39 protein-coding genes are annotated in these 46927 nt (G+C 73.5%); 22 read left to right on the forward strand and 17 right to left on the reverse strand.

Going from position 1 to position 46927, the window contains the following annotated elements; genetic code table 11:
* Nucleotides 1–220: 220 nt before the first annotated feature.
* The gene (gene proC, locus ACFWXO_RS08815) at nucleotides 221–1048 is read right to left on the reverse strand and encodes a pyrroline-5-carboxylate reductase (RefSeq protein ID WP_375881741.1); all 828 of its coding nucleotides are present in this window, start codon (nucleotides 1046–1048) and stop codon (nucleotides 221–223) included.
* 208 nt (nucleotides 1049–1256) lie between these two features.
* Here proC and ACFWXO_RS08820 point away from each other — a divergent pair, with 208 nt between their 5' ends.
* A complete protein-coding gene (locus ACFWXO_RS08820; protein ID WP_375881738.1) occupies nucleotides 1257–1706 on the forward strand; it encodes a hypothetical protein in 450 nt (149 codons plus the stop codon).
* Nucleotides 1707–1750: 44 nt separating this feature from the next.
* Here ACFWXO_RS08820 and ACFWXO_RS08825 read toward each other — a convergent pair whose 3' ends face one another.
* The 7 genes from ACFWXO_RS08825 to ACFWXO_RS08855 all read right to left on the reverse strand — a co-directional run bounded on the left by ACFWXO_RS08825 (nucleotide 1751) and on the right by ACFWXO_RS08855 (nucleotide 10009).
* Nucleotides 1751–2263 carry a hypothetical protein gene (locus tag ACFWXO_RS08825; RefSeq protein WP_380522900.1) on the reverse strand — a complete coding sequence of 171 codons (513 nt, stop codon included), beginning with the start codon at nucleotides 2261–2263 and terminating at the stop codon, nucleotides 1751–1753.
* Nucleotides 2264–2342: 79 nt separating this feature from the next.
* Entirely contained in the window at nucleotides 2343–4187 is a 1845-nt protein-coding gene (gene ilvD, locus ACFWXO_RS08830; RefSeq protein WP_380522901.1) for a dihydroxy-acid dehydratase, read from the reverse strand.
* 216 nt (nucleotides 4188–4403) lie between these two features.
* On the reverse strand, nucleotides 4404–5174 hold the full coding sequence (locus tag ACFWXO_RS08835) for a class I SAM-dependent methyltransferase (RefSeq protein WP_375881731.1): 771 nt from the start codon (nucleotides 5172–5174) through the stop codon (nucleotides 4404–4406).
* 45 nt (nucleotides 5175–5219) lie between these two features.
* Nucleotides 5220–6023 (reverse strand): sugar phosphate isomerase/epimerase family protein, encoded by an 804-nt coding sequence (locus ACFWXO_RS08840; protein ID WP_375882328.1) that lies wholly within the window; start codon nucleotides 6021–6023, stop codon nucleotides 5220–5222.
* 504 nt (nucleotides 6024–6527) lie between these two features.
* Nucleotides 6528–7490: a Ppx/GppA family phosphatase gene (locus ACFWXO_RS08845; RefSeq protein WP_375881728.1), complete on the reverse strand. Its 963-nt coding sequence runs from the start codon at nucleotides 7488–7490 to the stop codon at nucleotides 6528–6530.
* A gap of 166 nt (nucleotides 7491–7656) precedes the next feature.
* Nucleotides 7657–8511, reverse strand: coding sequence for a glycerophosphodiester phosphodiesterase (locus ACFWXO_RS08850; RefSeq protein WP_380522902.1), 855 nt, complete (start codon nucleotides 8509–8511; stop codon nucleotides 7657–7659).
* A 169-nt stretch (nucleotides 8512–8680) separates the two neighbouring features.
* On the reverse strand, nucleotides 8681–10009 hold the full coding sequence (locus ACFWXO_RS08855) for an SUKH-4 family immunity protein (protein WP_380522903.1): 1329 nt from the start codon (nucleotides 10007–10009) through the stop codon (nucleotides 8681–8683).
* A 109-nt stretch (nucleotides 10010–10118) separates the two neighbouring features.
* Between ACFWXO_RS08855 and ACFWXO_RS08860 the strand changes: the two genes are divergently transcribed.
* Nucleotides 10119–10388 (forward strand): DUF6247 family protein, encoded by a 270-nt coding sequence (locus tag ACFWXO_RS08860; RefSeq protein WP_380522904.1) that lies wholly within the window; start codon nucleotides 10119–10121, stop codon nucleotides 10386–10388.
* 3 nt (nucleotides 10389–10391) lie between these two features.
* On the opposite strand, the gene ACFWXO_RS08865 is transcribed toward ACFWXO_RS08860, so the two are convergent.
* The 3 genes from ACFWXO_RS08865 to ACFWXO_RS08875 form a co-directional block, all read right to left on the reverse strand.
* Nucleotides 10392–10637: an antitoxin gene (locus ACFWXO_RS08865; protein WP_380522905.1), complete on the reverse strand. Its 246-nt coding sequence runs from the start codon at nucleotides 10635–10637 to the stop codon at nucleotides 10392–10394.
* A 67-nt stretch (nucleotides 10638–10704) separates the two neighbouring features.
* Nucleotides 10705–13530 (reverse strand): toxin glutamine deamidase domain-containing protein, encoded by a 2826-nt coding sequence (locus tag ACFWXO_RS08870; RefSeq protein ID WP_380522906.1) that lies wholly within the window; start codon nucleotides 13528–13530, stop codon nucleotides 10705–10707.
* Between the two features lie 28 nt (nucleotides 13531–13558).
* Nucleotides 13559–14029: a hypothetical protein gene (locus ACFWXO_RS08875; protein ID WP_380522907.1), complete on the reverse strand. Its 471-nt coding sequence runs from the start codon at nucleotides 14027–14029 to the stop codon at nucleotides 13559–13561.
* 293 nt (nucleotides 14030–14322) lie between these two features.
* On the opposite strand from ACFWXO_RS08875, the gene ACFWXO_RS08880 reads away from it, so the two are divergent.
* Entirely contained in the window at nucleotides 14323–15147 is an 825-nt protein-coding gene (locus ACFWXO_RS08880) for a hypothetical protein (protein WP_380522919.1), read from the forward strand.
* A gap of 169 nt (nucleotides 15148–15316) precedes the next feature.
* Here ACFWXO_RS08880 and ACFWXO_RS08885 read toward each other — a convergent pair whose 3' ends face one another.
* Together ACFWXO_RS08885 and ACFWXO_RS08890 are read right to left on the reverse strand one after the other, a co-directional pair.
* Complete coding sequence (locus tag ACFWXO_RS08885) at nucleotides 15317–16486, reverse strand: NADH-quinone oxidoreductase subunit D (RefSeq protein WP_375881712.1); 1170 nt, start codon at nucleotides 16484–16486, stop codon at nucleotides 15317–15319.
* Nucleotides 16483–17499 carry an SAM-dependent methyltransferase gene (locus ACFWXO_RS08890; RefSeq protein WP_380522909.1) on the reverse strand — a complete coding sequence of 339 codons (1017 nt, stop codon included), beginning with the start codon at nucleotides 17497–17499 and terminating at the stop codon, nucleotides 16483–16485. The genes ACFWXO_RS08885 and ACFWXO_RS08890 overlap by 4 nt, the downstream gene beginning before the upstream one ends.
* 165 nt (nucleotides 17500–17664) lie before the next feature.
* Here ACFWXO_RS08890 and ACFWXO_RS08895 point away from each other — a divergent pair, with 165 nt between their 5' ends.
* The 16 genes from ACFWXO_RS08895 to ACFWXO_RS08970 all read left to right on the forward strand — a co-directional run bounded on the left by ACFWXO_RS08895 (nucleotide 17665) and on the right by ACFWXO_RS08970 (nucleotide 37038).
* A complete protein-coding gene (locus ACFWXO_RS08895) occupies nucleotides 17665–18858 on the forward strand; it encodes a sensor histidine kinase (RefSeq protein WP_375882323.1) in 1194 nt (397 codons plus the stop codon).
* 26 nt (nucleotides 18859–18884) lie between these two features.
* On the forward strand, nucleotides 18885–19574 hold the full coding sequence (locus ACFWXO_RS08900; RefSeq protein WP_375881707.1) for a response regulator: 690 nt from the start codon (nucleotides 18885–18887) through the stop codon (nucleotides 19572–19574).
* 104 nt (nucleotides 19575–19678) lie between these two features.
* On the forward strand, nucleotides 19679–20626 hold the full coding sequence (locus tag ACFWXO_RS08905; RefSeq protein WP_375881705.1) for a Rossmann-like and DUF2520 domain-containing protein: 948 nt from the start codon (nucleotides 19679–19681) through the stop codon (nucleotides 20624–20626).
* On the forward strand, nucleotides 20626–21531 hold the full coding sequence (gene panC, locus ACFWXO_RS08910) for a pantoate--beta-alanine ligase (RefSeq protein WP_375881702.1): 906 nt from the start codon (nucleotides 20626–20628) through the stop codon (nucleotides 21529–21531). The genes ACFWXO_RS08905 and panC overlap by 1 nt, the downstream gene beginning before the upstream one ends.
* A 96-nt stretch (nucleotides 21532–21627) precedes the next feature.
* Nucleotides 21628–22077, forward strand: coding sequence for an aspartate 1-decarboxylase (gene panD, locus ACFWXO_RS08915; protein ID WP_375881700.1), 450 nt, complete (start codon nucleotides 21628–21630; stop codon nucleotides 22075–22077).
* A gap of 15 nt (nucleotides 22078–22092) precedes the next feature.
* Entirely contained in the window at nucleotides 22093–23766 is a 1674-nt protein-coding gene (locus ACFWXO_RS08920; RefSeq protein ID WP_380522910.1) for an L-aspartate oxidase, read from the forward strand.
* A 4-nt stretch (nucleotides 23767–23770) separates the two neighbouring features.
* The gene (gene nadC, locus ACFWXO_RS08925; protein WP_375881694.1) at nucleotides 23771–24739 is read left to right on the forward strand and encodes a carboxylating nicotinate-nucleotide diphosphorylase; all 969 of its coding nucleotides are present in this window, start codon (nucleotides 23771–23773) and stop codon (nucleotides 24737–24739) included.
* Between the two features lie 59 nt (nucleotides 24740–24798).
* Nucleotides 24799–25584 (forward strand): type III pantothenate kinase, encoded by a 786-nt coding sequence (locus tag ACFWXO_RS08930; RefSeq protein WP_375881691.1) that lies wholly within the window; start codon nucleotides 24799–24801, stop codon nucleotides 25582–25584.
* A 165-nt stretch (nucleotides 25585–25749) separates the two neighbouring features.
* Entirely contained in the window at nucleotides 25750–26499 is a 750-nt protein-coding gene (locus ACFWXO_RS08935) for a hypothetical protein (protein ID WP_375881688.1), read from the forward strand.
* Between the two features lie 102 nt (nucleotides 26500–26601).
* Nucleotides 26602–28158: a bifunctional lysylphosphatidylglycerol synthetase/lysine--tRNA ligase LysX gene (gene lysX, locus ACFWXO_RS08940; protein ID WP_375881685.1), complete on the forward strand. Its 1557-nt coding sequence runs from the start codon at nucleotides 26602–26604 to the stop codon at nucleotides 28156–28158.
* A gap of 249 nt (nucleotides 28159–28407) precedes the next feature.
* On the forward strand, nucleotides 28408–28872 hold the full coding sequence (locus tag ACFWXO_RS08945) for a BlaI/MecI/CopY family transcriptional regulator (RefSeq protein WP_375881683.1): 465 nt from the start codon (nucleotides 28408–28410) through the stop codon (nucleotides 28870–28872).
* A 9-nt stretch (nucleotides 28873–28881) separates the two neighbouring features.
* Nucleotides 28882–29418, forward strand: coding sequence for an amino-acid N-acetyltransferase (locus ACFWXO_RS08950; protein WP_375881681.1), 537 nt, complete (start codon nucleotides 28882–28884; stop codon nucleotides 29416–29418).
* Nucleotides 29419–29509: 91 nt separating this feature from the next.
* Entirely contained in the window at nucleotides 29510–29860 is a 351-nt protein-coding gene (locus tag ACFWXO_RS08955) for an Lsr2 family protein (protein ID WP_375881678.1), read from the forward strand.
* Nucleotides 29861–30528: 668 nt separating this feature from the next.
* Nucleotides 30529–33048 (forward strand): ATP-dependent Clp protease ATP-binding subunit, encoded by a 2520-nt coding sequence (locus tag ACFWXO_RS08960; protein WP_375881675.1) that lies wholly within the window; start codon nucleotides 30529–30531, stop codon nucleotides 33046–33048.
* A gap of 273 nt (nucleotides 33049–33321) precedes the next feature.
* Nucleotides 33322–35673 (forward strand): immune inhibitor A domain-containing protein, encoded by a 2352-nt coding sequence (locus ACFWXO_RS08965; RefSeq protein ID WP_375881672.1) that lies wholly within the window; start codon nucleotides 33322–33324, stop codon nucleotides 35671–35673.
* 441 nt (nucleotides 35674–36114) lie between these two features.
* The gene (locus ACFWXO_RS08970; RefSeq protein WP_380522911.1) at nucleotides 36115–37038 is read left to right on the forward strand and encodes a M23 family metallopeptidase; all 924 of its coding nucleotides are present in this window, start codon (nucleotides 36115–36117) and stop codon (nucleotides 37036–37038) included.
* 26 nt (nucleotides 37039–37064) lie between these two features.
* On the opposite strand, the gene ACFWXO_RS08975 is transcribed toward ACFWXO_RS08970, so the two are convergent.
* Nucleotides 37065–37703, reverse strand: a complete 639-nt coding sequence (locus ACFWXO_RS08975; protein WP_380522912.1) for a TetR/AcrR family transcriptional regulator — start codon at nucleotides 37701–37703, stop codon at nucleotides 37065–37067.
* Nucleotides 37704–37950: 247 nt separating this feature from the next.
* On the opposite strand from ACFWXO_RS08975, the gene ACFWXO_RS08980 reads away from it, so the two are divergent.
* Nucleotides 37951–39546, forward strand: coding sequence for an MDR family MFS transporter (locus ACFWXO_RS08980; RefSeq protein WP_380522913.1), 1596 nt, complete (start codon nucleotides 37951–37953; stop codon nucleotides 39544–39546).
* Nucleotides 39547–39629: 83 nt separating this feature from the next.
* Here ACFWXO_RS08980 and ACFWXO_RS08985 read toward each other — a convergent pair whose 3' ends face one another.
* The gene (locus tag ACFWXO_RS08985) at nucleotides 39630–40547 is read right to left on the reverse strand and encodes an A/G-specific adenine glycosylase (protein ID WP_380522914.1); all 918 of its coding nucleotides are present in this window, start codon (nucleotides 40545–40547) and stop codon (nucleotides 39630–39632) included.
* 291 nt (nucleotides 40548–40838) lie between these two features.
* Here ACFWXO_RS08985 and ACFWXO_RS08990 point away from each other — a divergent pair, with 291 nt between their 5' ends.
* Nucleotides 40839–41711, forward strand: coding sequence for a hypothetical protein (locus ACFWXO_RS08990; protein WP_380522915.1), 873 nt, complete (start codon nucleotides 40839–40841; stop codon nucleotides 41709–41711).
* Between the two features lie 179 nt (nucleotides 41712–41890).
* Here the strand turns inward: ACFWXO_RS08990 and disA are convergent, their stop codons facing one another.
* Nucleotides 41891–42949, reverse strand: coding sequence for a DNA integrity scanning diadenylate cyclase DisA (disA, locus tag ACFWXO_RS08995; RefSeq protein ID WP_350507754.1), 1059 nt, complete (start codon nucleotides 42947–42949; stop codon nucleotides 41891–41893).
* Nucleotides 42950–43151: 202 nt separating this feature from the next.
* Nucleotides 43152–44699, reverse strand: a complete 1548-nt coding sequence (gene radA, locus ACFWXO_RS09000; protein ID WP_375881658.1) for a DNA repair protein RadA — start codon at nucleotides 44697–44699, stop codon at nucleotides 43152–43154.
* Between the two features lie 150 nt (nucleotides 44700–44849).
* Between radA and ACFWXO_RS09005 the strand changes: the two genes are divergently transcribed.
* Entirely contained in the window at nucleotides 44850–46796 is a 1947-nt protein-coding gene (locus ACFWXO_RS09005) for a hypothetical protein (RefSeq protein ID WP_380522916.1), read from the forward strand.
* Nucleotides 46797–46927 lie beyond the last annotated feature (131 nt).

The raw sequence follows: 46927 nt of genomic DNA on the forward strand, positions 1-46927 counted from the left end.
CCGTTTGTGTGGTTGTTCCTGGGGTGTTCTGTGCCCCCGGCGGCGTGGGGGGGGGCCGGGGGTCGGGTCGGGGCGGGCGGGGGCGCCCCGCCCGGCCCGCGGGCGGGGGGGGAGGACAGGGGGGACGACGCTCATGCGGGACCTCGCTACTGGCCGGTAGAACGATGTTGGCCGAGAGCGTAGGGCGTGCGCCGCCTTTGCGGGAGGGGTCGCGCAGGGGTCATTTCCCGCCGGAGGCCAGCTCCCGGGAGCGGTCCCGGGCCGCCTCCAGGGCGCCGAGCAGCGCGGCCCGCACCCCGTGGTTCTCCAGCTCGCGGATCGCCGCGATGGTGGTGCCGGCCGGGGAGGTGACCGCCTCGCGCAGCTTGACCGGGTGCTCGCCGGAGTCGCGCAGCATCACCGAGGCGCCGATCGCGGACTGCACGATCAGGTCGTGCGCCACCTGCCGGGGCAGGCCGAGCAGGATGCCCGCGTCGGTCATCGCCTCGACCAGGAAGTAGAAGTAGGCCGGGCCCGAGCCGGACAGCGCGGTGGCCGCGTCCTGCTGGGCCTCCGGCAGCCGCAGCGCCTTGCCGACCGAGCTGAAGATCCCCTCGGCGCGCGCCAGGTGCTCCTCCCGGGCGTGCGAGCCGCCGGAGATGACGCTCATCCCCTCGTCCACCAGCACCGGCGTGTTGGGCATCACCCGGACCACCGGGGTGCCGGCCGCGAGCCGCTCCTCGAACCAGGCGGTCGGGACGCCGGCCGCCGCCGAGATCACCAGCCGGTCCGGGCTGATGTGCGGGGCCAGCTCCTCCAGCAGGGTGCCCATGTCCTGCGGCTTGACCGCGAGGATCAGGGTGTCGGCGAGCTTGGCGGCCTCGGCGTTGGAGACGGCCACCACGCCGTAGCGGTCGGCGAGTTCGGCCGCGCGCTCGGGGCGGCGGGCGGTCACCAGGACGTCCGCCGGGTCGGTGCCGGCCCGCAGCAGGCCGGAGAGCAGGGCCTCGCCGATCTTGCCGGTGCCCAGGAAGGCGATCTTCTGTCCGTGTGCTGCGCTGCTGCCCATGGTCCGCTCCTTGCCTCGGTACTGCGGCCATCCTCGCACCGCCCGGCGGCGCCCGTCCGGACCGTCCGGTCCGTGGTCCGCAGGGCCCCGCAGGGGCGGGGACGGCCCGGGAGCGCCGGAAGGGTCCGGGCGCGGGCTTTGCCCCTAGGGAGAAAACTCGGGGGTTTCCCCTATGGCCTCCGGGCCCGGGCGGGCGCACCGTGGAGCCATGGCACACGACGAAATGTCCCGACGTGAGAACCGGCAACTCGCCGCCGCCTCGGCGACGATGGGCCCGTGGCGGACGGCCGCGGGAGTCGGTGCGGTGGTGGGCGCGACCGCCCTGGGGGTCGAGGCGATCTCCGGGGACTGGTCACTGGCCATGCTGGCCGGACCGGCCGGCTGGGCCCTGTTCTTCCTCTTCCTGGTCGGCACCGTCGGCGGTCAGCTGCGCCGCGACACCACCGACCGGCGGCTGCGCCGCTGGGCCGACGCGCACCCGTGGCAGTCGGCGCTCCCGGCGGCCGGCGGACTGCTGGTGCTGAACACCCTGGCGCAGTACTTCCTCGGCGACAGCGGGCTGTTCGGGTCCTTCTTCATCTCGCTGCTGCCGGCCGGCCTGCTGCTGGTGATCGCCGGGGTGGTGGGCTCGGTGAAGCAGGCCCGCGGCAAGGGTTAGGAACCCGCGGCGAGGATCGGGGCGGAGGGGCGGCGGGTCGGCGGTCAGCGCTTGCGCTTGCCGCCGGGGCGGCCGCTGCGGCCGGCCTGGCGCTTCTCGTACTGCTCGACGGCCTTCCGGTGGGCGTCCCGCCGGACGGCCTCGCCGGGGGCCTCGACCAGGCTGCGGGCGAAGTAGGCGGCCAGGCTGCCGACCCCGCCGATCAGCCAGACGGCGCCGAGCGACTTGTCCTCGGCCATCCAGCCGGTCAGCTGCTCCTTGCCCTCGGTGAGGACCTTCCAGGTGCGTCGGACGGCCATCAGCGAGCAGACCGCGATGGCGGCGGTCAGCAGCCCGTTCAGGAAGCCGCCGCTCTCGGAGAGGGCGATGCCCTCGACGCCGAAGCGCAGCACCAGTGCGGCGGCGGCGGTGGCGGCCAGCGCGCCGACCGAGACGCCGACCCGGCGCAGCCAGTAGCCGTTGTCCCGGTGGAGCCAGGAGGTGCCGAAGAAGCGGATCGGCTCCGGCTCGGGGGCGCCGGCGGGCTTGGGGGCGGGGGTGGGGGGCTGCTCGCTCACGTCGTCGATTATCACCCGGGCGCCGCGGAACGAGGGAGGAGCCGTCCCGGCCGGGACGGCTCCTCCGGGGTGTGCGGGGTCAGCCGAGCTTGCTGACGTCCCGGACGGCGCCCTTGTCGGCCGAGGTGGCCATCGCCGCGTAGGCCCGCAGCGCCTGGCTGACCTGGCGCTCGCGGTTCTGCGGCCGGTAGCCGTGCCCGGCCTCCAGCGCCCGACGGCGCTCGGCGAGGACCTCGTCCGGGACCTCCAGGGAGATCGTCCGGGCCGGGATGTCGATGGCGATGGTGTCGCCGTCCTCGACCAGCGCGATGATGCCGCCGGAGGCCGCCTCCGGGGAGGCGTGGCCGATGGACAGGCCCGAGGTACCGCCGGAGAACCGGCCGTCGGTGACCAGCGCGCAGGCCTTGCCCAGGCCGCGGCCCTTGAGGAAGGAGGTCGGGTAGAGCATCTCCTGCATGCCCGGGCCGCCCTTGGGGCCCTCGTAGCGGATGACGACGACGTCGCCCTCCTTGATCCGCTTGGCGAGGATCGCCTCGACCGCGGCCTCCTGGGACTCGCAGACCACCGCCGGGCCGCTGAACGTCCAGATCGACTCGTCGACGCCGGCCGTCTTCACGATGCAGCCGTCCTCGGCGAGGTTGCCGTACAGCACGGCGAGGCCGCCCTCGACCGAGTAGGCGTGCTCGACGCTGCGGATGCAGCCGCCGGCGGCGTCGGTGTCCAGCGACTCCCAGCGCTCGGACTGCGAGAAGGCCTCGGCGGAGCGCTTGCAGCCGGGTGCGGCGTGCCACAGCTCGACGGCCTCGGCGGAGGGCGAACCGCCGCGCACGTCCCAGGTCTTGAGCCACTCGGCGAGCGAGTCGGAGTGCACGGTGTGGACGTCCTCGTTGAGCAGCCCGCCCCGGTACAGCTCGCCGAGGATGGCCGGGATGCCGCCGGCCCGGTGCACGTCCTCCATGTAGTACGAGCCGTTGGGCGCGACCTTGGACAGGCAGGGCACCCTGCGGGAGACCGCGTCGATGGCCCGCATGTCGAAGTCCAGCTCGGCCTCCTGGGCGGCGGCGAGCAGGTGCAGGATGGTGTTGGTCGAGCCGCCCATGGCGATGTCCAGGGCCATGGCGTTCTCGAAGGCGGCGCGGCTCGCGATCGCGCGCGGCAGCACCGAGGCGTCGTCCTGGCCGTAGTGGCGGTTGGTGATCTCGACGACCGTGCGCCCGGCCCGCTCGTACAGCGCCCGGCGGGCGGTGTGGGTGGCGAGCACCGAGCCGTTGCCGGGCAGCGAGAGGCCGATCGCCTCGGTGAGGCAGTTCATCGAGTTGGCGGTGAACATGCCCGAGCAGGACCCGCAGGTCGGGCAGGCGTTCTCCTCGATGATCGCGATGTCCTCGTCGGAGACGTTCTCGTTGACCGCCTGGGAGATCGCGTCGATCAGGTCCAGCTTGCGCACGGTGCCGTCGACCAGGGTGGCCTTGCCGGCCTCCATCGGACCGCCGGAGACGAACACGGTCGGGATGTTGAGGCGCAGCGCGGCCATCAGCATGCCGGGGGTGATCTTGTCGCAGTTGGAGATGCAGATCAGCGCGTCGGCGCAGTGCGCGTTGACCATGTACTCGACCGAGTCGGCGATCAGGTCGCGCGAGGGCAGCGAGTAGAGCATGCCGCTGTGGCCCATCGCGATGCCGTCGTCGACGGCGATGGTGTTGAACTCGCGCGGGATGCCCCCGGCCTCCTTGATCGCCTCGGAGACGATCCGGCCGACCGGCTGGAGGTGGGTGTGGCCGGGGACGAACTCGGTGAAGGAGTTGGCGACCGCGATGATCGGCTTGCCGAAGTCCTCGCGGGCTACGCCGGCGGCCCGGAGAAGCGCCCGGGCGCCTGCCATGTTGCGACCGTGGGTGACCGTACGGGACCTCAGCTCGGGCACTGTGCTCCACTCCTTCGGGGCTCTCGCCGGCGCCCCGCCGGTGATCAGGGTGCGGGGGCCGTTGTGGCTTACGAGCCTACGCCCGCCGTCCGGCCGGCGGACGGCGCGTCCGCGATGCGGGCAGCCGGGGCGGGGTGCGTGCGAGGGCCTGCGGCGGACGGGCGGCCCCGGGCGGCGGGACGGGCGGCCTGCGGACGGCGCGCGGACGGCCTGCGGTCAGGCCGGCTTGACGGCCACGGTGAGGTCCAGGCTGAACGGTTCTGCGACCAGGCCGTCCGGGAACTCGACGGCCATCGCCGCCCGCTCGGCGGCCAGCACCGGGGCGCGCTCCTCGGGGCTGAGCGAGGCCAGGTAGGAGCGGGAGGTCAGGTCGGTGAGCACGTGCTCGACGGTGACCTGCCGCTCCCAGTGCAGCACCGTCCGCTCGACCACCAGGCCGGCCGGGGCGAAGTGCCGGGTGTGGCCGCTGATCCCGCCGTAGCCGCGGTAGCGGTCGGGCAGCGCGGCGGCCATCCGCTCGGCCCGGGCCCGGACCCACGGCACGGTCTCGTCGTGCACGTTCCACCAGGTGGCGACGGCGCCGCCCGGCCGCAGCACCCGGACCGCCTCCGGGACGGAGCGCTCGGGGCGGGTCCAGTGGAAGGCCTGGGCGTAGGTGATCAGGTCGGCGGAGGCGTCGTGGAAGGGCAGGTCGTCGCCGGTGCCGCGGACCAGCGGCAGGGCGGGCGAGGAGGCCAGGAACTGGGCGGCCATGCCGTCGCTGGGCTCGACCGCGACGACCTCGGCGCCCCGGGCGGCCAGCAGTCGGGTCGCGATGCCCGTCCCGGCGCCGACGTCCAGGACCCGGGCGCCCTTGAGGCCGCGGCCCCAGAGCCGTTCCACCGCGTCGAACAGCTCGTCCGGGTAGCCGGGGCGCCCCCGGTCGTACTCGGCGGCGACCGCGCCGAAGCTCACGGCGAGTTCCCGGTAGTTCTGGTAGTCCGTCACGTTTCCCCCTGCGTACGGCAGTTCACGCCCGATCGGGCCGGGCGATCAGCGTACGCGCGAGGGGGTGGCGAGGTGCAAGCGGGTGAAGGCCAGGGCCTCGGCCAGGTCGGCCTCGCGTTCGGCGGGGGACGCGGAGCGGCGGGTGTTGACCTCCAGCACCACGTGGCCGTCGAAGCCGGTGCGGGCGAGGTGCTCCAGCAGTTCGGCGCAGGGCTGCTTGCCCCGGCCGGGGATCAGGTGCTCGTCCTTGCCGGAGCCGCTGCCGTCGGCCAGGTGGACATGGGCGAGCCGGTCGCCCATCCGCTCGACCATCTCGAAGGCGTCGATCCGGGAGGTGGCCACGTGCGAGAGGTCGATGGTGAAGTGCCGGTACTCCTCGTCGGTGACGTCCCAGCCGGGGGCGTACGCCAGCACCTCGCGGTCGCGGTAGCGCCACGGGTACATGTTCTCGACGGCGAAGCGGACGTCGGTCTCGCCCGCCATCCGGTTGATGCCCTCGACGAACTCGCGGGCGTACTGCCGCTGCCAGCGGAACGGCGGGTGCACCACGACGGCGCTCGCGCCGAGCTTCTCGGCCGCCGCGCGGGCCCGGACCAGCTTGGTCCACGGGTCGGTGGTCCAGACCCGCTGGGTGATCAGCAGGCAGGGGGCGTGCACGGCCAGGATCGGCAGCTGGTGGGCGTCGGAGAGGCGGCGCAGCGCCTCCAGGTCCTGGCTGACCGGGTCGTTCCAGACCATCACCTCGACCCCGTCGTAGCCGAGCTTGGCGGCCAGCTCGAAGGCGACGGCGGTGCTCGCCGGGTACACCGAGGCGGTGGACAGCGCCACCTTGGTGTCCGGGATGTGCAGGGTCGGGTGCTGGGGCAGCACCAGCCGGTCGGTGGTGCGCAGCAGCGGCGGGCGGGCGGCGTCGCGCTTGGCGGCCTTCACCGAGCGGACGGACTGGACGGCGGCCTTGGCGGCACCGGCGGCCTTGCGCGCCGCGGTCTTCTTGGCGGGGGCGGAGGCGGGGGCGGAGGCGGCCTTGGCGGGGGCGGGGGCGGCTTTGGCGGGGGCCTTGGCGCTCTTGGCCGCCTTGGCGGCCTTCGCGCTCTTGGCGACCTTCGCGGCCTTGGCCACCTTGGCCACCTTGCCCGCCTGTGCCGCGGTGGCGCCCTTGACCGCCTTGCCGAGCCCGGCCGTGCCGAGTCGGCCGCGCGGGCCGGCCGGCCGCGGCTGCCCGTCCGCTCCGGGAGCGCGGCCCTCCTGCGTTCCGTCCTCGCCCGCTGGTTGCACCACGGGAGACAGCGTAAGCGGAGCGCGCCCCGAACGGGGGCGGACGCCCGGCGGAGTGACCGCCGGCACGCTCCCCCGCTACTGGGTGAGCGCGGGGCGGCGCTGGTCGGTGGGACTGTCCATGGCGTCCAGCTCGCGCAGGATGATGCCCTCGCGCAGCGCCCACGGACAGACGTCCAGCTCGTCCAGGCCGAACAGGTCCATCGCGGCGTCCGCGACCAGGGCCCCGGCCAGCAGCTGCTTGGCCCGGCCCTCGGAGACCCCGGGGATCTGCGCGCGCTCGGCGACGGTCATCGTGGACAGCCGCGGCAGCCAGGCGGCGAGCCCGCTGCGGGTGAGCCGGCGGTCGGCGTACGGGCCGGCGTCGGCGGGGGCGGCGCCGGTCATCCGGGCCAGCTGCTTGAAGGTCTTGGAGGTGGCGACGGCGTGCTGCGGGGCCCCGAGCCGGGAGATCTCGCCGACCACGTTGGCGATCTCGGCGCGGACGTGCCGTCTCAACTCGCGCAGCGCGTCCGGGTCGGCGACGTCCCCGGGCAGCCAGCGGGCGGTCAGCCGCCCGGCGCCGAGCGGCAGCGAGCAGGCGACGTCCGGCTGCTCGTCCAGGCCGCAGGCGATCTCCAGGGAGCCGCCGCCGATGTCCAGGTTGAGCAGCCGGCCCGAGGACCAGCCGAACCAGCGCCGGACGGCCAGGAAGGTGAGCCGGGCCTCGTCCTGCCCGGAGAGCACCCGGAGTTCGACCCCGGTCTCGGCGGCGACCCGGCGCAGCACCTGCTCGCCGTTGGCGGCCTCGCGGACGGCCGAGGTGGCGAACGGCAGGATGTCGACCACGCCCTTGTCCTCGGCGACCCGCAGCGAGGAGGCGATGTGGCCGATCAGCCGGTCGACGCCGGCCTCGCTTATCGCGCCGGAGCCGTCGAGCAGCTCGGCCAGGCGCAGTTCGGCCTTGTGCGAGTAAGCGGCCAGCGGGGCGGCACCCGGATGGGCGTCCACCACGAGGAAGTGGACCGTGTTGGAACCTACGTCGAGTACACCGAGTCGCATAACTCTCCACGCTACGCGATCCGGCCGTGGAGGAGATCGGTTGTGACCGTATTCGCGCTGGTCCAGGTCGTTCCCGACCGTTCCGGGTGCGATCGGTGGGTGGTGCCCGACGACCGTGCGCTCAGTGGCCGCCCGCTCAGTGGCCGCGCGCTCAGTGGCCGCGCGCTCAGTGGCCGCGCGGACCGGACCGGCGCTCGGTGCGGCAGTTGGCGTCCACCCAGCGGCGGGCCGGGCCCGGGGTGTCGGTGATCAGGCCGTCGGCGTCCCGGGCGGTCATCAGCTGCCAGGCCTCGGCGTCGTCCAGCGTCCAGACGTAGACCTCGCGCCCGGCCTTGCGCTCGGCCGCGATCCGGGTGGCACTGGCCAGGCCCGCGTCCAGGGCGATGCCGTCCAGCTTGAGGTCCCCCGGGTCCTCGGCGATCCCGCCGCTCTGGATCAGCACCACCGGCAGGGCGGGGGCCACCGCGTGGGCCTGGCGCAGGTTGGCGACCGAGAAGGAGTAGAGCACGACGTGCGCCCGGCTGCCGGCCGCGATCCGGGCGATCCGGGCGACGTCCTCGGGGCGCTGCCACTTGATCTCCATCAGCAGCGTGGCGCTGCTGGTGGAGAGGCGCGTCAGCAGTTCCTCCAGGGTCGGGACGGGCTGGGCGCCGCCCGGGCCGACGGTCACCCGCAGGGCGGCGACCTGGGCGGCGGTCAGGTCCGCGACGGCGCCCTTGCCGTTGGTGGTGCGGTCCACGGTCGGGTCGTGCATCAGCACCGGGACGCCGTCCCGGGTGGTCTGCACGTCGGTCTCCAGCCAGTCCGCGCCCTGGTTCAGCGCGGTGTCGAAGGAGGCCATGGTGTTCTCGGGCGCGTTGAACGGCGCACCCCGGTGCCCGATCACCACCGGGGACGCGCACACCTGCGGCGCGGCGGCCGAGCGGGCCTGCAGCGCGGGACCGGCGGAGGCGCACCCGGTGGCCAGGACCGCGAGCGCGGCGAGGGCGGCCGTCTGGGCGGCGCGGGGCGGGGCGGTCACGGCTCGGTGCTCCGGTTTCGGTCACTCGGGGTCGGTCGGTCGGTTTCGGTCACTCGGGGTCGGCTGGTACGCGGTCGTCTGATCCTCCTGACAGCCCCGCACCGACGTCCGGTTCCCCGGTCCGCCGGGATCGCCGGGATCGGCCGGATCGCCACGGCCCGCGGCCGGATCAGAGCAGGCCGTCCCACAACTGTTCCACGATGACGGCCCACCAGTTCTCCGGATCGCCGTAGACCGTACCGTCCAGCTCCGCCAGCCCCCGCTGCAGGGCGTCCACCGCCGTACCCGCCGCGGCCGGGTCCAGCCCGCGCAGGGTCGGCCACCAGCCGGCGAACAGCTCCAGGCAGCGGACGAAGGCCCGCAGGTCGGCGTTGCAGTGCCGGGCCGTCGCGTCGTCCGGGTCCACCGCCCGGACGGCGCCGTCCGCCGGGTCGAGGGTGATCAGCGCCCAGCCGTCCGTCCCCAGCACCAGCTGCCCGGCCGCCGCCGTCCGCTCCCGTTCGGCTGCCCGGGTGCCGCGGCCGAGCGCGGCGAGGTACGGCGCGAGCGGGGGCAGCACGGTGCCCGGGCGGGAGCCGTCCGCGATCGCCTCCGCACCCGGGTGGTGCAGCGCGAAGAAGCCGTCCACCGCCCTCGGCAGCCCGACCGCCAGCAGCAGCGCCGCCGCCTCCCCGGGCAGCTCCGCGCGCACCACCTCCGCCGGGTCGAAGCGCTGCACGCCCGCCGGACCGAACCGCCCGGCCAGCCGCTGCGCCAGCGCGGCGTCCGGCTCCGGCGGCAGCGGCGGCACCGCCCGCGGGAACGGCACCCGGTTGCGCCCCGGCCCGTCCGGCGCGTTTAACGCGTCCGACGCGTCCGGACCGGCGGTCCCGGCGGGCAACTCCCGTACGGCGGCGGCCCGGTGGTCGAAGCGCGGGCCGTACGGCAGGTCGAAGTCCAGCCGGGCGTGCGGCAGTTCGGCCGCCAGCGCGTACGACCAGTAGCCGCCGGGCAGGGCCGCCATCCGCAGGTCGGTCCGCACCGCCAGCACGTCCTCCGCCGCGACGCCCCGCTCCCGCAGCCACCACCAGCCGCGCAGCGCCGGATGCGGCAGCCCGGCGGCCGAGCGCAGCGCCAACGTGCGGGTGGCGCCGGTGCCGTCCCGGTACGTCAGTTCGGCCCGGGCACCCCGGCCGGTGGCCGGCGGCCGGGTCGGGTCGTGGCCGCCCGCACCGACGAAGTCCCGGTAGAGCCCGACCACTTCGTCCACCGGCACGGACGGCCAGACCGTGAACCGCCCGCTCTCCCGGTCCACCACGGCACACGCGGCCCCGACCTCCTCGGGCGCCCGGCGCTCCCCCGTCCGCGGATCCACCTCCACCCGCGGCGGCTCCGCCCAGACCACCCACCCCAGCTCGAACTCATGCGCGCACACCCGCCGCGCCACCCCGGCCCCCTGCGGCAGATCCCCGTTGATCCACCGGTGCCCCGCCTCCACCGCCTGCGCCCGAGCGATCACGCGTCCACCCCCGTCGAACCGAATCCGAACGCCACCATCATCCAGCCCCGATCAGCCACCGGGGACGACACTGGACCCCGCCCGCCCGACCATGACATCCGGAGGAACGGTGAACACCACACCCGTGCACGGCCGACAGCCCGTCGCCCGCACCCAGGGCGCCGTCGCCGCAGCCCTCCCCCCGGCACAGCGGAAGGAGTTCCACCGGGAGATGGACGAGGCAGACGAGGAGACGATCGACGGCGTCCTGCGCCGCTGGTGGCTGCGCGCACAGCTCTACCGCGACCCGGAGGGCGACCGCATCCAGACCGCCGTCCGGTCCGGCACCGCTCCCGGCACTCCCGCGTCCACGGTCCTGCGCCGGCTCGGGGCGCCGTGAGCCTCAGGTCCGCGACTCGGGGCACCGCTCCCGCCCCTCGTCGATCGCGGCCAGGACGTCCACCGTGCTGACGCCGGCGCTGGTCTCCCGATCCAGTCGGGCCACCGTCTCCGCCAGCGTGGGCTTGGAGGTCTGGCGCGCGATGAGGTCCAGGACATAGGCGTTGAGCGACTTGCCGGCCCGGGCCGCACGAACTTCGAGGATCCGGAGCTGGTCTTCCGGGACGTCCCGGATCGTCAGGGCGGTCATGCCTGGAAGGTAGCGCTGCTGCACGCGTCTCCGCGTGCAGCAGCGCTGTTCCCGGCTGCAAAGGCGCTCAGGCCACCGCGAGGTCGAGGGGGCGGCCGTCCGGGGTCAGGGCGATGGCCCAGAGGCCCTGGGTGGCGGGGTGGAGGGGGGCGGGGCCGCGGCGGGCGAGTTGGTGGTCGAGGTAGGTGACGGCGTCCCGGTGGTTGACCGCGTTCCAGGCGTGCGGGCGGCCGTAGGCGTCCAGGGTGAGCAGGACGGCCTGGGCGCCGTGCCCGGCCCGGCGGAGTTCGGCGGCGAGGCGGGTGAAGGCCTGGCCGCCGTCGCCGAGGTCGCGGAAGGGGGCGCCGAGTTCGCGTTCGGCGCGGTCGCGGCCGCCGCGTTCGCCGGCGTCGCCCTCGGTGGGGATGCGCGGGGCCGCGCAGGTGGGGCGGCCGGTGTAGGTGTCGACGGCGGAGAGGGCGATCTCCAGGCTGTTGTTGGCCCGGCCGGGTTGGCGGTGGCCGCCCGCGTTGACGGCCTCGGTCCAGCCGCCGGCCGCCGGGTCGGGGTGGCGGGCCGGCCGGTCGTCCTGGTCGCGGGGGACCCGTCGTTCCAGTTCGGCCTGGTGCTGGGGGTCGACCGGGCCGAGCCCGCCGGGCCGTCCGTACGGGCGGCTGTCGGCGATGGTGCGCAGTCGGGGTTCGGGGTCGTCGGCGAGCGGGCCGCGGCGGGCGCGCAGGGCGAGTTGGAGGGCCAGGGCGTGGGCGGTGGCGACCGGGACGGCGCCCCAGGCCAGGGTCGGGTCGGCGAGGGGCGCGGCGGTGTCCCGGCGGCGGCCGTCGGGGTGGTGGGGCTCGGGCCGGCCGATGACCGGGGTGGTGCCGACGATCGGCGGCTCGGTCGGCGGTGGCGGTGGCGGTGGCGGTGCGGTGGCCGGGCCGTGGGTTCCGGCCGGGGTACGGGGTGCGCCGGACTGCGGTCCGGCGGCCACCGGCGCGCCGACGGCGGGTGCACCGGCCACGGGGGTGCCGACCACGGGCGCGCCATTGGCGGGCGCCCCCGCCCCGACACCGCTGCCGAAGGGCGTGGCCGGGTGCGCCGGGTATCCGCCGCCGCCGCCGGCGGCGAGCGGGCCGGGCCCGACGGCGCCGATCGGGCCGGCCACCGGGTAGCCGCCCGAGTAGGCCGGTGTCCCGAACGGCCCGGGCGCGCCGATGACGCCGCCGACACCGACCACGCCGATCGGTCGGACGACCGGGGGTGTGTCCGGCGCCGGGCTGTAGACGGGTCCGCCGGTGGACGGCGCGGTGACGGGCGCGGGCGGCGCGGCCACGGAGTCGGTCCGTACGGTCACCGGCACGGTGCCGCCACCGCCGTTGGTGCGGGTGGGCGCCTGGAGCGGGTAGTCCCCGTCCGACCAGCCCGCCGCCACCGATGAGCCGCCCTGGTGGGCGGGGGCCGCCGCCCGGACCGACGGCCCGTCGTCCCGGGCGGGCGGCGACCAGTCGGCGGCCGCGGCCACGGCCCGGTGCGACCCGCCGTACGAGCCTCCGTACGCGGGGCCGGTGGCCGCCGCCGCGGCCGGGTCGGCCGTCGGCACCGGGGCCGGGACGGCCGTGGGGTCCGCGGTGGGGTCCGCGACGTACGACGCCGCGGAGAGCACGGACGGGACCACCGGCGCGCCGGCCCGGTCCGCCGTCGGCTCCCCCGGCACCTTCGGGTCGCCCCCGGGAGCCCCGGGAGCCCTGGGGTCCCTGGGGTCCCTGGGGTCCCGAGGGTTGGTCAGGTCGGTCAGGTCGGTCAGGTCGGCGAGCGGCAGCCCGTGCAGGTCCTTGCCCGCCCGGTCGGTGAGCACCGGCCGCCCGTGCTCGTCGAGCCGGACGGCGAGGCCGGCCACCCCGACCACCGGCTTGCCGTCCGGCCCGGTCACCACCAGCAGCCCGGCGGCATCGGCCACCGGTGTGCCGTCGGAGCGCAGGATGACCGGCTTGCCGTCCGTGCCGAGGACGGGCTGCCCGTGGGCGTCGAGCGCGACGCTGAGGCCGGGCACGCCGACCAGCGGCTTGCCGTCCTTCCCGGAGAGCACGACCAGGCCGGTGCCGTCCTTGCCGAGCACGCCCGGTTCGCCCAGGGCGGCGGGCAGTCCGGCGGCGAGCGGGTCGAAGCCGGCCGCGGTGCGGTAGGAGGCGGTGGTGACGCCGGGCGTGGCCGCGGCGCCCAGGCGCAGCAGGGCGACGGCGGAGGGGTCCTTGAGCGCGGTGGCCAGGGCGTCCTTCATGCCGCGGCCGAGTTCGGCGAGCAGTCCGGCGATCTTGAGGGCGGCGGTCTCCACCGCGACGGCCTCGATGCCCGCGGCGACCTGGTCGGCGGCGGTGTTCTCGACGCCGGCCGCGAAGCCGGCGACGGACTTCGCCAGTCCGCCGAACACTCCCGTCCGGCCCGTCTGCCCGGTCTGCCCGCTCTGCCCCGTCTGCCCGGTCCGGTCGGCGCTGCGGGCCACCCCGGCCGCGGTCCGCCGGACCTCGGCGGCCTGCTCCCGGGCCTGTTGGAGCTCGGCGGCCAGGTTCCGCAGAGTGGCGATGATCTCGGCCTTGCAGCCGTCGACGTCCTGCGCGGCGGTGTCGAAGGCGGCGGCGACCAGCCCGACCGCGGTGTGGGCGTCCGGCAGGCGGCCCTTGCCGCCGTCGCTGCAGGTGCGCCAGTAGGCGGTGAAGGAGTCGACGGCGTGGCCGGTGTTGTCGGCGGCCACGCGCTGGGCGGACTCGCCGCCCCGGCGGGTGATCCGTTCGGCCTCCGCCGCGAACTCCCGCCAGTGCGCGGCCGCCGTGCGCAGGGCCCCCTCGTCGGCCTGCGGCCACGGGTGGCCGGTCCTGGCCAGGAGCGGGACCAGTTCCTCGGGCAGTTTCCGGGACACGCGCTTCTCCCCCTTCGAGCCGGGCCGTTCAGACCGACATGTCCTGGGGGACGGCCGGTGCCGCCCCCGGGGTTGCCCCGGTTCCCGAAGCCGTCGGCGGGCCCTGGTACACGGCGGGCCTGGCGACCGCCCCCGGCGCGGCCGCGGCCGGTCCGGTGTTCGCGCCGAAGCCGTCCGCCGTCGAGGTGTCGGTGTCGGTGGTCCGCTCGGCCATGGTGTGCAGTCCGGCGCCGACCTGGCCCACCTGGCCGGCCAGGGCTCTGAGCCCGCCAAGGAGTTCACCGTGCGCCGGGCCGTAGACGGCGGCGAAGGCGCTGCCCGGCTGGTCGGCGCCCCAGGGCGCGCCGAGCGCGGCCAGGTCCTTCTCCAAGGTGCCGACGGCCTTGCCGAGTTCACGTCCGAGCTTCTCGAACTCCCTGCCCTCGCCGTGGAGTTCCCACGGCTTGAGGGCGAACCCGGTGCCGTCGCCGTCGGACTCGCCGGTGCTGCCGCCTGCCATCCCCGTACCTCCCCGTAGCGGACCGCGGCCGCCATCCTAGGCACGCGGCCGCCTCCGCCCGGCGGACGGCCGCACCTCTTCACCCCGCCTTCACCGCGTCCCGGGCGCGTGCCCAACGCGACCCGGGCGCGTGCCGAACGCGTCCCGGACGCGTCCGGGGCGCGCGGCGGGCGTCGCCCACCGGCCCGTACACCCCCGCGAAGCTCTACCCTTGCCGGGTGGCACCAGCAGAAACGTCCAAGAAGAAGGCCAAGGCGAAGCCCCCGGCCGCCCCCGCCCCCGTCGACCTCGCGATGCCGACCCTGCGCCGCGAGATCCCGCGCGACGAGGTCCCGCTCGACTTCCCGCGCGCCTGGGTCGAGTTCGCCGACCCCGCCGACGAGGAGCAGGTCTTCCGCTGCGACCTGACCTGGCTGACCTCCCGCTGGTCCTGCGTCTTCGGCCAGGGCTGCCACGGCATCCGCGAGGGCCGCGGCGAGTCGGACGGCTGCTGCACGCTGGGCGCCCACTACTCGGACGAGGACGACGAGAAGCGCGTCCTCGGCCACGCGGCCCGGCTGACGCCCGAGCTGTGGGAGAACTTCGCCGAGGGCACCGACGCCAAGGGCCGGATCCGCAACGACGGCGGCGTCACCATGCTGGACGAGGACGGCGACCGCCAGACCCGCCGGGTCGACGGCGCCTGCATCTTCGTGAACAGCCCGGACTTCGCGGGCGGCGCCGGCTGCGCCCTGCACGCGCTGGCCCTCAAGGAGGGCCGCGAGCCGCTGGAGACCAAGCCGGACGTCTGCTGGCAGCTGCCGGTCCGCCGCACCTACGACTGGATCGACCGCCCCGACGACACCCGCTACCTCCAGGTGACGATCGGCGAGTACGACCGCCGCGGCTGGGGCCCGGGCGGCCACGACCTGCACTGGTGGTGCACCGGCGCCCCGGCCGCGCACCAGGGCGCGGTGGCGGTGTACGTCAGCTACCGCCCCGAGCTCACCGAGCTGATGGGCCGCGAGGCGTACGAGGTGCTGGCCCGGCTGTGCGAGGAGCGCATCGCCACCAAGGGCGACCGCAGGGTGGCCCCGCACCCGGCGGACCCGGTCAAGAAGGCCAAGGACAAGAAGTAGCGGCTGCGGGCCCGGTCCCCCTCAGGGGAGCCGGGCCTGCCGTCGGTAGACCGGTCGGTCCAGGCGGCCGTCGGTAGACCGGTCGGTCCAGAGCTACCAGTAGACCGGTCGGTCCAGACGACCCTCGGTAGACCGGTCGGTCCAGACAACAGTCAGTAGACCGGTCGGTCTATTTGTCGATGTCGCCGACCACGAAGAACATCGACCCGAGGATCGCCACCATGTCGGCGACCAGCGTCCCGGGCAGCAGCTCGGTGAGCGCCTGGATGTTGTTGAAGGACGCCGAGCGCAGCTTGAGCCGCCACGGCGTCTTGTCGCCGCGCGAGACCAGGTAGTAGCCGTTGACCCCGAGCGGGTTCTCGGTCCACGCGTAGGTGCTGCCCTCGGGCGCCTTGAGCACCTTGGGCAGCCGCTGGTTGACCGGGCCGGGCGGGAGGGTGGCGAGCTTGTCGAGGCAGGCGTCGGCGAGGTCCAGCGCGTTGCCGGTCTGCTCCAGCAGGCACTCGAAGCGGGCGAGGCAGTCGCCCTCTTCGCGGGTGACGACGGTGAGCACCTGCCGCAGTTCCTCGGAGCCGTACGCGAGGTAGGGCTCGTCGCGGCGCAGGTCGAGGTCGAGGCCGCTGGCCCGGGCGATCGGGCCGCTGACCCCGTACGCCTGCGCCTGGGCCGCGGTGAGCACGCCGACGCCGGCGGTGCGGGCGCGGAAGATCTCGTTGCCGAGGACGAGGTCCTCGAAGACCGGCAGCTGGGAGCGGACGGTGGCGACGGCGGCGCGGACCCGGCCGAGCCAGCCGGCCGGGAGGTCCTCCTTGAGGCCGCCGACCCGGTTGAACATGTAGTGCATCCGGCCGCCGGAGGCCTCCTCCAGCACGTGCTGGAGGTCCTCGCGGCCGGTGAAGGCGTGGAAGATCGGGGTGATCCCGCCGAGTTCCAGGGGGTAGGAGCCGAGGAACATCAGGTGGTTGAGCACCCGGTTGAGCTCGGCGAGCAGGGTGCGGATCCACACCGCCCGCTCGGGGACCTCCATGCCGAGCATCCGCTCGACGCCGAGCACCACGCCGAGTTCGTTGGAGAAGGCGGAGAGCCAGTCGTGCCGGTTGGCCAACATGATGATCTGCCGGTAGTCACGGGCCTCGAACAGCTTCTCCGCGCCGCGGTGCATGTAGCCGATCACCGGCTCGGCGGTGACGATCCGCTCGCCGTCGAGCAGCAGGCGCAGCCGCAGCACGCCGTGGGTGGCCGGGTGCTGCGGGCCGATGTTGAGCACCATGTCGGTGGTGCCCGCCCCGCCGGTGAAGTTCTCGGCTCCCGCCCCGATGCCGACCGTGGTCTCCCTCATGACCCCAGAGTCTGCCATCCCGGCAGGGCCGCCAGGCTCGTCGGTACCGGCATGCGGACGGCTTGCAGGACCCAGCCGAAGCCGCCCAGCCCGGCCGGGTCGGTGAGTTCGGCCCCCTCCCCCGCGCCGCTGAGCGCCCGCAGGTAGCCGGCCGGGTCGGTGGAGGCGAGCGCCAGCGGCGGGCGCCCGCCGCTGACCCCGAGCGCGCGCAGGGCCTCGCGCTGCGTCGTCCACAGGCTGTGGAGACCGGGGACGGCGACGGCGTCCAGCGCGACGTGCGCGGTCACGTCGCGGGAGCCGTCCGGCACCGGGGCCACCTCCCGGCCGTCCCGGAAACCGGTGAAGGTCCCGAACGGCGGCCGCCGCCCGGCCGTGTGCCCGTAGTCGACGGCGACGGCCAGGCCGCGCTCCAGCCCGGCCACCGCCCGGGCCCAGGCGGCGTCCCGGGGCGCCCCGAACTCCACCACCTCCCCGGGCTCGACGGCCGGCCACCAGCGCTCGGCCCAGGCCGCGTCGGCCGCCGAGACGGGTTCGCCGAGGCGTTCCTCGCCGGTCGCGGTGTCCACCTCGCGGTAGCGCAGCGCCCCGTCCTCGTCGACCTCCCCGGCGTCCAGCGGCACGTTGTCCAGCCACTCGTTGGCGAACAGCAGCCCGGTCACCCCGCGCGGCGGCTCCGTCGTCCACAGGGCTGTGGACGGGAGTCCGGCGGGCCGGTCGGCGAGCTCCACGCCGTACGGGCGCAGCCGGGCGAGCACCGGCCCGGGCAGTTCGGCCAGCACCCCGGCCAGCAGTTCCCCGCGCCCGGCCCCGACGTCGATCAGGGCCAGCTCCTCCGGACGACCGAGGGCCTCGTCAACCTCCAGCAGCAGCCGGGCCACCGCACGGGCGAACCTCGGCGAGGCGTGCACCGAGGTCCGGAAGTGCCCGGCCGGGCCCTCCGGCCTGCGGTAGAAGCCGCCGTCCCGGTCGTACAGGGCCCGTTCCATGGCGGGCGCCCACCGCATCCACGTCATGGGGCGGGACGCTACCCGCCGGTGCGCGGCCCCTCCCAACCGGAGCGGGGGCGTCTCCGACCTACGGAGTAGGACGGATCGCCCTACCGGCGGACCTGGGCACCTCGTGCGACTGCCTAGGCTGGACACGTGCATCGACTCAACGCCTGGCTCCGCCGTCACCCCATGGTGGTCGACGCCGTCTGGGCGTCGCTCGTGCTCTTCTTCGCCCTGGTGTCCGACAGTTCCTCCGACAGCGGCTGGCGCCTCAACTCCGAGATCCTGGTCGCGGTGCTGCTGCCGCTGCTGATGGTCTTCCGCCGGCGCTTCCCCGACGTCACCGTCGCCGCCGCCACCGGCGTCGGCCTCGGGCAGGTCGCCGCCGACATCGACCCGGGCGCCTCCTCCATCGCCTACCTGGTGTTCGCCTACACCGGCGCCGCCTTCGGCCAGAAGTGGACCTCCCGGCTCGCCCTGCTCGCCGGGCTCTCCGCCGGTCCGCTGGCGTTCTGGCGGATGCACCTGGTGAAGACGTCCACCACCGACCACACCGGGGTGTACGTCTCCCGGCCGTACGGCGTCGCCGAGGCGCTGCTGGTCACCGTGCTGATGAGCACCCCGTTCATCCTCTGCTGGGCCTGGGGCCGGCTGACCAGGGTGCGGCGCGCCTACCTGACCGAGCTGGAGGACCGCGCGGCCCGGCTGGAGCGCGAGCGGGACGCCCAGTCCAAGGTGGCCGTGGCGGCCGAGCGGGCCCGGATCGCCCGCGAGCTGCACGACGTGGTCGCGCACAACGTGTCGGTGATGATCGTCCAGGCCGACGGCGCCGCCTACGTGCTGGACAACTCCCCGCAGCAGGCGAAGGAGGCACTCGGCACGATCGCCTCCACCGGGCGGCAGGCCCTGGTCGAGATGCGCCGCCTGCTGGGCGTGCTGCGCACCGCCGGCACCGCCGAGGAGTACGTCCCGCAGCCGGGCGTCGAGGAGCTGCCCGACCTCCTGGAGCAGGTCCGCACGGCCGGGCTGGAGGTCGACTACGCGACCTCCGGGCACCCGCGCGAACTCCCCCGCGGCGTCGAGCTGACGGTCTACCGGATCGTCCAGGAGGCGCTGACCAACGTCCGCAAGCACGGCGGCCCCGACGTGCACGCCCGGGTGGCGGTCGACTTCGGCGAACGCGAGCTGGCCGTCCTGGTGGAGGACGACGGCCGCGGCAGCACCGACGAACAACTGGCCGCCGGCGGCACGGACGGTCTGGGCCACGGCCTGATCGGCATGCGCGAGCGGGTCGGCATGGTCAGCGGGAGCCTCGACGTGGGCCCCCGCCCCGGCGGCGGCTTCCGGATCCGCGCCGTCCTCCCGCTCAAGGCGGCACACTAGCCCCCCGTCCTCTGTTAGGAGCCACCTTGACCATCCGCGTGATGCTCGTCGACGACCAGGAACTGCTGCGCACCGGCTTCCGGATGATCCTCCAGTCGCAGGGCGACATCGAGATCGCCGCCGAGGCGGGCGACGGCGCCCAGGCGCTGGAGCGGCTGCGGCACACGCAGGTGGACGTGATCCTGATGGACGTGCGGATGCCGCGCCTGGACGGTGTGCAGGCGACCCGCCGGATCTGCCTGGCCGAGGACGGCAGCCCGCTGCCGAACGCCCCGCACGTGCTCATCCTCACCACCTTCGACCTGGACGAGTACGCCTTCGCCGCGCTCAAGGCCGGGGCCAGCGGCTTCCTGCTCAAGGACGTCCCGCCGACCGAGCTGGTGGCCGCGATCCGCGCGGTGCACGGCGGGGACGCCGTGGTCGCCCCGACCACCACCCGGCGGATGATCGACCGCTTCGCCGAGGTGCTGCCGACCCCGCACAGCGCGCCGGGCTCGGACGTCCTGGGCCCGCTGACCGAGCGCGAGCGGGAGGTGTTCCTGCTGGTCGCCCAGGGCCTGTCGAACGGCGAGATCGCGGCCCGGCTGGTGCTCTCCGAGGCCACCGTGAAGACCCACGTCGGCCGGATCCTGGCCAAGCTGGGGCTGCGCGACCGGGTCCAGGCGGTGGTGCTGGCGTACGAGGCCGGGCTGATCCGGGCCGGGGCGTCCGACTAGGGCCTAGCCACGCCCAGGGACGACTGCCGGGGCCGCCCGTACACTGGGGCGGTACGTCCGGTACCCGACGCGGACCGGAACGGTCATTCAGGACAAGGGTGGACATGGATTCGTCCGACTTCGCCGACTTCGGAGAGTTCGCCCCGCTCGCCGACGGCCTCGGCGACCCCAGCAGCCGACCGGCCCGGCTCGCCGTCGGCGTGGTCGGCACCGGCCGGGTCGGCCCCGCGCTGGGCGCCGCCCTGCAGCTCGCCGGGCATACCGTGGTCGCCGCCTCCGGGGTGTCCGCCGCCTCCCGCCGCCGCGCCGAGTCCCTGCTGCCGGGCGTGCGGATCGTCACCCCGCCGCAGGTGATGGCCGCCGCCGACCTGGTGCTGCTGACCGTCCCGGACGACGCGCTCGCCGACCTGGTGGCCGGGCTGGTCGCCACCGGGGCGGTCCGCCCCGGCCAACTGCTGGTGCACACCTCCGGCGCGCACGGCGTCGGCATCCTGGAGCCCGCCGCCCGGGCCGGGGCGCTGCCGCTGGCCCTGCACCCCGCGATGACCTTCACCGGCACCTCGGTGGACCTCGCCCGGCTGGCCGGCTGCCCCTTCGGGGTGACCGCCCCCGAGGAGCTGCGGCCGGTCGCCGAGGCGCTGGTGGTGGAGATGGGCGGCGAGCCCGAGTGGGTGCCCGAGGAGGTCCGCCCGCTCTACCACACCGCCCTCGCGCACGGCGCGAACCACCTGGTCACCCTGGTCGCCCAGGCGATGGACCTGCTGCGCACGGCCGGCGTCGCCGAGCCCGGCCGGATGCTCGGCCCGCTGCTCGGCGCCGCCCTGGACAACAGCCTGCGCTCCGGCGACGCGGCCCTCACCGGCCCGGTCGCCCGGGGCGACGCGGGCACCGTACGGCGCCACCTGGCGCAGCTCAGTACGGTGTCCCCGGACATCCCGGCGGCGTACCGGGCGATGGCCCGCGCCACCGCGCAACGGGCGCTCGCCAACGGGACGATCGACGACGCGTCGGCGGCGGCGCTGCTGGACGTACTGAACGAGGAGAAGCACTGATGGCACGCGGGAAGCAGCCGAGCAAGGCCCAGCGGGCGCCGAAGGTCCACCGGGCCGTCGTCACCCACACCGTGGACGACTTCGAGGCCGCGTTCTGGCCGGACGAGAGCCCGGTGGACAACGCCGTGGTGATGACCATGGGCGCCCTGCACGAGGGCCACGCCGCGCTGGTCCGGGCCGCCCGCAAGCAGGTCGGCCGGGAGGGCCGGGTCGCGGTCACGGTCTTCGTCAACCCGCTGCAGTTCGGCCCGGCCGAGGACCTGGAGCGCTACCCGCGCACCCTGGACGCCGACGTCAAGCTGGCCGAGGAGAACGGCGCCGACGTGGTGTTCGCGCCGTCCGTCGAGGAGGTCTACCCGAACGGCGAGCCGCAGGTGCGCCTGGCGGCCGGCCCGATGGGCGGGCGCTTCGAGGGCGCCACCCGCCCCGGCCACTTCGACGGGGTGCTGACCGTCGTCGCCAAGCTGCTGCACATCACCGACCCGGACTTCGCCTTCTTCGGCGAGAAGGACGCCCAGCAGCTGGCGCTCATCCAGCGGATGGTCGCCGACCTGGACTTCGACGTCGAGATCGTCGGCGTGCCGACCGTCCGCGAGGAGGACGGCCTGGCGCTGTCCTCGCGCAACCGCTACCTCTCCGAGGAGGAGCGCACCCGCGCCCTCGCCCTGTCCAAGGCCCTGTTCGCCGGCCGGGACGTCGCCGCGCAGGGCCCGAAGGCCGTGCGCGAGGCCGCCTCCGCCGTCCTGGACGGCGCCGAGGGCGTCACCCTCGACTACCTCGCCCTGATCGACCCGCACGACTTCTCCGAGGCGGCGGACGACTTCCAGGGCGAGGCGGTGCTGGCCGTCGCCGCACAGGTGGGCTCGACCCGCCTGATCGACAACGTTCACGTCATCTGCCGCTAGGCAGCTGACCGTCCAGTACGGAATCGTTCGCTGAACAGTTCGCCGAACAGGTAGTTCAACCCCTCAGGCATGCACTCACAGGAGGCGTGACCCGCAATGCTCCGCACCATGCTCAAGTCCAAGATCCACCGGGCCACCGTGACCCAGGCCGACCTGCACTACGTCGGCTCGGTCACGGTGGACGAGGACCTGCTCGACGCCGCCGACCTGCTCCCCGGCGAGCTGGTCCACATCGTCGACATCAACAACGGCGCCCGGCTGGAGACGTACACCATCGCCGGCCCGCGCGGCACCGGCGTGATCGGCATCAACGGCGCCGCCGCCCGCCTGGTCCACCCGGGCGACCTCGTCATACTCATCGCCTACGGGCAGATGGACACGGCCGAGGCCAAGGGCTACGAGCCGAAGGTGGTCTTCGTGGACGGGAACAACCGGATCACCGGCTTCGGCGGCGACCCGGCGCAGGCCCCGGAGGGCAGCGGACTGCTCCGCGGCGACGCGGCGTACCGTGACGAGGACGGCGCGGCCACCACGGCCACGCGCTGAAGGAGTCACTGAGTCATGTCCGCTACGCACCGCCTCACCGCCCCGGCCCCGGGCTGGACCGCCGCCACCGACGTGGTCGTGGTCGGCTCCGGCATCGCCGGTCTCACCGTCGCCCTCAACGTCCGCAAGGCCGGCCTGCGGGCCATGGTGGTCACCAAGGCGGTGCTGGACGAGGGCTCCACCCGCTGGGCCCAGGGCGGCATAGCCGCCGCCCTGGGCGAGGGGGACACCCCGGAGCAGCACCTGGACGACACCCTGGTGGCCGGCGCCGGCGTCTGCGACGAGGAGGCCGTCCGCACCCTGGTCACCGAGGGCCCGGACGCCGTCCGCCGGCTGATCGCCGTCGGCGCGGCCTTCGACCGCGACGCGGACGGCGAGATCCTGCTCACCCGCGAGGGCGGCCACCACCGCCACCGGATCGTGCACGCGGGCGGGGACGCCACCGGCGCGGAGGTCTCCCGCGCCCTGGTCGCCGCCGTCCGCAGCGACCCGGACCTCGAACTGATCGAGCACGCGCTCGTCCTCGACCTGCTGACCGACGCCGAGGGCCACACCGCCGGGCTGACCCTGCACGTGATGGGCGAGGGCCAGCGCGACGGCGTCGGCGCCGTCCGGGCCCGCGCCGTGGTGCTCGCCACCGGTGGCCTGGGGCAGGTCTTCTCCGCCACCACCAACCCGGCCGTCTCCACCGGCGACGGCGTGGCCCTGGCCCTGCGGGCCGGCGCCGCCGCCGCCGACCTGGAGTTCGTCCAGTTCCACCCGACCGTGCTCTGGCTCGGCCCGGACGCCGCGGGCCAGCAGCCGCTGGTCTCCGAGGCCGTGCGCGGCGAGGGCGCCCACCTGGTGGACGCGGACGGCGTGCGCTTCATGGTCGGCCAGCACGAGCTGGCCGAACTCGCCCCGCGCGACATCGTCGCCAAGGCCATCACCCGGCGCATGCAGGAGCAGGGCTCCGACCACATGTTCCTGGACGGGCGGCACTTCGGGGCCGAGATGTGGGAGCACCGCTTCCCCACCATCCTGGCCTCCTGCCGCTCGCACGGCATCGACCCGGTCACCGAGCCGATCCCGATCGCCCCGGCCGCGCACCACGCCGCCGGCGGCGTCCGCACCGACCGGCACGGCCGTACCTCCGTCCCCGGCCTGTACGCCTGCGGCGAGGTCGCCTGCACCGGGGTGCACGGCGCCAACCGGCTGGCCTCCAACTCCCTGCTGGAGGGCCTGGTCTTCGCCGAGCGGATCGCCGCCGACCTGGCCGAGCGGCACGCGGCCGGCGAACTGCCCGAGCGCACCGTGGACGTGGCCGCCGCGCAGGCCGCCCGGCCGGTGCCGCTGCCGGCCTCCGAGGCGCGCGCCGAGATCCAGCGGCTGATGTCGCGCGGCGCGGGCGTGCTGCGCTCGGCCGCCTCGCTGGCCGACGCCGCGGCCGGGCTGGCCCTGCTCGGCGAGCAGGCCCGCTCCCACGTGGCCGAGGAGAAGCCGGCCGACCCCCGGGTGGAGACCTGGGAGGCCGCCAACCTGCTGCTGGTCGCCACCGCCCTGGTGGCGGCCGCCGCGCAGCGCGAGGAGACCCGCGGCGGCCACTGGCGCGAGGACTTCCCCGAACGCGACGACGCCCACTGGCGGCGCCACCTGATCACCACCCTCGCCGCCTCCGGCGACCCCGTCAGCACTCCCGAGGAGCAGTAGAACCATGACCCACGCGCACGAGGAACTCCCCCTGGCCGACCAGGGCGGCTGCGGCGACGGCTGCGCCTGCGGGGACGGCGAGGGCTACGAGACCGGCCTGGACCCGCAGCTGGCCGAGCTGCTGGAGGAGGCCGGGCTGGACCCGATCGAGGTCGAGGACATCGCCACCCTGGCGCTGGCCGAGGACCTGGCCGGCGGCGAGGACGTCACCTCGGTGGCCACCGTGCCCGCCGACGCGGTCGCGACCGCCGACTTCACCGCCCGCCAGGCCGGTGTGGTGGCCGGCCTGCGGGTCGCCGAGGCGGTCGTCTCGCTGGTCTGCGAGGAGGAGTTCGAGGTCGAGCGGCACGTCCAGGACGGCGACCGGGTGGAGGCCGGCCAGGTGCTGCTGTCGGTCCGCTCGCGCACCCGCGACCTGCTGACCGCCGAGCGCAGCGCGCTCAACCTGCTCTGCCGCCTGTCCGGCATCGCCACCGCGACCCGGGCCTGGGCGGACGCCCTGGAGGGCACCGGCGCGGTCGTCCGGGACACCCGCAAGACCACCCCGGGCCTGCGCGCCCTGGAGAAGTTCGCGGTCCGCTGCGGCGGCGGCGCCAACCACCGGATGGCGCTCTCGGACGCCGCCCTGGTGAAGGACAACCACGTGGTCGCCGCGGGCGGCGTGGCCGAGGCCTTCCGGGCCGTCCGGGCCGCGTACCCGGAGCTGGCGGTCGAGGTCGAGGTGGACGAGCTGGCGCAGATCCCCCCGGTGCTGGAGGCCGGTGCGGACCTGATCCTGCTGGACAACTTCACCGTCGAGCAGTTGAAGGAGGCCGTCGCGCTGGTGGCCGGCCGGGCGAAGCTGGAGGCCTCCGGCGGACTGACCCTGGCCGGCGCGCGCGAGGTCGCCCAGACTGGTGTCGACTACCTGGCCGTGGGCGCGCTGACCCACTCCTCGCCGATCCTGGACATCGGCCTGGACCTGCGCGCCTGACCGTCAGGTCGAGAGCGGTTCCTGCCCCGATCCCGTCCCGACTCGCAGAAAGCGTTCCCGTGCTCCTCACCATCGACGTCGGCAACACCCAGACCACGCTCGGCCTGTTCGACGGCGAGGAAGTGGTGGAACACTGGCGGATCTCCACCGATCCGCGCCGCACGGCCGACGAACTGGCGGTGCTGCTGCACGGGTTGACGGGCAGTCGCACCGCGGTCCGGGAGGCCGCGGTGGAGGGCCTGGCGATCTGCTCCTCCGTCCCCGCCGTGCTCCACGAGCTCCGCGAGGTGACCCGCCGCTACTACGGCGACGTCCCCGCGGTGATCGTGGAGCCCGGCGTGAAGACCGGGGTGCACGTCCTGATGGACAACCCCAAGGAGGTCGGCGCGGACCGGATCGTCAACGCGCTGGCCGCCAACCACCTGTACGGCGGCCCGTGCATCGTGGTCGACTTCGGCACCGCGACCACCTTCGACGCCGTCAACGCGCGCGGCGACTACGTGGGCGGCGCGATCGCCCCCGGCATCGAGATCTCGGTCGAGGCGCTCGGCGTCCGCGGCGCCCAGCTGCGCAAGATCGAGCTGGCCCGGCCGCGCAACGTGATCGGGAAGAACACCGTCGAGGGCATGCAGTCCGGCATCCTCTACGGCTTCGCCGGGCAGGTCGACGGCCTGGTCGAGCGGATGGCCCGGGAGCTGGCCAAGGACCCGGACGACGTCCAGGTGATCGCCACCGGCGGGCTCGCCCCGCTGGTCCTCGGCGAGGCCACCACCATCGACGAGCACGAGCCCTGGCTGACCCTGATCGGCCTGCGCCTGGTGTACGAGCGCAACCGACCGAGCTGACCCCGCCCGCCGTCCCCGCTGCCCCGCACCCCCGGTCACTCGGCTGACCCGGTGGGTGCGGGGCAGCGTCACAGGCTTGGCGAAAGGTTTCTCCAGCGGGCCGACCGCGCGGAATTCCGCGCGACGTTACCGACAAATCGGATATTCCTCACGTAGTGTCAACCCATGCCTACGCCACACGGATCGCGCGGCGGCATGGCCTTCAGCGCCGACGAAGTCCGCGTGCTGCGCCGAGCCCTCGCCCAAGCCCTGCACCCCGCCGTCCCCGTCCACCTCCAGGCCCCCGACCGGACGGCGCTCGCCGGGCCCGGCGCCGAGCTGTGGGCGGAGGACGTCCAGGACGCCCTGCACCTGACCGAGGCCATCGACGAGGCCGTCCAGGAGGGCGGCCGGCTGCGCGCCTTCCTGCTCGCCGACCTCGGCCGCTACCGCGCCGCCCTGCCCGGCAGCGCCCCCGGCTACCTGGAGCGCCTGGAGGAGGCGGTGACCGACGGCTACCTGCCCGGACCCGAGGACCTCACCGCCCTGCGCGGGCTGACCCGCCAGCCCTGCGGCCACGGCGAGCGGGCCCGCCGCTCCCGGCTCGCCGGGCGCTGCCACGCCCTGGCCGAGGCCGCCGTCCGTGAGCGCCTGGCGCTCTCCACCGGGCAGCCGCGCCACCTGGTGGCCGTACCGAACCCCGCCGCACCACCCAGCAGTCACCCCACCCCTGTAGGAGGACGGATCACGATGAGCAGCACCGACTCCCGGGACTCCCGCCCGGAGCAGCCCGCCGCCGCGCAGACCCCGCCCCGCCCGCACCGGATGCCCACCCCGGCCGAACTCTTCGGCCGCCGCCCCAAGCCTCCGGCCCGGCCCGCCCCGGAGGCCGGGCGGGACGGCGAGGAGGTCGAGCTCGCCACCGGCACCGGCTGAGCCGCCCGCACCCGCCCCGGAGGGGAGGCCGTCGGTCCGACGGCCTCCCCTCCGGCGATATCCGGTCGCGGAGCACCGTGTGTGGCTGGCTACCCTTGTGGGGTGAGCGATCAGAGCCTTGTCCCCGCGACCGACGACCTTCCCGAGCAGATGCGCGTCCGGCGCGAGAAGCTGGACCGGCTCCGGGCGGCCGGGGTCGACCCGTACCCGGTCGGATTCCCCCGCACCAGCACCATCGCGGACCTGCGTGCCAAGCACCCGGACCTCGAACCCGACACCGCGACCGGCGAGCGCGCCGGCATCACCGGCCGGGTGATCCTGTCCCGCACCGGCGGCAAGCTCTGCTTCGCCACCCTGCGCGACGGCTCCGGCGACCTCCAGGTGATGTTCTCCCTGGACAAGCTCGGCGCCGAGCGGCTGGCGGCCTGGAAGTCCGACATCGACCTGGGCGACCAGGTCGGCGTCGAGGGCGAGGTGATCACCTCCAAGCGCGGCGAGCTGTCGGTGATGGTGGACCGCTGGGAGCTCACCGCCAAGTGCCTGCGCCCGCTGCCGGACAAGCACAAGGGCCTGACCGACCCGGAGGCCCGGGTCCGCCAGCGCTACGTCGACCTGATCGTGAACCCCGAGGCGCGCGAGATCCTGCACCTGCGCAGCAAGGTCGTCCGCTCGATCCGCCGCACCTACGAGGACCGCGGCTACATCGAGGTCGAGACCCCGATGCTGCAGCCGGTGCACGGCGGCGCCAACGCGCGTCCGTTCAAGACGCACATCAACGCGTACGACATCGACCTCTACATGCGCATCGCCCCCGAGCTGTACCTCAAGCGGCTGGTGGTCGGCGGCGCCGAGAAGGTCTTCGAGATCAACCGCAACTTCCGCAACGAGGGCGCGGACTCCACCCACAACCCGGAGTTCACCTCGCTGGAGTCGTACGAGGCCTACGGCGACTACGACACCCAGGCCGAGCTGATCCGCGCGACGATCGTCAACGCCGCCCGGGACGCCCTGGGCACCACGGTGATCAAGGGCCTCGACCCGCACGGCGTGGAGCACGAGATCGACCTGGCCGAGCCGTGGGCGGAGGTCAGCGTCTACCCGGGCATCTCCGCCCACCTGGGCGTCGAGGTCACCCCGGAGACCTCCGTCGAGGAGCTGCGCGCGCTGGCCACCGAGCACGGCATCCCGTTCGAGAAGAACTGGGGCCACGGCCAGATCGTGCTGGAGATGGTGGAGCGCCTGCTGGAGGAGAACGCCGTCCGGCCGACCTTCATCAAGGACTACCCGACCGAGGTCTCCCCGCTGACCCGCCAGCACCGCTCGGTCGCGGGCGTGGCCGAGAAGTGGGACCTGGTGATCTTCGGCACCGAGATCGGCACCGCCTACTCCGAGCTGGTCGACCCGGTCGAGCAGCGCGCCCGCCTGACCGCGCAGTCCCTGCTGGCCGCCGGCGGCGACGTCGAGGCGATGCAGGTGGACGAGGACTTCCTGCGCGCCCTGGAGTACGCGATGCCCCCGACCGGTGGCCTGGGCCTCGGCGTGGACCGCCTGATCATGCTGCTGACCGGCAAGAACATCCGGGAGACCGTGCTCTTCCCGCTGGTGAAGCCGGAGCCGAAGGCCTCCGCCGCCGCGGCGGAGAAGACCGAGGAGGAGTGACCTGATGGACTACGTCAGCGCGATCGTGCCGCCGCTGGTCATGGCGATCGGCTTCGGATTCCTGGTGCGGGCCATCATCCGCAGCCAGGGCGGGGCCCAGAAGGCCAAGGAAGACACCGACTGATCGACTGGCGTCGTCAGCCGCTCCGAACCACCCGCGCCGCCATTCCCGATTCCCGGGGGTGGCGGCGCGCCGGTTTGGCGCACTTCACAAGATTTGCCCCATTCACTCCCTATCCTGGCCGCACTATGGTCCGGCAACTCGGCGAACTTGAGAACGCCATCATGACCCGGGTGTGGCGGTGGAACCGACCGGTGACGGTTCGCGAGGTTCTCCTGGATCTGCAGTCGGAACGCGAAATCGCGTACACCACGGTGATGACCGTCCTGGACAAGCTGCACAGAAAGGGCTGGCTGCGCCGCGAGCGGGTGGGCCGGGCCTATCGATATGAACCGGTCTCCTCGCGTGAGGCGTACACGGCGGCCCTGATGAACGACGCCTGGGCCACCGGCGACAATCCCGCGGCGGCCCTGGTCCACTTCTTCGGCCTGATGTCGCCGGAGCAGCGCGAGGCCCTCCGGGACGCCTTGCGGGTCGCGGCCTTGTTCCCGCCCGATCCAGCGGCGGATCAGCCCGCCCCGGATTCCCCCGCGGACGGCCCCGATACCGGCGGAGCGGATACCGGGGAGACCCCGCCGGGCGCGACGCGATAACGTCCCGCCATGGAGGTCACCATCCGCCGCGCGCGGACCACGGACGTACGGGCCGTACGCGGGCTCATCGACGCCTACTCGCGCGACGGCATTCTGCTCGACAAGCCCACAGTCACACTGTTCGAATCCGTCCAGGAGTTCTGGGTCGCGGAACGCGACGACAACGGCGCGGTGGTGGCCTGCGGCGCCCTGCACGTGATGTGGGAGGACCTCGCCGAGGTCCGCACCCTCGCGGTCGATCCGTCCTGCCGGGGCTTCGGGATCGGGCACGTGCTGTTGGAGAAGCTGGTGCAGACCGCCCGCTGGCTGGGCGTCCGTCGGATTTTCTGCTTGACGTTCGAGGTTCCGTTCTTCGCGAAACACGGTTTCGTCGAGATCGGGGAGCTCCAGGAAACCGATGATGGTACGACAGACCCGGCGGCGATCGCTACGGACGTCTATGAAGAACTCCTCCGCTCGTACGATGAAGGTGTCGCGGAGTTCCTCGACCTGGAGCGGGTGAAGCCCAACACACTGGGCAACTCACGCATGCTGCTGCACCTCTGAGCGGCTCCGCGCCGGTCAAGGGTTTGTGTTTTCCGCAGAAAGGCGCTTTCCTTTCCTTAGGCAATGGGTCGTTTAGCGGAAAGGGAAGCCCGTGGCACAGAGGGTGCAGGTCATTCTTGAAGACGATCTCGATGGCGGTTCGGCGGACGAGACGGTGACGTTCGCGCTCGACGGCGTTGCCTACGAGATCGATCTGAAGAGCGCCAACGCGGACAAGCTGCGCGGTCTGCTGGCGCCCTACCTGGAGAAGGGCCGCAAGCAGAGCGGCCGGCTGGCCGGGCCCCGCCGCCCGGGCCGCGCCGCCGCTGCGCGGCCGTCCGGCAGCGCTCCCGACACCGCGAAGGTCCGCGCGTGGGCCAAGGAGCAGGGCATGGAGGTCAACGACCGCGGCCGGGTGCCGAGCACCGTCCGCGAGGCCTACGACAAGGCCAACGTGGCCTGACCCCGGCGCCACCACCGGCCCGCCGGAGCGGATGCGGGGCCCCGGCGGCCGCGTACGGCACCGACGACACACGCGCGGGGCGCGGAGGTGACACCTCCGCGCCCCGCGGCGCGCACCGGGCCGGCCGCCGCACCGGGGCCCCGGGGCCCGGGCCTGCCCGGCCGGCCGGGGCTGCGGGCTCGGGCGGCGGAACAATCACGAGCTGTGCAACGCTGTAGGGGCGAAGCGGTAACGCGGACACCCCGGGATGGCGTACGACCGTCCCCGGCCGCCGTCGAACCACCGTCACCGCGGCCGGACTTCTCGCCAGGCGAACACCGCCACCGCGGAAACTGCGCGAGAACCGCCCCGATACCGGGTATGAATGCAGGTGGACGGGTTCTTCGACCTGTCCAGGGGCAGCATGTGCGACCGGCCGAAGAGGACCCGGCTCCGCCCCGGCGACTCTTGTTCGCCGATGGCGTAGCGGTTTCCGGTGCATCCGGCCCACCTGTGGGAACACCGATTCCCAGCATCAGGTTGGGATTGGTGTCGGCTGGTCGCGCAGCATCTCGCTCCTCTACCGGGGAGTGAATCCGTGGGCCGCGCCGCTGAGCGGGACTAGCATGCGGAAGGACAGGGCGGGGACGGACCCCGAACTGCCCGACCGCTCTGAGGAGCGATAAACGATGTTCGAGAGGTTCACCGACCGCGCGCGGCGGGTTGTCGTCCTGGCTCAGGAAGAAGCCCGGATGCTCAACCACAACTACATCGGCACCGAGCACATCCTCCTGGGTCTGATCCACGAGGGCGAGGGCGTCGCCGCCAAGGCCCTGGAGAGCCTCGGGATTTCCCTTGAGGCCGTGCGCCAGCAGGTCGAGGAGATCATCGGCCAGGGCCAGCAGGCCCCGTCCGGTCACATTCCCTTCACCCCCCGGGCGAAGAAGGTCCTGGAGCTGTCGCTCCGGGAGGCCCTGCAGCTCGGCCACAACTACATCGGCACCGAGCACATCCTGCTCGGCCTGATCCGCGAGGGCGAGGGCGTCGCCGCCCAGGTCCTGGTGAAGCTGGGTGCCGACCTCAACCGGGTGCGCCAGCAGGTCATCCAGCTGCTCTCCGGTTACCAGACCAGCGGCGGCAAGGAGTCGGCCACGGCCGGCGGGCCCGCCGAGGGCACCCCGTCGACCTCGCTGGTCCTGGACCAGTTCGGGCGCAACCTCACCCAGGCCGCCCGCGAGGCCAAGCTCGACCCGGTCATCGGGCGCGAGAAGGAGATCGAGCGGGTCATGCAGGTGCTGTCCCGCCGCACCAAGAACAACCCGGTCCTGATCGGTGAGCCCGGCGTCGGCAAGACCGCCGTGGTCGAGGGCCTGGCGCAGGCGATCGTCAAGGGCGAGGTCCCGGAGACGCTCAAGGACAAGCAGCTCTACACGCTGGACCTGGGCGCCCTGGTGGCCGGCTCGCGCTACCGCGGTGACTTCGAGGAGCGCCTCAAGAAGGTGCTCAAGGAGATCCGCACCCGCGGCGACATCATCCTGTTCATCGACGAGCTGCACACCCTGGTCGGTGCGGGCGCCGCCGAGGGCGCCATCGACGCCGCCAGCATCCTCAAGCCGATGCTGGCCCGCGGCGAGCTGCAGACCATCGGTGCCACCACCCTGGACGAGTACCGCAAGCACCTGGAGAAGGACGCCGCGCTGGAGCGCCGCTTCCAGCCGATCCAGGTCGCCGAGCCCTCGCTGCCGCACACCATCGAGATCCTCAAGGGTCTGCGCGACCGCTACGAGGCCCACCACCGGGTCTCCATCACGGACGCCGCCCTGGTCGCCGCCGCCACCCTGGCCGACCGGTACATCTCGGACCGCTTCCTGCCGGACAAGGCGATCGACCTGATCGACGAGGCCGGCTCGCGCATGCGCATCCGCCGGATGACCGCGCCGCCGGACCTGCGCGAGTTCGACGAGAAGATCGCCGACGTGCGCCGCGAGAAGGAGAGCGCGATCGACGCGCAGGACTTCGAGAAGGCCGCGTCCCTGCGCGACGACGAGAAGCAGCTCCTGCAGGCCAAGGCCAAGCGCGAGAAGGAGTGGAAGGCCGGCGACATGGACGTCGTCGCGGAGGTCAACGAGGAGCTCATCGCCGAGGTCCTGGCCACCGCCACCGGCATCCCGGTCTTCAAGCTGACCGAGGAGGAGACCTCCCGGCTGCTGCGCATGGAGGACGAGCTGCACAAGCGCGTCATCGGCCAGAAGGACGCCATCAAGGCGCTCTCCCAGGCCATCCGGCGCACCCGTGCGGGCCTCAAGGACCCGAAGCGCCCCGGCGGTTCGTTCATCTTCGCCGGCCCGTCTGGCGTCGGTAAGACCGAACTGTCCAAGACGCTCGCCGAGTTCCTCTTCGGCGACGAGGACGCGCTGATCGCGCTCGACATGTCCGAGTTCTCCGAGAAGCACACCGTCTCCCGGCTGTTCGGCTCCCCGCCCGGGTACGTGGGCTACGAGGAGGGCGGCCAGCTGACCGAGAAGGTCCGCCGCAAGCCGTTCTCGGTCGTCCTCTTCGACGAGGTCGAGAAGGCCCACCCGGACATCTTCAACTCGCTGCTGCAGATCCTGGAGGACGGTCGTCTGACCGACTCCCAGGGCCGCGTGGTCGACTTCAAGAACACCGTCATCATCATGACGACCAACCTCGGCACCCGGGACATCTCCAAGGGCTTCAACCTGGGCTTCGCGGCCACGGGTGACTCCCAGACCGGGTACGAGCGGATGAAGGCGAAGGTCGGCGAGGAGCTCAAGCAGCACTTCCGCCCCGAGTTCCTGAACCGCGTCGACGACATCGTGGTGTTCCACCAGCTGTCCGAGGTCGACATCATCCAGATCGTCGACCTGATGATCGCCAAGGTGGACGAGCGGCTCAAGGACAAGGACATGGGCCTGGAGCTCAGCGTCGAGGCCAAGAAGCTGCTGGCCAAGCGCGGCTACGACCCCATCATGGGTGCCCGTCCGCTGCGCCGCACCATCCAGCGCGAGATCGAGGACCACCTCTCCGAGAAGATCCTCTTCGGCGAGCTGCGGGCCGGCCACATCGTGGTCGTGGACGTGGACGGCGACGGCAAGGACGCCAAGTTCACCTTCCGCGGCGAGGAGAAGTCGGCCGTCGCGGACACCCCGGCCGAGGTCGCTTCGTCCGGTCCGGACCTGACGAAGTAGACCAACATTTAACAGACAACTTCACAGCCACGAGCCCCCGGCGTTCGCGCCGGGGGCTCGTTGCGTTCCGGATTCCCGCGCAGGGCCCGGACCAGGCGTTTTCTGACCTGCCGTCAGCTGACATGAAATCGGCGAGCATAGCGCCGTGGCCATGTCAGGGTCAAGGTCTATCTTTTCCAGCTCCACTTCGGTCAAATGACGTCCACCTGTCTTTCATATTGGTTTACCGGGCCTTGGCCAAGAGTCAGCTCGGTCGGGGAGGGCGTCACAACGTTGAAGACCACCAGGAGAGCCGCAGCGGTCACCACCGCGGCGGCGGTCATAGTCACGCTCGGCGCGGGTCTGTTCCCGAGCAGCGCCGTCGCGGCCGGCTCGGCACCGGTTCCGAAGGACCCGGCCGACGCCGTCCAGTCCGTCAACACCGAGCACAACATCCCGGGCCCGCTGACCGCCAAGGTCGACGCGGAGAAGAAGGCCGCCACCGAGCAGCTGCTCAACGGCACCGCCCAGGTCGAGCAGCACAACGGCAGCACCAGCGTGAAGCTCGGCAAGGACAAGTACGTCGAGCTCCCCCGTGAGCGCTCGGACAAGATCTTCACGATCCTGGTCGACTTCGGCGACCAGGTCGACAACACCACCAAGACCGCCGACGGCAAGGTCAAGTACGGCGGCGAGGCCGGCCCCAAGCACAACGAGATCGAGGCGCCCGACCGCGCCACGAACAACTCGACCGCCTGGCAGGCCGACTACAACCAGCAGCACTACCAGGACCTGTACTTCGCCAAGGACAAGCCCTCGCTGAAGACCTTCTACGAGAAGCAGTCCTCGGGCCGCTACACGGTCGACGGCGTGGTCTCGGACTGGGTCCGGGTGCCGTGGAACGAGGCCCGTTACGGCTCCGACTACTGCGGCTCCAACGTCTGCTCCAGCGCCCAGGACCTGATCCGCGACGCCGTCGACATCTGGTACAAGGACCAGCTGGCGAAGGGTCAGACCAAGGAGCAGGTCAAGGCGACGCTGGCCTCGTACGACCAGTGGGACCGCTACGGGTCGCACCACGACGGGAACTTCAACCAGCCCGACGGGTACATCGACCACTTCCAGATCGTGCACGCCGGTGAGGACAAGTCGGCCGGTGGCGGCAAGCAGGGCAGCAAGGCCCTGTGGGCGCACCGCTCGTACGTCTACGGCAACCTGACCGGCCAGGCCGGCCCGGACAACAACAAGCTCGGCGGCGTCCAGGTCGGTGACTCCGGCTTCTGGATCGGCGACTACACGATGCAGCCGGAGAACGGCGGCCTCGGCGTCTTCGCGCACGAGTACGGCCACGACCTCGGTCTGCCGGACCTCTACGACACCGCCGGCAAGGGCATCGACAACTCGGTCGGCTTCTGGTCCCTGATGTCGTCCGGCTCCTGGCTCGGCGAGGGCAAGGACAGCATCGGCGACATGCCGAACGACCTCGACGCCTGGAGCAAGTACCAGCTCGGCTGGCTCAAGGTCGACCGCGCCAAGGCGGGCACCGAGTCGACGCACCACATCGGCCCGGTCGAGTACAACACCAACCTTCCGCAGGCGCTCATCGTCGACCTGCCGAAGAAGAGCATCACCACCGACATCAACAAGCCCTTCGGTGGCAACAACGAGTGGTGGAGCGGCAGCGCCGACAACCTGAACGTCACGCTGACCCGCGACATCGACCTGACCGGCAAGACCAAGGCCAGCATCAACGCCAAGGCCTGGTACGAGCTGGAGCCGGACTTCGACTACGCCTTCGGCGAGGTCTCCACCGACGGTGGCAAGACCTGGACCGTGGTGGACGGCACCTGGAACGGCGCCGCCCTCCCGAAGGAGAACGGCCGCCCGGCCCTCAGCGGCCTCACCGCCGCCTGGGGCGACCTGTCGTTCAACCTGGACGCCTACGCGGGCAAGAAGATCCAGTTCCGCTACCACAACACCACTGACGGCGGTCTGCACTACCGCGGCTTCGCGGCGGACAACATCGCCGTGGTCGCCGACGGTGCCACCGTGTTCAGCGACGACGTGGAGAACGGCGACAACGGCTGGACCGCCGCCGGCTTCACCCGCTTCGGCGGCTCGTACACCAAGGACTACGCGCAGTACTACATCGCGGAGAACAAGCAGTACGTGTCGTTCGACCAGACCCTCAAGACCGGCCCGTACAACTTCGGTTCGGCCGCCAAGCCCAGCTGGGTCGAGCACTACTCGTACCAGCCCGGCCTGCTGATCTGGTACTGGGACGAGTCGCAGACCGACAACAACGTCAGCGCCCACCCGGGCCACGGCCTGGTCCTGCCGGTCGACTCGCACCCGGCCCCGATCAAGTGGTCCGACGGCACCCTGATGCGTCCGCGCATGCAGGGCTTCGACTCGACCTTCGGTTCGCGCCGCGTCCCGGCGCTGACCCTGCACAAGGCCGACGTCGAGACCGTCATCCCGAAGTCCAAGGGCGTCGACGAGTTCAACGACCTGAAGTCCTGGTGGTCGAAGGACGACCAGTACGCCGGTGTGGACGTGCCGAAGACCGGCACCAGCATCGAGGTCGAGAACGAGTCCGCGAACTACCTGGAGACCTGGATCCGGGTCCGCCCGGTCGACAACTGATCGTCCTGACGGTCAGGCCGTGATCGCGCGGCACTGAGTTCTCCACGTCCGGCCCGCCCCCGCCACCGCGCGGGGGCGGGCCGGACGCTTTTCGGCGGCCGGGCGCTCTTCGGCGGCCGGGCGCTTTCCGTCGGCCGGCTCCGCCCGGGAGCGCGCGCACCGGGTGGCGCTGGTCACAGCGGTTCGGCGCGGTACGACCGGGCCTAGTAGTCGGCGGGGCGGGACCGCGGCGTGGACCCGGTCGGGCCTCGGCGATCCGATCTCATGATCATTACTCCGTCGGTGGGAATCCCCGGCGCCACGCCGACTACACGGGGTAGTACATCGCCGGGTTTGGGGCTGCGCTCGGTGACGGTTAAAGCTGAGTGCTCCCCAGCGCAGCCGACCGCCCGACCGGGCGTTTCCGTGCTGCGCCCGCACGACCGTGAGGTACGACCCGCGATGTCCAACGTCCCGCCCGTGGGGCCGGCCCTGCGCCGGCTCGCCGTCCGCGCGACGGCCCAGGCGGCCGTCTGGCAGCCGCGGATCGGCCAGGCCGTCCGCAGCCGCGCCGTACCGTCGCTGCGGCTGCTCACGACCCCCCGGCACGCCACCCTGCCGGGCAGCCGGCAGCGGACCGAGCGCGACCACGCGGTGGCCTCGGCCGGGGCGGCCGCCGCGCTGCTGGCGGGCGTGCTGCTGATCGCCACTCCGGGCAGCGCCTCGGCGCAGACCGTACGGCCGACCACGCCCGGCAGCTCGGCCTTCACGGCCCCGCGGGCGGAGGTGCCCAACCCGGGCCTGGTGCAGGTGGCCGGGCCGAGCCCGTACAAGCTGCCGGACGACGCCGCCTCGGCGCAGGCCTTCGTGGCCGTGGCGCCCAACCTGCTGCCGCTCGACCCGGCCGCCGCGGAGCCCGCGCCCGCCGAACAGCCCGGCGCGCAGCCGGAGGCCTCACCGGCCCCCGCGCCCGCGCCGGACTGGTCGGCGCCGGCGCCGGACGCGCCGACCAGCAACCCGTTCGGGAAGCCCAACCGCAGCTACGCCGCCGGGTACCACACCGGGGTGGACTTCGCGGTCTCCCCCGGCACGCCGGTGCTGGCGGTCGGCGACGCGACCGTGGTCTCGGCCGGCTGGGACGGCGCGTACGGCAAGGAGGTCGTGCTGCGGCTGGCCGACGGGCACTTCGCGCAGTACGCGCACCTGTCGGCGGTCTCGGTGTCGGCCGGCGACCGGGTGCCGGCGGGCCTACGGGTCGGACTGTCCGGGAACACCGGCAACTCGACCGGGCCGCACCTGCACTTCGAGATCCGCACCAGCAACCGCTACGGCGCGGTGGTCAACCCGATCGCCTACCTCTCCGCGCACGGCGTCACGGCGTTCTAGGACGCCGTGCCGCGGTGCCGCGGTGATCAGCCGGTGGTGCCGGTGGTGGGTCGGCCGATCCGGCTGCTGATCTCCAGCGCGACCTCGCGGGCCGCTTCGAGCGCCTCCTCCAGGTCCGCGGCCGGCAGCTTCTCGCCCCACACGTTCTCGGTCTCGCCGCAGTCGGAGGAGTCCTGCTTGAGCAGGAAGAACGCCGAGTGGGCGGTGAACAGCGCCATCGTGGCCCGCAGCCGGTCGCGGAACCCGGCGTCGGGTCCGTGCACCAGCTGCATCATGGTGATCACGCGCTCCCGGAACGCCAGCCCGGCCGGGGACTCCCGCAGCGCGGGCTGGTTCTCGTGGAAGAAGCGCAGCAGCGGGGCCCGCTCGGTCATCCCGTCCGCGTAGCGCCGGATCAACTCGTCGCGCATCTCCGGGCTCCAGGCCTCCTGCTCCCGGCCCCACGCGATGATCTCGTCGATCGGCGCGGCCATCCGCTCCACGATGCCCAGGACGATGTCGTCCTTGGTCTTGAAGTGGTAGTACAGCGCGGCCTTGGTGACGCCCAGTCGGTCGGCGATCTCACGCAGCGAGGTCTGCTCGTAGCCCTGCTCCGAGAAGAGCTCCAACGACACCTCGATGATGCGAGCCCGGGTGTCGCTGCGGGGGCTGTGCGGAGTGCCCATGGCCTGCCTCGTTGACTGCGTCGGTGACGGCTGCGGTGACTTGCTGCGGTGACGGCTGCGGACCCAGGGTGGCGTCCGCCCCGGGCCCATTCTCCCTGCCCAGGCGCTCGGTCTTAAAACTGGCTTGACGACCGGCTAGTAAAAAGCCTACCGTGCCGACGATCGATAAACTAGCCGGGCGTCAAGTAAGTGATCCGCACCGCGGCGCGAGGCCCGTCCGAAACACCCCTCCGGGAGACCCCACCCCATGTCACAGTCCAAGACCGCCGGCCCGGTACCGGAGGACAAGGCGACCGAGGAGGAGCAGCCGCGGTCACCCCGCGAGATCCGCCTCGTGATGGTCGGCCTGGTCGTCACGATGCTGCTGGCCATGCTCGACAACCTGATCGTCGGAACCGCGATGCCGACCATCGTCGGCGACCTCGGCGGCGCCGAGCACCTCTCCTGGGTGGTCACCGCGTACACCCTGGCCACCGCCGCCTCCACCCCGATCTGGGGCAAGCTCGGCGACCTCTACGGTCGCAAGGGCATCTTCCTGACCTCGATCGTGATCTTCCTGGTGGGCTCGGCGCTGTCCGGCCTGTCCCAGAACATGAACGAGCTGATCGGCTTCCGCGCCGTGCAGGGCCTCGGCGCCGGCGGCCTGATGGTCGGCGTCATGTCGATCATGGGTGCGCTCGTCCCGCCGCGTGACCGCGGCAAGTACCAGGGCATGTTCGCCGCCGTGATGGCCCTCGCCACCATCGGCGGCCCGCTGGTCGGCGGCTTCATCACCGACCACCTGAGCTGGCACTGGACCTTCTACATCAACCTGCCGCTCGGCCTGATAGCCCTCGCCGTGGTCGTCGTCACCCTCAAGCTGCCGAAGGTCACCAACACCGCCCGGATCGACTACCCGGGCGCGGTGCTGCTCACCGCGGGCATCACCTCGCTGGTGCTGATCACCACCTGGGGCGGCCAGCAGTACGCCTGGGGCTCCAAGGAGATCCTCGGCCTGGCCGCGCTCGCCGTCGCCTCGCTGATCGCCTTCTGCTACGTGGAGCAGCGGGCCCAGGAGCCGATGCTCCCGCTGAGCCTCTTCAAGAACCTGAACTTCACCCTGGTCTCGATCATCGGCTTCGTGGTCGGCTTCGTGATGTTCGGCTCGACCGTCTTCCTGCCGCTCTACCAGCAGATCGTCCAGGGCGCCTCGGCGACCAACTCCGGCCTGCTGCTGATGCCGATGATGTTCGGCATGCTGGTCGTCTCGCTGGTGGTCGGCCAGGCCGTCACCAAGACCGGCAAGTACCGGATCTTCCCGATCATCGGCACCGTCGTGATGACCGCCGGCATGGTCCTGCTCTCCACCATGGGCGTCGGGACCAGCAGCTTCACCTCGGCCTGCTGGATGGTCGTACTCGGCGCGGGCATGGGCTTCCTGATGCAGATCACCATGCTGGTCGCCCAGAACAGCGTCGAGCTCAAGGACATGGGCGTGGCCAGCTCCACCGCCACCCTGTTCCGCACCATCGGCGGTTCCTTCGGTGTCGCGCTGTTCGGCGCCCTGTTCAACAACCGGGTGAAGGACACCATGACCTCGCGCCTGGGCGAGCAGGCCTCGGCCGGCGGCGGGGCGAAGGACCCGGGCCAGGTGAGCCCGGCCGAGCTGCGCAAGCTGCCCGAGGTCGTCCAGGACGCCTACCACCACGCCGTGTCCAACGGCATGCACACCGTCTTCCTGTGGGGCGCCGGGGTGGCCGTGATCGCCATCGCCGCCGCACTGTTCCTGCGCGAGGTGCCGCTGCGCGGCACCGGCAAGGGCGAGAAGCCGGCCGAGGCCTCGCTGGAGGCGGCGGCCGTCTGACGACCGCCCACGGACGACGGCGCCCCCGGGAAGGGATCTCCCGGGGGCGCCGTCCTCGTTGTCCCGGGGGGCTTCGCCGCCGGCTACTGGGGCAGCCGGTAGACGCCCTGCTCGACCGGCTCGACCAGGCCGTCGGCGACCAGGCCGTCCAGGGCCCGGGCGCGCTGCACCGCGTCCGGCCAGACCGCGTCCAGCCGGGCCTGCGGGACGGTGCCGTGCGCCTCGCGCAGCACCGCGAGCAGCTTGCCGCGCACCTGGCGGTCGGTGCCCTCGTAGGTCTGGCCGCGCCGGGCCGGGCCCTCGTACGGCGGGCGGCCGGCCCGTTGCCAGGCGCAGACGGTGAACAGCGGGCACTCCCCGCACTCCGGGCCTCGGGCGGTACAGACCAGGGCTCCCAGCTCCATCACGCCGACCGCCCAGGTGGCGGCCGTCCCGGCGTCGTCCGGCAGCAGCGCGGTCGCGGTGCGGCGCTCGGCGGCGGTAGTGGCGGTGGCCGGGTACTCCACGCCGGTCACCGCGCGGGCGAAGACCCGGCGGACGTTGGTGTCCAGCACCACGTGCCGCTGGCGGAAGGCGAAGGAGGCGACGGCCGCGGCGGTGTACTCCCCCACCCCGGGCAGCGAGAGCAGCGTGGCGTGGTCGTCCGGGACCTCCCCGCCGTGCTCCTCGGTGATCGCCACGGCGGCCGCGTGCAGGCGCAGCGCGCGGCGCGGGTAGCCCAGCCGGCCCCACATCCGGACCGCCTCGCCGGGCGCCTCGGCGGCGAGGGAGGCGGGGGTGGGCCAGCGGGTCATCCAGGCCTGCCAGGCGGGCAGCACCCGCTTCACCGGGGTCTGCTGGAGCATGAACTCGCTCACCATGACGGCCCAGGGCGTCGCGTCGGGGGTCCGCCAGGGCAGGTCGCGCTTGCTGGCCTCGTACCAGTCGATGACGGTCGAGTGCAGCAGCGGCAGGGGCAGTGGCGGCGCGGGGGCGGCTTCGGTGGCGGTGATGGCAGTCATGGCCCTTCGATCCTCCCACGGCCGCGGAGCCGGATCGAAGCGGATGCGGCGGCTCCGGACGGACCGTTCTCCCCCGGTTTCCGCTCGGGTCGCCACCCGGGCTCCACGCGGACTCCAGCGGGTCTCCGGCCGGTTCTCCGCCGGTTTCCGGCCGGGCATCCGGGTGAAAGGACTCCCTCGAACGGATCAAATGGCGGATCATGTGAAAGAAGGGGCGACTGTGCGGTGTTGGTGAGTCAATCGCCACACGCAGTCCCATAGAGTTTGATCGTGCCCTCTTTGCGTCAACCCGTGGGACCGCTGCCGGCCTCGATCTACTGGCGTCGGCGTGTCGTCGTGCTCGTCGCCGTCGCGGCGGTCGTCGCCCTGATCGCCTGGCTGATGACCGATCAGGGCGGGGGCGGTGACGGCGGCTCGTCGAGCAAGGCCGCGCAGCCCGTACCGTCCCAGAGCCAGACGCCCGCTCAGGCGATCACGCCCGGCGCCTCGCCGAGCGGCCCCGCGGCGCACCCGGCCGGCGGCTCCGGCGGCGGGCCGGTGGCCAGCGGCGGCGGCAGCGAGGTCGGCCTCAGCGGCGGCGCCACGGGTGGCGGCGCCGGCGGGACCGGCGGCTCGGGCGGGACCGGTGGGTCCGGTACCTCGGGCGGGTCCGGCGGCGCGGGCGGTTCCGGTGGCGGCAGCCCGGCGCCCGGCGGGGCCGGCGGCTCGGGCGGTGGCGCCCCGGCAGTGAACACCGCCGAGGTGATGGCACTCCCGGTCTGCTCCTCCTCGCAGGTCGCCCTGGAGCTGGCCGGCACCCAGAACTCGTACCAGCCCAAGGACAAGCCCAAGCTGGCGCTGACGGTCAAGAACTCCTCCGGCGCCAACTGCCGGGTGGACCTGGGCCGCACCGCCTCCGCGATCACGGTCAGCAGCGGCAGCAACAACGACCGGGTCTGGTCCTCCGGCGACTGCCCGCCCGACAAGGGCAACATCTGGGTGCAGATCCCGGCGAACGGCAGCCAGACCGAGACCTTCACCTGGGACCGCAGCCGCAGCAAGCCGCAGTGCGCGACCGCCGACCAGACCGCCCCGGCGAACGGGACGTACGTGGTGCTGGCGGAGCTCACCGGGCTCTCCGGTGACAAGGTGTCGGCCCGGACCTCGATCCGACTGGACAGCTGAACGCCCGTCACGTCCCCACGGAGCCCCCGGCCGCCGAGCGGTCGGGGGCTCCGCGCTTCGGCACGTCGGCCCGGCGGCACGTCGGCCGTTCCGTGCCGAGGGGTCCGGGGACGCGGAACGGCCCCCGAGGAAGCGTTTCTCCGGGGGCCGTTCGTGGTCCGCTGCGCGTCCGCGTCCGGTCAGACGTAGCGCTCCAGGATGGACGATTCGGCAAGGCGGGACAGGCCCTCGCGGACCGAGCGGGCCCGGGTCTCGCCGACGCCCTCGACCGTCTGCAGGTCGTCGATGCTGGCCGCGAGCAGCTTCTGCAGGCCGCCGAAGTGCTCGACCAGGCGCTCTATCACCGTGTTGGGCAGGCGCGGGATCTTCGCCAGCAGGCGGTAGCCGCGCGGGGAGACGGCGGAGTCCAGGGACTCCGGCGTGCCGGAGTAGCCGAGCGCCTTGGCGACCGTCTGCAGGTCCAGCAGCTCGGCGTGGGTGAGCGCCTCCAGGTCGGCCAGCACCTCGGTGACCGTGCGGCCCTTCTTGGCGGCGCGCTCCGGGAAGTAGTCCCGGGCGACCAGCTCGCGCTCCGGCTCCACACCCGCGATCAGCTCGTCCAGCTGGAGCGAGAGCAGACGGCCGTCGATGCCGAGCTCCAGCACGTAGCCGGCGATCTCGGTGGCGATCAGCCGGACCATCTCCAGGCGCTGGGCCACGGCGGTGACGTCCCGGACCGTCACCAGGTCCTCGATCTCCAGGGCGGAGAGCGTGCCGGCCACCTCGTCCAGGCGCAGCTTGTAGCGCTCCAGGGTGGCCAGCGCCTGGTTGGCGCGGGAGAGGACGGTGGTGGAGTCCTCCAGCACCCGGCGGGTGCCGTTGACGTACATGGCGATCAGCCGCATCGAGTGCGAGACCGCGACCACCGGGTAGCCGGTCTGCCGGTTGACCCGCTCGGCGGTGCGGTGGCGGGTGCCGGTCTCGTCGGTGGGGATGGTGGAGTCCGGCATCAGGTGGACGCCGGCCCGGACGATCTTGGTGATGTCCTTGTCCAGCACCACCGCGCCGTCGAGCTTGCACAGCTCGCGCAGGCGGGTCGCGCTGAACTCGACGTCCAGGACGAAGCCGCCGGTGCAGATCGGCTCGACGGTCTTGTCGAAGCCCAGCACGATCAGGCCACCGGTATTGGCCCGCAGGACCCGTTCCAGTCCGTCACGAAGCGCGGTACCGGGCGCGATGGCGGTGAGGGAGGCCCGCAGCAGGGCCTCCTCACGGGAGGCCTTGTCCGCCCCCCGGTCGCTGGCTGCCACGTGACTCCTCCGGTCGACCCCGTGCCGCGCGCCTCGCGCCGTGCGCCGGTCCGCGGTCTGTTGCTCTGTCGCTCAGTACCGCTCCGGTACTGCCTTCTGGCCAATGAGACTGGGGAAAGTCTAACTGCGTGCGGCTTCGGCAGGGCTTGGGTCAGCGCAGTTCGTCGGAGTCGAGCGGCTCCCAGCCGTCCATCAGCTCCTCCGGGTACGCCGGGACCCGGGGTGCGCGGGGCGCCGGCGGGGCCGACGGAGCCTCACCACGCCCCTCCGTACGGGCCTCACCGCGGGTCTCGGAGCGGCTCTCGGAGCGCGACTTGGCGGCGGCCCGGCGGCGGCCCGGGATGGCCCGCAGCGCCTCGCCGATGTCGGCCACCTCGACCACCTTCATGCCCGGCGGCACCTTGCCCGGGTCCGGCGGGACCAGGGCGTGGGTGAAGCCCAGCCGGTGCGCCTCGGCCAGCCGGCGCTGCACACCCGTCACCCGCCGCACCTCGCCGGCCAGGCCGACCTCACCGATCGCCACCAGGTTGCTGGGCAGCGGGGTGTCGGTGGAGGAGCTGGCCACCGCGAGCGCGACCGCGAGGTCGGCGGAGGGCTCGGTGAGCTTCACCCCGCCGACCGTCGCGGTGTAGATGTCCTGCTTGCCGAGCTTCACCCCGCCGTGCCGCTCGACCACGGCCAGGATCATCGCGATCCGGGGCGACTCCAGGCCCGAGGTGGTGCGCCGCGGGGAGGGGATCTGCGAATCCACCATCAGCGCCTGCACCTCGGCGACCAGCGGGCGCTTGCCCTCCAGGGTGACGGTGAGGCAGGTGCCCGGGACGGGCTTGTCACGCCTGGTCAGGAAGAGGCCGGACGGGTCGGCCAGGCCGACGATGCCCTCGTCGTGCAGCTCGAAGCAGCCCACCTCGTCGGTGGCGCCGTAGCGGTTCTTGACCCCGCGGATGAGCCGCAGCCGGGCGTGCCGGTCGCCCTCGAAGCTCAGCACCACGTCCACCAGGTGCTCCAGCAGGCGGGGGCCGGCGATCTGGCCGTCCTTGGTGACGTGGCCGACCAGCAGGGTGGCCATGCCCCGCTCCTTGGAGGCCCGGATCAGCGCGCCCGCCACCTCGCGGACCTGGGCCGGGCCGCCGGGGGCGCCGTCCAGCTCGGCGGAGGCGATGGTCTGCACCGAGTCCAGGATCAGCAGGCCGGGGTTGACCGCCTCGATGTGCCCCAGCACCGCGCCGAGGTCCTGCTCGGCGGCGAGGTAGAGGTGCTCGGAGAGCGCGTTGATCCGGTCGGCGCGCAGCCGGACCTGGCCTGCCGACTCCTCGCCGGTGACGTAGAGCGTGCGGTGCCGGTCGGTGGCCGCCTTGGCCGCGACGTCCAGCAGCAGGGTGGACTTGCCGACGCCGGGCTCGCCGGCCAGCAGCACCACCGCGCCGGGCACCAGGCCGCCGCCGAGCACCCGGTCCAGCTCCGGCACGCCCGTGGAGCGGGCCGTCGCGACCTGGCCGTCCACCTGGGCGATCGGCCGCGCGGGCGCGCTGACCGGGCCCGCGGCGGTGGTGCGGATCGGCACCGCGCCGTACTCCTCGACCGTGCCCCAGGCGTTGCACTCCGGGCAGCGGCCGACCCACTTCGGCAGCTGGTTGCCGCACTCGGTGCAGCGGTAGGCCGGGCGCGGCTTGGCGGTGGTCTTGGAACGCGGAGGCATGCGGCCCACGGTAGCGGCTGGGTGTGACAGCGGAGGACCACCGCCGGACCGGACGCGCGCCCACACAGATGGGCGATGTTGTTACCCGAAAGAAGTACATACGCGGCGAACGGCGGGGACGGACCGCCCGCTGCTCCTACCGTCGGACGGGTGACAACGCGAACTGTTGGGCCCGTCGGGGCTGCGGACGCCGTGCTCGCGGCGTACGACCGGCAGGTGGACGGCCTGTTCACCTACTGCCTCTCGGTGCTGTGCGAGCACGACGCGGCGGCCGGCGCCCTGCGTGAGGTCCGCGAACTGGCCCGGCGGCACGGCAACCGGCTGGCCGAGCCCGGACTGGTCCGGGCCTGGCTCTTCTCACTGGCCCGGTACTGCTGCCTGCGGCGGCTCGCGGACGGGGCCTGCTCGGAGGGCGGGAGCGGGCCGGAGAGCGGCAGCGGGCCGGAGGGCGGGATCGGCGCGGGGCCAGGGGCCGATTCGACCGGGGCGGAGGCGACCGGGGCGGAGGCGGTCCGGCGGCGGCGCGAGCTGGCCTCGCTCGCCTGGCCGGAGGCGGCCGGTACGGACCCGGAGCAGCGCGAGGCGCTGGAGCTCTCCGTCCGGCACCGGCTGACCCCGCTGGAGGTGGCGGCCGTCCTGGGCCTGCCGTTCGAGCGGACCCGGGCCCTGCTCGCCGCCGCCGAGGCCGAGGTGGCCCGGACCAGGGCGGCGCTGCTGGTGCTCGGGGTGGGTAGCTGCCCCGAGCTGGACCGGCTGGGCGGGGCCGGGGCCGAGTCCTGGCGGGACTGGGTGCTCGGCCCGGCGCTGCGGCGGGAGCTGGTGCAGCACGTGGTGGACTGCCCGACCTGCCGGGGAACGGCGGAGCGGGTGGCCGCCGGCGGGGCGGCGGAGGGCGCGTCCGGGCTGCCGGGGCTGTCCGGGCTGTCTGGACTGTCCGGGCTGCCGCTGCTGACGGCGCCGGCCGCGGTGGGCGGCGCCGTGCAGCCTCCGGTGGCAGGGGTGTCGGGGCGGCGGGGTACCGCGGCGGCCGAACCGGGGCTGCGCTTCGACCACGGCGGCTTCCCCCGGCACCGGGCGCCGGACGCGGGCCGGAGCCTGGCGGTCCGTCGGCGGGTGGTGACCACCGGGGTGCTCGCGGCCGTCCTGGCGGCGCCGGTGGTGGCGCTCTGGGCCGGGCACCGGGGCGGCACCGGGGCGGGGGCGGCGGCCTCGGTGTCGGCGGTGCGGGTGGACGGGGCCGGGTCGGACGCCGGGCAGCGGCCGCCCTGGTCGGCCGGGGTGGGCGCGGGCGGCGGCGCGGGGATGCCCGGGCTGGAGCTGGCGGGTGCGGGTGGCAGTGGGGCGGGTGGCGGAGGTGGCGGGAGTGGTGCAGAAACGTTGCTGCCCGGCTTTCCGCGGCTCACCCTCCAGGGACCGCTGGTCCCCGTGCCGGCCCGCGGCGCGACCCCGCTCGGCAGCCCCGCCCTGGTCGCCGCCCCGGCTCCCGCGGTCGAACAGGCCTCCGCGCCGGGCGCGGGCAACCCGGCGCCCGCCGGGCTGCTCACCGTCGAGGCCGGGGAGTACGGCAGCCGGACGGTGCTCACCCTCACCAACTCCGGCACCACGGAGATCCGCTGGCACGCGGTGACGGACGCCGGCTGGCTCCGGCTCAGCCGCGACTCGGGGACGCTGGCGCCGGGGCAGCGGATCACCGTGATCGTCACCGTGGACGAGGACCTCGCGCCCACCACCCACTGGACCGCCCGGATCGCGCTGCCGCCCTCCCAGGCGGTGGTCACCCTGGAGGGCGGACCGCAGAACCGGGGCGGTACCGCGTCCTCCTCGGCGGAGCCCTCGTCGGGGGACTCGACGGGGAGTTCGGCAGGGAGCTCGGCAGGGCCTTCCTCGGGGCCTGCGCCCTCGGGGCCTTCGTCGGCCTCCGCCTCGCCCTCCTCGCCGGCATCGCCTTCGACGACGGCCCCGGCCCAGCCCACCGCGACGCCGAGCCGGACGGTCCCGCCGTCCCCCTCCGGATCGCCGAGCAGCGCACCCGCGACCACGGCGTCTCCGACGGCCGGCGCCTCGCCCCACCCGACGGGGGCGGCGACGGGGCACTAGGGCCTGTCCGGCGGATCTTGCCAGGCGCGCGACGCCGGGCATCCCGCCTGGACGCACACCCGAATCGCCCAAGTACGTCCAGTACGAGGCCGACTCGGGCGCACGCCCCCCCCGGCGCCCCCCCCCAGTCT

The organism is Kitasatospora sp. NPDC059088, from assembly GCF_042738155.1.
Classification (GTDB): domain Bacteria; phylum Actinomycetota; class Actinomycetes; order Streptomycetales; family Streptomycetaceae; genus Kitasatospora.

Coding starts and splice junctions, on each gene's coding strand:
- proC (WP_375881741.1), bottom strand. CDS start 1,048: ATGGGCAGCAGCGCAGCACACGGACAGAAGATCGCCTTCCTGGGCACC.
- ACFWXO_RS08820 (WP_375881738.1), top strand. CDS start 1,257: ATGGCACACGACGAAATGTCCCGACGTGAGAACCGGCAACTCGCCGCC.
- ACFWXO_RS08845 (WP_375881728.1), bottom strand. CDS start 7,490: ATGCGACTCGGTGTACTCGACGTAGGTTCCAACACGGTCCACTTCCTC.
- ACFWXO_RS08865 (WP_380522905.1), bottom strand. CDS start 10,637: ATGACCGCCCTGACGATCCGGGACGTCCCGGAAGACCAGCTCCGGATC.
- ACFWXO_RS08875 (WP_380522907.1), bottom strand. CDS start 14,029: ATGGCAGGCGGCAGCACCGGCGAGTCCGACGGCGACGGCACCGGGTTC.
- ACFWXO_RS08880 (WP_380522919.1), top strand. CDS start 14,323: ATGCCGACCCTGCGCCGCGAGATCCCGCGCGACGAGGTCCCGCTCGAC.
- ACFWXO_RS08885 (WP_375881712.1), bottom strand. CDS start 16,486: ATGAGGGAGACCACGGTCGGCATCGGGGCGGGAGCCGAGAACTTCACC.
- ACFWXO_RS08890 (WP_380522909.1), bottom strand. CDS start 17,499: ATGACGTGGATGCGGTGGGCGCCCGCCATGGAACGGGCCCTGTACGAC.
- ACFWXO_RS08895 (WP_375882323.1), top strand. CDS start 17,665: ATGGTGGTCGACGCCGTCTGGGCGTCGCTCGTGCTCTTCTTCGCCCTG.
- ACFWXO_RS08905 (WP_375881705.1), top strand. CDS start 19,679: ATGGATTCGTCCGACTTCGCCGACTTCGGAGAGTTCGCCCCGCTCGCC.
- panC (WP_375881702.1), top strand. CDS start 20,626: ATGGCACGCGGGAAGCAGCCGAGCAAGGCCCAGCGGGCGCCGAAGGTC.
- panD (WP_375881700.1), top strand. CDS start 21,628: ATGCTCCGCACCATGCTCAAGTCCAAGATCCACCGGGCCACCGTGACC.
- ACFWXO_RS08920 (WP_380522910.1), top strand. CDS start 22,093: ATGTCCGCTACGCACCGCCTCACCGCCCCGGCCCCGGGCTGGACCGCC.
- nadC (WP_375881694.1), top strand. CDS start 23,771: ATGACCCACGCGCACGAGGAACTCCCCCTGGCCGACCAGGGCGGCTGC.
- ACFWXO_RS08935 (WP_375881688.1), top strand. CDS start 25,750: ATGCCTACGCCACACGGATCGCGCGGCGGCATGGCCTTCAGCGCCGAC.
- ACFWXO_RS08945 (WP_375881683.1), top strand. CDS start 28,408: ATGGTCCGGCAACTCGGCGAACTTGAGAACGCCATCATGACCCGGGTG.
- ACFWXO_RS08950 (WP_375881681.1), top strand. CDS start 28,882: ATGGAGGTCACCATCCGCCGCGCGCGGACCACGGACGTACGGGCCGTA.
- ACFWXO_RS08960 (WP_375881675.1), top strand. CDS start 30,529: ATGTTCGAGAGGTTCACCGACCGCGCGCGGCGGGTTGTCGTCCTGGCT.
- ACFWXO_RS08970 (WP_380522911.1), top strand. CDS start 36,115: ATGTCCAACGTCCCGCCCGTGGGGCCGGCCCTGCGCCGGCTCGCCGTC.
- ACFWXO_RS08975 (WP_380522912.1), bottom strand. CDS start 37,703: ATGGGCACTCCGCACAGCCCCCGCAGCGACACCCGGGCTCGCATCATC.
- ACFWXO_RS08980 (WP_380522913.1), top strand. CDS start 37,951: ATGTCACAGTCCAAGACCGCCGGCCCGGTACCGGAGGACAAGGCGACC.
- ACFWXO_RS08985 (WP_380522914.1), bottom strand. CDS start 40,547: ATGACTGCCATCACCGCCACCGAAGCCGCCCCCGCGCCGCCACTGCCC.
- radA (WP_375881658.1), bottom strand. CDS start 44,699: ATGCCTCCGCGTTCCAAGACCACCGCCAAGCCGCGCCCGGCCTACCGC.